47 protein-coding genes and 1 pseudogene are annotated in these 56,489 nt (G+C 70.6%); 30 read left to right on the top strand and 18 right to left on the bottom strand.

Annotation, left to right across the window (positions count from 1 at the left end; genetic code table 11):
* The 4 genes and pseudogenes from ACFYT4_RS32095 to ACFYT4_RS32080 all read left to right on the top strand — a co-directional run.
* Positions 1-132: pseudogene (locus tag ACFYT4_RS32095) on the top strand (4-hydroxy-3-methylbut-2-en-1-yl diphosphate synthase); the annotation flags it as partial.
* A 128-nt stretch (positions 133-260) separates the two neighbouring features.
* A complete protein-coding gene (locus ACFYT4_RS32090; protein ID WP_389277031.1) occupies positions 261-1,106 on the top strand; it encodes a GNAT family N-acetyltransferase in 846 nt (281 codons plus the stop codon).
* Between the two features lie 61 nt (positions 1,107-1,167).
* Positions 1,168-1,737: a GNAT family N-acetyltransferase gene (locus ACFYT4_RS32085; RefSeq protein WP_389277028.1), complete on the top strand. Its 570-nt coding sequence runs from the start codon at positions 1,168-1,170 to the stop codon at positions 1,735-1,737.
* Positions 1,738-1,805: 68 nt separating this feature from the next.
* On the top strand, positions 1,806-3,506 hold the full coding sequence (locus ACFYT4_RS32080; RefSeq protein ID WP_389277025.1) for a proline--tRNA ligase: 1,701 nt from the start codon (positions 1,806-1,808) through the stop codon (positions 3,504-3,506).
* A 174-nt stretch (positions 3,507-3,680) separates the two neighbouring features.
* Here ACFYT4_RS32080 and ACFYT4_RS32075 read toward each other — a convergent pair whose 3' ends face one another.
* The 3 genes from ACFYT4_RS32075 to ACFYT4_RS32065 are packed head-to-tail and all read right to left on the bottom strand — an operon-like array spanning position 3,681 to position 5,505.
* Positions 3,681-4,550 carry an aminoglycoside phosphotransferase family protein gene (locus tag ACFYT4_RS32075; RefSeq protein WP_389277022.1) on the bottom strand — a complete coding sequence of 290 codons (870 nt, stop codon included), beginning with the start codon at positions 4,548-4,550 and terminating at the stop codon, positions 3,681-3,683.
* A gap of 17 nt (positions 4,551-4,567) precedes the next feature.
* Positions 4,568-5,014 (bottom strand): ferritin-like domain-containing protein, encoded by a 447-nt coding sequence (locus ACFYT4_RS32070; protein ID WP_389277019.1) that lies wholly within the window; start codon positions 5,012-5,014, stop codon positions 4,568-4,570.
* The gene (locus ACFYT4_RS32065; protein WP_389277016.1) at positions 5,011-5,505 is read right to left on the bottom strand and encodes a hypothetical protein; all 495 of its coding nucleotides are present in this window, start codon (positions 5,503-5,505) and stop codon (positions 5,011-5,013) included. The genes ACFYT4_RS32070 and ACFYT4_RS32065 overlap by 4 nt, the downstream gene beginning before the upstream one ends.
* A 154-nt stretch (positions 5,506-5,659) precedes the next feature.
* Between ACFYT4_RS32065 and rimP the strand changes: the two genes are divergently transcribed.
* From rimP to ACFYT4_RS32015, 10 genes are all read left to right on the top strand, one after another.
* Positions 5,660-6,169, top strand: coding sequence for a ribosome maturation factor RimP (gene rimP / locus ACFYT4_RS32060; RefSeq protein ID WP_389277013.1), 510 nt, complete (start codon positions 5,660-5,662; stop codon positions 6,167-6,169).
* Positions 6,170-6,171: 2 nt separating this feature from the next.
* Entirely contained in the window at positions 6,172-7,191 is a 1,020-nt protein-coding gene (gene nusA / locus ACFYT4_RS32055) for a transcription termination factor NusA (RefSeq protein WP_389277010.1), read from the top strand.
* A 130-nt stretch (positions 7,192-7,321) separates the two neighbouring features.
* Positions 7,322-7,609, top strand: a complete 288-nt coding sequence (locus tag ACFYT4_RS32050) for a YlxR family protein (RefSeq protein WP_389277007.1) — start codon at positions 7,322-7,324, stop codon at positions 7,607-7,609.
* A gap of 147 nt (positions 7,610-7,756) precedes the next feature.
* Positions 7,757-10,870: a translation initiation factor IF-2 gene (infB, locus tag ACFYT4_RS32045; protein ID WP_389277004.1), complete on the top strand. Its 3,114-nt coding sequence runs from the start codon at positions 7,757-7,759 to the stop codon at positions 10,868-10,870.
* Between the two features lie 138 nt (positions 10,871-11,008).
* On the top strand, positions 11,009-11,302 hold the full coding sequence (locus ACFYT4_RS32040; RefSeq protein ID WP_389277001.1) for a DUF503 domain-containing protein: 294 nt from the start codon (positions 11,009-11,011) through the stop codon (positions 11,300-11,302).
* A gap of 34 nt (positions 11,303-11,336) precedes the next feature.
* Complete coding sequence (gene rbfA / locus ACFYT4_RS32035) at positions 11,337-11,780, top strand: 30S ribosome-binding factor RbfA (RefSeq protein ID WP_389276998.1); 444 nt, start codon at positions 11,337-11,339, stop codon at positions 11,778-11,780.
* Positions 11,777-12,676 carry a tRNA pseudouridine(55) synthase TruB gene (gene truB / locus ACFYT4_RS32030; protein ID WP_389276995.1) on the top strand — a complete coding sequence of 300 codons (900 nt, stop codon included), beginning with the start codon at positions 11,777-11,779 and terminating at the stop codon, positions 12,674-12,676. Before rbfA ends, truB begins: the two co-directional genes overlap by 4 nt.
* Positions 12,677-13,050: 374 nt before the next feature.
* The gene (locus ACFYT4_RS32025; protein ID WP_389276992.1) at positions 13,051-13,995 is read left to right on the top strand and encodes a bifunctional riboflavin kinase/FAD synthetase; all 945 of its coding nucleotides are present in this window, start codon (positions 13,051-13,053) and stop codon (positions 13,993-13,995) included.
* A 416-nt stretch (positions 13,996-14,411) separates the two neighbouring features.
* Complete coding sequence (locus tag ACFYT4_RS32020) at positions 14,412-14,852, top strand: nuclear transport factor 2 family protein (RefSeq protein WP_389276989.1); 441 nt, start codon at positions 14,412-14,414, stop codon at positions 14,850-14,852.
* Complete coding sequence (locus ACFYT4_RS32015) at positions 14,849-15,106, top strand: heavy-metal-associated domain-containing protein (protein WP_389276986.1); 258 nt, start codon at positions 14,849-14,851, stop codon at positions 15,104-15,106. The genes ACFYT4_RS32020 and ACFYT4_RS32015 overlap by 4 nt, the downstream gene beginning before the upstream one ends.
* A gap of 180 nt (positions 15,107-15,286) precedes the next feature.
* Here ACFYT4_RS32015 and ACFYT4_RS32010 read toward each other — a convergent pair whose 3' ends face one another.
* The 9 genes from ACFYT4_RS32010 to eccE form a co-directional block, all read right to left on the bottom strand.
* Positions 15,287-16,255, bottom strand: coding sequence for an ABC transporter ATP-binding protein (locus ACFYT4_RS32010; protein ID WP_389276983.1), 969 nt, complete (start codon positions 16,253-16,255; stop codon positions 15,287-15,289).
* Complete coding sequence (locus ACFYT4_RS32005) at positions 16,252-17,292, bottom strand: ABC transporter ATP-binding protein (protein WP_389276980.1); 1,041 nt, start codon at positions 17,290-17,292, stop codon at positions 16,252-16,254. The genes ACFYT4_RS32010 and ACFYT4_RS32005 overlap by 4 nt, the downstream gene beginning before the upstream one ends.
* On the bottom strand, positions 17,238-18,125 hold the full coding sequence (locus ACFYT4_RS32000) for an ABC transporter permease (protein WP_389276977.1): 888 nt from the start codon (positions 18,123-18,125) through the stop codon (positions 17,238-17,240). Before ACFYT4_RS32000 ends, ACFYT4_RS32005 begins: the two co-directional genes overlap by 55 nt.
* Positions 18,122-19,159, bottom strand: coding sequence for an ABC transporter permease (locus ACFYT4_RS31995; RefSeq protein WP_389276974.1), 1,038 nt, complete (start codon positions 19,157-19,159; stop codon positions 18,122-18,124). The genes ACFYT4_RS32000 and ACFYT4_RS31995 overlap by 4 nt, the downstream gene beginning before the upstream one ends.
* Before the next feature lie 12 nt (positions 19,160-19,171).
* The gene (locus ACFYT4_RS31990; RefSeq protein WP_389276971.1) at positions 19,172-21,061 is read right to left on the bottom strand and encodes an ABC transporter substrate-binding protein; all 1,890 of its coding nucleotides are present in this window, start codon (positions 21,059-21,061) and stop codon (positions 19,172-19,174) included.
* 197 nt (positions 21,062-21,258) lie between these two features.
* Entirely contained in the window at positions 21,259-24,648 is a 3,390-nt protein-coding gene (locus tag ACFYT4_RS31985) for an SCO5717 family growth-regulating ATPase (protein WP_389276968.1), read from the bottom strand.
* A 492-nt stretch (positions 24,649-25,140) separates the two neighbouring features.
* The gene (locus ACFYT4_RS31980; RefSeq protein ID WP_389276965.1) at positions 25,141-25,374 is read right to left on the bottom strand and encodes a DUF397 domain-containing protein; all 234 of its coding nucleotides are present in this window, start codon (positions 25,372-25,374) and stop codon (positions 25,141-25,143) included.
* 166 nt (positions 25,375-25,540) lie between these two features.
* Positions 25,541-26,248 (bottom strand): hypothetical protein, encoded by a 708-nt coding sequence (locus tag ACFYT4_RS31975; protein ID WP_389276962.1) that lies wholly within the window; start codon positions 26,246-26,248, stop codon positions 25,541-25,543.
* Entirely contained in the window at positions 26,248-27,609 is a 1,362-nt protein-coding gene (eccE, locus tag ACFYT4_RS31970) for a type VII secretion protein EccE (protein WP_389276959.1), read from the bottom strand. Before eccE ends, ACFYT4_RS31975 begins: the two co-directional genes overlap by 1 nt.
* A gap of 179 nt (positions 27,610-27,788) precedes the next feature.
* Here eccE and eccB point away from each other — a divergent pair, with 179 nt between their 5' ends.
* From eccB to ACFYT4_RS31935, 7 genes are all read left to right on the top strand, one after another.
* On the top strand, positions 27,789-29,315 hold the full coding sequence (gene eccB, locus ACFYT4_RS31965; protein ID WP_389276956.1) for a type VII secretion protein EccB: 1,527 nt from the start codon (positions 27,789-27,791) through the stop codon (positions 29,313-29,315).
* A gap of 148 nt (positions 29,316-29,463) precedes the next feature.
* Positions 29,464-30,666 (top strand): type VII secretion-associated serine protease mycosin, encoded by a 1,203-nt coding sequence (gene mycP, locus ACFYT4_RS31960; RefSeq protein WP_389276953.1) that lies wholly within the window; start codon positions 29,464-29,466, stop codon positions 30,664-30,666.
* Between the two features lie 255 nt (positions 30,667-30,921).
* Entirely contained in the window at positions 30,922-31,395 is a 474-nt protein-coding gene (locus tag ACFYT4_RS31955) for a hypothetical protein (protein ID WP_389276950.1), read from the top strand.
* A gap of 3 nt (positions 31,396-31,398) precedes the next feature.
* Entirely contained in the window at positions 31,399-33,171 is a 1,773-nt protein-coding gene (locus ACFYT4_RS31950) for a hypothetical protein (protein ID WP_389276947.1), read from the top strand.
* 27 nt (positions 33,172-33,198) lie between these two features.
* Positions 33,199-34,446 carry a type VII secretion-associated serine protease mycosin gene (mycP, locus tag ACFYT4_RS31945; protein WP_389276944.1) on the top strand — a complete coding sequence of 416 codons (1,248 nt, stop codon included), beginning with the start codon at positions 33,199-33,201 and terminating at the stop codon, positions 34,444-34,446.
* Between the two features lie 58 nt (positions 34,447-34,504).
* Positions 34,505-34,870 carry a WXG100 family type VII secretion target gene (locus ACFYT4_RS31940; protein ID WP_389276941.1) on the top strand — a complete coding sequence of 122 codons (366 nt, stop codon included), beginning with the start codon at positions 34,505-34,507 and terminating at the stop codon, positions 34,868-34,870.
* Positions 34,871-34,932: 62 nt separating this feature from the next.
* Positions 34,933-35,232 carry a WXG100 family type VII secretion target gene (locus ACFYT4_RS31935; protein WP_389276938.1) on the top strand — a complete coding sequence of 100 codons (300 nt, stop codon included), beginning with the start codon at positions 34,933-34,935 and terminating at the stop codon, positions 35,230-35,232.
* A gap of 168 nt (positions 35,233-35,400) precedes the next feature.
* Here the strand turns inward: ACFYT4_RS31935 and ACFYT4_RS31930 are convergent, their stop codons facing one another.
* The 4 genes from ACFYT4_RS31930 to eccCa form a co-directional block, all read right to left on the bottom strand.
* Entirely contained in the window at positions 35,401-36,099 is a 699-nt protein-coding gene (locus ACFYT4_RS31930) for a hypothetical protein (protein WP_389276935.1), read from the bottom strand.
* Positions 36,100-36,105: 6 nt separating this feature from the next.
* Positions 36,106-38,406, bottom strand: a complete 2,301-nt coding sequence (locus ACFYT4_RS31925) for a hypothetical protein (RefSeq protein ID WP_389276932.1) — start codon at positions 38,404-38,406, stop codon at positions 36,106-36,108.
* A complete protein-coding gene (locus tag ACFYT4_RS31920) occupies positions 38,406-38,888 on the bottom strand; it encodes a hypothetical protein (protein WP_389276929.1) in 483 nt (160 codons plus the stop codon). The genes ACFYT4_RS31925 and ACFYT4_RS31920 overlap by 1 nt, the downstream gene beginning before the upstream one ends.
* Before the next feature lie 182 nt (positions 38,889-39,070).
* Positions 39,071-43,048 (bottom strand): type VII secretion protein EccCa, encoded by a 3,978-nt coding sequence (gene eccCa, locus ACFYT4_RS31915; RefSeq protein ID WP_389276926.1) that lies wholly within the window; start codon positions 43,046-43,048, stop codon positions 39,071-39,073.
* Positions 43,049-43,913: 865 nt separating this feature from the next.
* Here eccCa and eccD point away from each other — a divergent pair.
* The 6 genes from eccD to ACFYT4_RS31885 all read left to right on the top strand — a co-directional run bounded on the left by eccD (position 43,914) and on the right by ACFYT4_RS31885 (position 51,253).
* A complete protein-coding gene (gene eccD / locus ACFYT4_RS31910; protein WP_389277034.1) occupies positions 43,914-45,413 on the top strand; it encodes a type VII secretion integral membrane protein EccD in 1,500 nt (499 codons plus the stop codon).
* A 324-nt stretch (positions 45,414-45,737) separates the two neighbouring features.
* Positions 45,738-46,028, top strand: coding sequence for a 30S ribosomal protein S15 (rpsO, locus tag ACFYT4_RS31905; RefSeq protein ID WP_389276923.1), 291 nt, complete (start codon positions 45,738-45,740; stop codon positions 46,026-46,028).
* Positions 46,029-46,402: 374 nt separating this feature from the next.
* Complete coding sequence (locus ACFYT4_RS31900; RefSeq protein WP_389276920.1) at positions 46,403-48,622, top strand: polyribonucleotide nucleotidyltransferase; 2,220 nt, start codon at positions 46,403-46,405, stop codon at positions 48,620-48,622.
* The gene (locus ACFYT4_RS31895; RefSeq protein ID WP_389276917.1) at positions 48,619-49,998 is read left to right on the top strand and encodes a M16 family metallopeptidase; all 1,380 of its coding nucleotides are present in this window, start codon (positions 48,619-48,621) and stop codon (positions 49,996-49,998) included. The genes ACFYT4_RS31900 and ACFYT4_RS31895 overlap by 4 nt, the downstream gene beginning before the upstream one ends.
* Before the next feature lie 45 nt (positions 49,999-50,043).
* On the top strand, positions 50,044-50,796 hold the full coding sequence (dapB, locus tag ACFYT4_RS31890) for a 4-hydroxy-tetrahydrodipicolinate reductase (protein WP_389276914.1): 753 nt from the start codon (positions 50,044-50,046) through the stop codon (positions 50,794-50,796).
* Positions 50,797-50,812: 16 nt separating this feature from the next.
* Positions 50,813-51,253: a hypothetical protein gene (locus ACFYT4_RS31885; RefSeq protein WP_389276911.1), complete on the top strand. Its 441-nt coding sequence runs from the start codon at positions 50,813-50,815 to the stop codon at positions 51,251-51,253.
* 96 nt (positions 51,254-51,349) lie between these two features.
* Here the strand turns inward: ACFYT4_RS31885 and ACFYT4_RS31880 are convergent, their stop codons facing one another.
* Both ACFYT4_RS31880 and ACFYT4_RS31875 read right to left on the bottom strand, forming a co-directional pair.
* Positions 51,350-51,907, bottom strand: coding sequence for a hypothetical protein (locus ACFYT4_RS31880; RefSeq protein ID WP_389276908.1), 558 nt, complete (start codon positions 51,905-51,907; stop codon positions 51,350-51,352).
* 96 nt (positions 51,908-52,003) lie between these two features.
* Positions 52,004-52,243, bottom strand: a complete 240-nt coding sequence (locus tag ACFYT4_RS31875; protein ID WP_389276905.1) for a hypothetical protein — start codon at positions 52,241-52,243, stop codon at positions 52,004-52,006.
* A gap of 176 nt (positions 52,244-52,419) precedes the next feature.
* Here ACFYT4_RS31875 and thyX point away from each other — a divergent pair, with 176 nt between their 5' ends.
* The 3 genes from thyX (at position 52,420) to ACFYT4_RS31860 (ending at position 56,186) form a co-directional block, all read left to right on the top strand.
* The gene (gene thyX / locus ACFYT4_RS31870) at positions 52,420-53,160 is read left to right on the top strand and encodes an FAD-dependent thymidylate synthase (protein ID WP_389276902.1); all 741 of its coding nucleotides are present in this window, start codon (positions 52,420-52,422) and stop codon (positions 53,158-53,160) included.
* 290 nt (positions 53,161-53,450) lie between these two features.
* A complete protein-coding gene (gene dapA / locus ACFYT4_RS31865) occupies positions 53,451-54,350 on the top strand; it encodes a 4-hydroxy-tetrahydrodipicolinate synthase (RefSeq protein ID WP_389276899.1) in 900 nt (299 codons plus the stop codon).
* Positions 54,351-54,500: 150 nt separating this feature from the next.
* The gene (locus ACFYT4_RS31860; protein ID WP_389276896.1) at positions 54,501-56,186 is read left to right on the top strand and encodes a ribonuclease J; all 1,686 of its coding nucleotides are present in this window, start codon (positions 54,501-54,503) and stop codon (positions 56,184-56,186) included.
* Positions 56,187-56,489: the final 303 nt, after the last annotated feature.

Raw genomic sequence — 56,489 nt, 5'->3', positions numbered from 1 at the left:
AAGGGTGAGGTGATCAAGACGGTGCCGGAGTCGAAGATCGTCGAGACCCTGATCGACGAGGCCATGAAGATCGCCGAACAGATGCAGAAGGACGGCATCCCCTCCGGCGAGCCCGAGGTCTCCGTCAGCTGAGCCCCACCACGGTCCCCTGCACAGGCCCCCGCACGCCCTGCGTGCGCGGGGCCCGCTCTGCACTCGGCACCCGGCACACCCTCCGGGTACAGTGCGGAGATCAGCAGACCGTACGGTGAGGCCCCCTCGTGTTGACGCAGACCACCACCCGGGTCCTCGAACCCAGTGACCTCGGCGCCGCGCTCGCCGTTCTGGAGAGCGAGCCCGTGGAGAATGCTTTTGTCACGTCCCGGGTCCAGGTCGCGGGTCTCGACCCCTGGCGGCTCGGCGGCGAGATGTGGGGCTGGTACACGGAAGGGCGGCTGCGCTCGCTCTGCTACTCGGGCGCCAATCTCGTCCCCATCTGCGCCACCCCCGACGCCGTACGCGCCTTCGCCGACCGCGCCCGCAGGACCGGCCGCAGATGCTCCTCCATCGTCGGGCCCGCCGTGCCCACCGCCCAGCTCTGGCGGCTCCTCGAACCGAGCTGGGGCCCCGCCAGGGACGTACGCCCCCGGCAGCCGCTCATGGTGACCGAGACCGCCCCCGACGACATCGAGCCCGACCCCTTCGTCCGCCGTATCCGCAAGGACGAGATGGAGGTGATCATGCCCGCGTGCGTGGCCATGTTCACCGAGGAGGTCGGCGTCTCACCCATGGCGGGGGACGGCGGACTGCTCTACCAGGCCCGGGTCGCCGAACTCGTCGGCTCGGGCCGCTCGTTCGCCCGTGTCGACGACGGCAGAGTCGTCTTCAAGGCCGAGATCGGCGCCGCCACCACCCAGGCATGCCAGATCCAAGGAGTCTGGGTGGATCCGGAGTTCCGCGGCCGGGGGCTGTCCGAGACCGGGATGGCGGCGGTCCTGCGATACGCGCTCGCGGATGTCGCACCCATCGTCAGCCTCTACGTCAACGACTACAACACCGCCGCCAGAGCCGCGTACCGGCGGGTCGGCTTCCGCGAGGTCGGCGCCTTCATGAGCGTGCTCTTCTGAGCGCTCCCGTCCCGGCGGGCGCGCCGTCCGCGGCCCGCACCACGGCCAGTAGGGTTCGCGCATGGCAGTGCATCCCGGAGGCGGTCCCCGGATCCCCGATGTCGTGGTCCAGCCGGTCGATCTCTCCACCCGGATCGACGAAGCCCTCCAGGTCCAGGCGGTCGCCTTCGGACTCGGCCGGGACGAGATCGAGGTACGGCGCCATATCGTCCACCGCCACCTCCTCCAGCCCGGCGCCCGGGCACTCGGCGCGCTGACCGCCGAGGGAGATCTCGTCGGCTTCGTCTACGGGATGCCCAACGACCGCCGCCACTGGTGGTCCACCGTGGTCGAACCGTATCTGCGCCGCACCGGCAGCGACGGCTGGCTCGACGACTCCTTCGTCATCACCGAACTACACGTCCACCCCGTGTTCCAGGGCCGCGGCATCGGCCGCTCGCTGATCACCACCATCACGGACGCGGTGGACCAGCCCCGCTCCATCCTCTCCGCGATCGACGTCGAATCCCCGGCCCGCGCCCTGTACCGGCGGCTCGGCTACCGGGACCTCGCGCTGCAGGTCCACTTCCCGAGTGCCCCCAGCCCGTACGCCGTGATGGGAGCCCCGCTGCCGCTGCTGCGCGACAACTGATTTCCACCCGTCCGCACCCCCCGGCTAACCTCCTGCACATCACTCTTTCTTCACGCAGGAGACTTCCCATGGCAGCCCAGGTCCAGCGCATGTCCCGTCTGATGGTCAAGACACTGCGCGACGACCCGGCGGACGCGGAGACGCTCAGCCACAAGCTGCTCGTCCGCGCCGGGTACGTACGCCGCAACGCGGCCGGCATCTGGTCCTGGCTGCCGCTGGGCAAGCAGGTCCTGGAGAACGTCACCCGTGTGGTGCGCGAGGAGATGGACGCGATCGGCGGGCAGGAGGTCCTGCTGCCCGCCGTGCTGCCCAAGGAGCCGTACGAGGCGACCGGGCGCTGGGAGGAGTACGGCGCGGAGCTGTTCCGCCTCAAGGACCGCAAGGGCGCGGACTACCTCCTCGGCCCCACGCACGAGGAGATCTTCACCCTGCTCGTCAAGGACCAGTGCACGTCCTACAAGGACCTGCCGGTGATCCTCTACCAGATCCAGTCCAAGTACCGCGACGAGGCGCGCCCCCGCTCGGGCATCCTGCGCAGCCGTGAGTTCCTGATGAAGGACTCGTACTCCTTCGACACCACCGACGAGGGCCTGGCCCGGGCGTACGCGCTCCACCGCGAGGCGTACATCAAGATCTTCCGGCGGCTCGGGCTCGAACACCACATCGTGTCGGCGGTCTCCGGCGCGATGGGCGGCTCCGCCTCGGAGGAGTTCCTGGCCCCGGCCGCGGCGGGGGAGGACACGTTCGTCCACTGCCCCTCCTGCGGATACGCGGCGAACACCGAGGCCGTGACCTTCACCTTCGAGGCCGCCCCCGCCGCGGAGCACCCCCCGCTGGAGGCGCTGGACACCCCCGACACCCCCACGATCGAGACGCTCGCCCAGTACCTCGGCGTGCCCGCGTCCGCCACCCTGAAGAACCTCCTCGTCAAGGTCGACGGCGAGATCGTCGCGGTCGGCGTGCCCGGGGACCGCGAGGTCGATCTCGGCAAGCTCGCCAACCACCTCGCCCCCTCCGAGGTCGAACTCGTCACCGCGGAGGACTTCACCGGACGCCCCGACCTGGTCCGCGGCTATGTCGGCCCCCAGGGTCTGGAGAAGGTCCGCTATCTCGCCGACCCGCGGATCGCGGCCGGCACCGCGTGGATCACCGGCGCCAACCGGGAGGGCGTGCACGCGAGGAACGTCGTCGCGGGCCGTGACTTCGAGGTCGACGAGTACGTGGACGTCGTCGTCGTCGAGGACGGCGACCCCTGCCCCACCTGCGGCACCGGTCTCCGGCTCGGCCGCGCCATCGAGATCGGCCACATCTTCCAGCTGGGCCGCAAGTACGCCGACGCCTTCCAGCTCGACGTCCTCGGCAGCAACGGCAAGCCCGAGCGCGTCACCATGGGCTCCTACGGCGTCGGTGTCTCCCGTGCCGTGGCCGCCCTCGCCGAGCAGACCGCGGACGCCCAGGGCCTGTGCTGGCCGCGCGAGATCGCCCCCGCCGACGTCCACGTGGTCGCCGCGGGCAAGGCCCTCCAGACCGAGTTCGCGCTCCAGGCCGCGGACCAGCTCGCCGCGGCGGGCCTGCGGGTCCTCGTCGACGAGCGCGCCGGTGTCTCCCCGGGCGTCAAGTTCACCGACGCCGAACTCATCGGCGTCCCGAAGATCCTCGTCGCCGGCCGCCGCGCCGCGGAGGGCGTGGTCGAACTGAAGGACCGCCGCACGGGTGAGCGCGAAGAACTCCCGCTCGCCGAAGCGGTCACCCGCCTCGCCACCGTCTGACCTGCGCTCACCGGCCCCGGGACCGGGTGCCCGTACCGCCGGGGTGTCCTCCCGGGTGAGGCTCCGGGGGAGTCCGGGTCGCCGCCCCGGCCCCGGCCGAGGCGGCGAGGGGCGGTCGGACCCGGCATGGAGGGTGCGGGCCGTAAGCGTGCGGGCAGGGAGGGCGCGGGCCGGTCAGAGCCAGGACGCGAACTCCAGGCCCACTTCCGCCTCCCGTACCCGCCCCTCCCGCAGGCCCCGCGTCGCCGACTCCACCGCGCGGAAGAGCGTCCAGCCCCGGAGCCGGTCCGCGTCGATGTCGAGGGAGTCGGCGAGCCGGTTCACCCGGCGGCGGGTCGCGGCGGCGCCCGAGGACGACGCGATCAGGTCCTCCACCCGGTCGCGGACCAGCCGCGCCAGATCGTAGGCGCGCTCCCCGACGACGGGCTCGGGCCCCACCGCGAGCCAGGGCACGCGATCCGCCCCGAGCACCTTGCCCTGGCGGAAGTTGCCGTGGAGCAGGAGCGCCTCGGCGGGGGCCCCGATCATCTCCTCACGGGCGGCGAGCGCCGCGGACACGAGGGGCTCGGTGACGTCCCGCATCGCCTCCGCCTGCCGCGCCGTCCGCCGGGCCACCGTCTCGAAGCCGTGCCCCGGCGGCGGCTCGACCCACAGCCGCCGCACGATGCCCGCCGCCTCCAGCAGCGCCTTCGCCTCCGGGAGGGACCTCAGGGACACCTCGGGGTGGAGCCGCTCCAGCACCAGCGCGTCCCCCGGCGAGGACAGCAGCCGGACCGCGCCCCAGCCGTCCCAGTGCTCCAGCGCGGCCCGCTCCAGCTCCGGCCGCGCCGCCGGAGGCGCGAGTTTGAGCGCCGCGGGGGTGCCGTCCCCCAGCCGTACGAGAAGGACCAGGCTGCTCCGGCCACCGGGCGCCGTCACACGTTCGACGTCGAGGCCCTGCCGGGACACGGTCTCCTCGACGACCTCGGGCAGCCGCTGCAGCCAGCCGTCGCCCCCGCTCTCGCCCAGCGCCCGCACCAGACGCTGGGGCGCTTCGACATCCATGCGTGCGCGACTTCCCTTCACTGGCCGTTCACTGCGTTCGGGGCCCGCTCGGCGAGCCCGGGAAAGGCTACGCCGCTGCCGCGCCACCGCACCGCCCGGACCGCCGCCTCCCGCAGCGCCACGGCCGCCTCCCGGCGCAGCGGCCCTCCGGCGGCCCGTACGAGATCGGAGTAGACGCCCGCGACCCGGTCCTCCAGATGCGCCGCGAGCCGCACGGCCGCGGCCCCGTCGCCCACCGGGAACGGCAGTGCGTACCCGGGCGCCGCGGCCACCGGCCGCCCGCCCAGATCACGGACCGTGCGCGCGAGCGCGTCCCGGCGGGCCCGGTGCGCCGCGTGCGCGGCCGTCGCCTCCGCCTTCCGCGCGGCGCCGACCCGGGCGCCGGCGACCCCGTACCCGTACACCGCGGCGTGCTCCGCCGCGAGCGCCGCCTGGACGGCGTCGAGGACCCGGTCCGCGCTCATCGCGCACCCCCGTCAGCGGGCTCCGCGCCCGGCTCGGCCAGCAGATACGCGTGCACCGCGCCGGCCGCCGCGACCGACGCCAGCAGCCGCGCCAGCTCCGGCTCGGCGTCGGCGAGGGCGGTGGTGTGGGCGTCGGACACCCGGCGCTCGTCCGCGGCCAGCGCCCTGAGCGCGGCGGCGGGCTCGGCCGGGACCCGGACCGGTTCGGCGGTCCGCGCGCTCCCGCCGAACGCGGTGACATGGGCCGCCACCGAGGTCCGCAGCGGGGTGAGCCGTCCGGCCAGCGCCGGATGCGCCGCGATGACGGCGTCGTACCTGTCCCGCAGCGCTCCGCTCGCCCCCGCCAGCGTTCTGCGCAGGTCCGCGGTGGTGGTCCCGGAGGCGCCGCCCGTACGCGGTCCGTCTCCGTCGCTGCAGCCGGTCAGCACTCCCGCGGCGAGTGCGCCCGTCACCACGAGAGCATGTCTGCGCGTCGTCCCCGTGCGCCCCACGCGTGTCTCCCTCGGCCTCTCGGTGATCATCGCCGCAGGCGAGCGTACCTGTGGGTGCCCGGGCGGTGGACGGCAACACCCTTCGGGACCGGATACCCTTTGATCTGACACGCGACGATCCCACAACAGCACACGCGGCCGAGGAGTCACCCGGATGAGCACCACCCAGAGCGAGAGGCTGCGCGGGCTGCTGGAACCGCTCGTCAGCGCCGCGGGCCTGGATCTGGAGGAGATCGAGGTCTCCCGCACCGGGCGCCGCCGCCAGCTGAGGATCGTCGTGGACTCCGACGAGGGTGCCACTCTGGACGCCTGTGCCGAGCTGAGCCGTGCGATCTCCGGCAGGCTCGACGAGACCGATGTGATGGGAGAGGGCGAGTACGTCCTCGAAGTCGGCTCGCCCGGAGCCGACCGCCCCCTGACCGAGCACCGCCACTACGTACGCGCGGTCGGCAGGCTGGTGAAGTTCCGGCTCCGGGACGACCGGGAACTCGTGGCGCGCGTCCTGACCGTGGACGACGAAGGGCTCGGCCTCGAAGTGCCCGGGGTGAAGGGGCGCAGGCCCACCGCCCGCCGTATCGGCTTCGACGAGATCGCCCGGGCCCGCGTGGAGATCGAGTTCAACCGCAAGGACACACCGGACCAGCAGAAGGAAGAGGAGGCGTAGCCGTGGACATCGACGTAAAACTCCTGAAGGGCTTGGCACAGGAGAAGGAGATCCCCTTCGACCTGCTGGTCGAGGCGATCGAGTCGGCCCTCCTCATCGCGTACCACCGCACCGAGGGAAGCCGCCGTCACGCCCGGGTGGTGCTCAGCCGTGACACCGGCCATGTGACGGTCTGGGCCAAGGAGGACCCGTCGGACGTGGCGGAGGGCCAGGAGCCCAAGGAGTTCGACGACACGCCGACGGACTTCGGGCGCATCGCCGCCACCACCGCCCGCCAGGTCATCCAGCAGCGACTGCGGGACGCGGAGAACGATGTCACCTTCGGCGAGTACGCGCGCCGTGAGGGCGATGTCGTCGCCGGCCAGGTCCAGCAGGGCAAGGACCCCAAGAACGTGCTGGTCAGGCTGGACGACAAGCTGGAGGCCATCCTGCCGGTGCAGGAGCAGGTCCCCGGCGAGGAGTACACGCACGGCCTGCGGCTGCGCACCTACGTCGTCCGGGTGGCCAAGGGGGTGCGCGGCCCGTCCGTGACCCTCTCGCGCACCCACCCCAACCTGGTGAAGAAGCTGTTCGCGCTGGAGGTCCCGGAGATCGCGGACGGCAGCGTCGAGATCGCGGCCATCGCCCGGGAGGCCGGGCACCGCACCAAGATCGCGGTCCGGTCGACCCGCTCCGGGCTCAACGCCAAGGGCGCCTGCATCGGCCCGATGGGCGGCCGTGTGCGCAACGTCATGGCCGAACTGCACGGTGAGAAGATCGACATCGTCGACTGGTCGGACGACCCGGCCGACATGGTGGCGAACGCGCTCTCCCCGGCCCGGGTGAGCAAGGTCGAGATCGTCGACCTCGGAGCGCGCTCCGCCCGGGTCACCGTGCCCGACTACCAGCTGTCGCTGGCGATCGGCAAGGAGGGCCAGAACGCCCGCCTGGCCGCCCGGCTGACCGGCTGGCGCATCGACATCCGCCCGGACACGGAGCAGAGCGCCGACCAGGGCCCGGAACAGGGCTCCGACAGGGACTGAGGACTTCGGTCCGGGGCCCGGGCCGCGATCCGGCCGGAATCCGGACCATGATCAGGACCATGATCAGGACAACGGGTGTTCGATTTCCGCCCCGAATGGGTGGGGTCACTACGGGGAGGTAGACTTAAGCGTGTCTGGCCGGACGCACGTCGGCTCATGCCCTGAACGTATGTGTGTGGGCTGCCGGGAGCGAGCGGCCAAAAGTGATCTGCTGCGCATCGTGATGATCGGGAGCGAGTGCGTCCCCGATGATCGCGGTACGCTGCCCGGCCGGGGTGCGTATGTACACCCCGCCGTGGTCTGTCTCGATCTGGCTGTACGACGCCGGGCGTTCCCCCGGGCCTTCCGGGCCAGGGGACCGCTCGGCACGGCCGGAGTACTGCACCACGTGCAGCGGACGGCGCAGGCGGCACCGTAGGAAGAAGTACGGCACGGATCCCCGTGCGGTCAGGTACCTCGCGAGTTGGAAGTAGGTCGAGATTGCGATGAGCACTCGATGAGTACGCGATGAGTACGCCCATGAAGTAGCGACGGTCCGGCGGTAACCGGACCTAAAAGGAGCGAAGTGGCTAAGGTCCGGGTATACGAACTCGCCAAGGAGTTCGGCGTCGAGAGCAAGGTCGTCATGGCCAAGCTCCAAGAACTCGGTGAATTCGTCCGTTCGGCGTCCTCGACGATCGAGGCGCCGGTTGTGCGCAAGTTGACTGACGCTTTGCAGGGGTCCGGCTCAGGTGCCGGCAAGTCCGCTGCCAAGCCCGGCGCGCCCCGCAAGGCAGCGCCGTCCCCCGCCGCCCCCCGTGCGGGCGGCCCCACCCCCGGCGCGCCGACTCCGGCCGCGCCCCGTCCGCCTGCCCCCAAGCCCGGCACCCCGGCCCCCAGGCCGGCCGCCGCCGAGGCCCCCGGCAGCGCCCCCTCCACCGCACCGGCTCCGGCCCCCCGCCCGGGTCCGAAGCCGGCTCCCGCGCGGCCCGCGCCCGCCAATCCGGTCCCCGCGGCGGAGTTCTCCGCCCCGGCCCCGGCGCAGCCCGCGGCTCCGCAGTCCCCGCGTCCGGGCACGCCCGGTCCGCGTCCCGCCCGTCCGGCTCCGGCCGGCGGCCAGCGTGACGGCGGCCGGGACGGTGGCCGCGGCGGCGACCGTCAGGGCCGTCCCGCGTCCGGCCAGGGCGGTCCCCGCCCCGGCGGCAACCGTCCGGCCGGTCCCCGTCCGGGCAACAACCCCTTCACCTCCGGCGGCTCCACCGGTATGGCGCGCCCGCAGACGCCCCGTCCCGGCGGCGCTCCCCGGCCCGGTGGACACGGCGCTCCCGGCGCCCCCCGTCCGCAGGGCGGTCCCGGCGGAGCTCCCCGGCCCCAGGGCCAGGGCGGCGCTCGTCCGACCCCCGGTGGCATGCCCCGTCCGCAGGCGCCTCGCGCCGCCGGTCCCGGTGGCGGCGGCCCCGCGGGCAACCGCCCGAACCCGGGCATGATGCCGCAGCGTCCGGCCGCGGGTCCGCGTCCCGGCGGTGGCCCCGGCGGCGGTGGCGGCCGCGGTCCCGGCGGCGGCGGTCGTCCCGGCGGTGCCGGTGCGGGCCGTCCCGGTGGCGGCGGCGGCTTCGCCGGCCGTCCCGGTGGCGGCGGCGGTGGCGGTCGTCCCGGTGGCGGCGGCGGCTTCGCCGGCCGTCCCGGTGGCGGTGGCCCCGGTGGCGGCGGCGGCTTCGGCGGCGGCCGTCCCGGATTCGGCGGGCGTCCCGGCGGCCCCGGTGGCCGTGGTGGCACCCAGGGCGCGTTCGGCCGTCCCGGCGGACCGGCCCGTCGCGGCCGCAAGTCGAAGCGGCAGAGGCGCCAGGAGTACGAGGCCATGCAGGCCCCGTCGGTCGGCGGTGTGATGCTGCCCCGTGGCAACGGCGAGACCATTCGCCTGTCGCGCGGCGCGTCCCTCACCGACTTCGCGGAGAAGATCAACGCCAACCCGGCGTCGCTCGTCGCGGTCATGATGAACCTCGGCGAGATGGTCACCGCGACCCAGTCCGTCACCGACGACACGCTGGTCGTGCTCGCCCAGGAGATGAACTACAAGGTCCAGATCGTCAGCCCGGAGGAGGAGGACCGCGAGCTTCTCGAGTCCTTCGACATCGAGTTCGGCGAGGACGAGGGCGGCGACGAGGCCCTGGTCTCCCGTCCGCCGGTCGTGACCGTCATGGGTCACGTCGACCACGGAAAGACCCGCCTGCTCGACGCCATCCGCAAGACGAACGTCGTCGCGGGCGAGGCCGGTGGCATCACCCAGCACATCGGTGCCTACCAGGTCGCGACCGAGGTCAACGACGAAGAGCGCCGCATCACCTTCATCGACACCCCGGGTCACGAGGCGTTCACCGCCATGCGTGCCCGTGGTGCGAAGTCGACCGACATCGCGATCCTCGTGGTGGCGGCCAACGACGGTGTGATGCCCCAGACGATCGAGGCGCTGAACCACGCCAAGGCGGCCGATGTGCCGATCGTGGTTGCGGTCAACAAGATCGACGTCGAGGGCGCGGACCCGACGAAGGTGCGCGGACAGCTCACCGAGTTCGGTCTGGTGGCTGAGGAGTACGGCGGCGACACCATGTTCGTCGACATCTCCGCCAAGCAGGGGCTGAACATCGACTCCCTGCTGGAGGCCGTCGTCCTCACCGCCGACGCCTCGCTCGACCTGCGGGCCAACCCGGAGCAGGACGCGCAGGGCATCGCGATCGAGGCCCACCTCGACCGCGGCCGCGGCGCCGTCGCGACCGTCCTCGTCCAGCGCGGCACGCTGCGCGTCGGTGACACGATGGTCGCCGGTGACGCGTACGGCCGGGTCCGGGCCATGCTCGACGACAAGGGCGAGAACGTGGAAGAGGCGGGTCCCTCGACCCCGGTCCTCGTCCTCGGTCTCACCAATGTCCCGGGTGCGGGCGACAACTTCCTGGTGGTCGACGAGGACCGTACGGCTCGTCAGATCGCCGAGAAGCGTGCCGCCCGCGAGCGCAACGCCGCGTTCGCCAAGCGGGTGCGCAGGGTGTCGCTGGAGGACCTGGACAAGGTGCTCAAGGCCGGCGAGATCCAGCAGCTCAACCTCATTATCAAGGGCGACGCGTCCGGTTCGGTCGAAGCGCTCGAATCGTCGCTGCTCCAGCTCGATGTCGGCGAAGAGGTCGACATCCGCGTGCTGCACCGCGGTGTGGGTGCGGTCACCGAGTCGGACATCGACCTGGCCATGGGCTCCGACGCCATCGTCATCGGCTTCAACGTCCGCGCGGCCGGCCGTGCCTCGCAGATGGCGGAGCGCGAGGGCGTCGACGTCCGGTACTACTCGGTGATCTACCAGGCCATCGAGGAGATCGAGGCGGCCCTCAAGGGCATGCTCAAGCCGGAGTACGAAGAGGTCGAGCTGGGCACGGCGGAGATCCGCGAGGTCTTCCGCTCGTCCAAGCTGGGCAACATCGCCGGTGTGCTCATCCGCTCCGGCGAGGTCAAGCGGAACACGAAGGCCCGCCTCCTGCGCGACGGCAAGGTCATCGCGGAGAACCTCAACATCGAGGGTCTGCGCCGCTTCAAGGACGACGTCACCGAGATCCGCGAAGGCTTCGAGGGCGGTATCAACCTCGGAAACTTCAACGACATCAAGATCGACGACGTCATCGCCACCTACGAGATGCGCGAGAAGCCGCGCGGCTGACCGGGCAAGGGCCGGGGCCGGTCGGCGGAGATATTTCCGTCGATCGGCCCCGGCCGCTGCGTGTACGGTTCTGGGTGTCCCTGCCAGTCACCGGCAGGTGCCCCTGAACCCGAACCGGCGGGACATCCGGATACATCCATGTATGTGGGGACTCTGTCCTTCGATCTGCTTCTCGGCGACGTACGGTCGCTGAAGGAGAAGCGTTCCGTGGTCCGCCCGATCATCGCCGAACTCCAGCGGAAATTCGTGGTGAGCGTGGCGGAGACCGGGGCGCAGGACCTCTATCGCAGGACCGAGATCGGGCTCGCGGTGGTGTCCGGGGACACCGGGCACGTCACCGATGTACTGGACCGGTGCGAGCGCTTCGTCGCCGGCCGGCCGGAAGTGGAACTGCTGTCGGTTCGACGCAGGCTCCACAGCGACGAAGACTGATGGCAAGGCAAGCAGGTAAGAAGGAGAAGGACCAGTGGCCGACAACGCGCGGGCGAAGAAACTGGCGGACCTCATCCGGGAAGTGGTCGCCGAGAAGCTACAGCGCGGTATCAAGGACCCGCGGCTCGGCACGCACGTGACCATCACCGACACCCGGGTCACCGGCGATCTGCGGGAGGCCACGGTCTTCTACACGGTCTACGGCGACGACGAGGACCGGGCGAGCGCCGCGGCCGGGCTCCAGAGCGCCAAGGGCGTGCTCCGCAGCGCGGTCGGCGCGGCGGCGGGTACCAAGTTCACCCCCACCCTGACGTTCGTGGCGGACGCCCTCCCGGAGAACGCCAAGACGATCGAATCCCTGCTGGACCGGGCACGGGCCTCGGACGCCAAGGTGCGGGAGGCGTCCTCGGGCGCCGCTTACGCCGGTGAGGCGGACCCGTACCGCAAGCCGGAGGACGAGGACGACACCTCCGCATGACATCGAAAGCAGTCACGCCGGACGGCCTTGTCATCGTCGACAAGCCGTCCGGCTTCACTTCGCACGACGTCGTCGCCAAGATGCGCGGTATCGCGAGGACCCGCCGCGTCGGCCACGCGGGCACGCTCGACCCCATGGCCACGGGCGTCCTGGTCCTCGGCGTCGAGCGGGCCACCAAGCTCCTCGGTCATCTCGCGCTGACGGAGAAGGAGTACCTCGGCACGATCCGGCTCGGGCAGACCACCGTCACGGACGACGCCGAGGGCGAGATCACGGCCTCCGCCGATGCCTCGGGCGTCACCCGCGAAGGCATCGACGGGGGCGTGGCCGCCCTGACCGGCGACATCATGCAGGTGCCGTCCAAGGTCAGCGCCATCAAGATCGACGGCAAACGCTCGTACGCACGGGTGCGCGGCGGCGAGGACTTCGAGATTCCGGCCCGGCCGGTGACCGTCTCCTCCTTCCGGGTCTACGACGTCCGGGAGGCCGTCGCCGACGACGGCACGGCCGTGGTGGACCTGATCGTCTCGGTGGTCTGCTCCTCCGGTACGTACATCCGCGCCCTGGCCCGTGATCTGGGCGCCGGGCTCGGTGTCGGCGGGCATCTCACCGCGCTGCGGCGGACCCGGGTGGGTCCCTACGGCCTGGACGCGGCCCGGACGCTCGACCAGCACCAGGAGGAGCTGACCGTCATGCCCATCGCGGAGGCCGCCGCCGCGGCGTTCCCGCGCTGGGAGGTGGACGAGAAGCGGGCCCGGCTGCTGGCCAACGGCGTACGGCTGGACATGCCGCCGTACGACCGGTCGCCGGTCGCGGTCTTCGGCCCCGGCGGACGCTTCCTGGCACTGGTGGAGGAGCAGAAGGGCCGGGCCAAGAGCCTCGCCGTCTTCGTCTGAGGGGTCCGGTCCGCACCCCGGGTGCCCGGTCCGCGCCGTCGCCGCGGCTGCGCAGGGTCCCCGCCGGTGCCGGCGGACCCCGTCGCCGTCGTCGGGTGCGGATCGGGTGGCTTCCCGGGCCGGTTTCTACCGTGGAACGGGCAGGTGCACTGCCCGTTCCACGATCCCCCTCCGGGGGAGGTCTATCCATCCCGCCCCGGTGATTCACCCCAATGGGCGGGCGCGCGGAGTGAACAGGGGGAGCACAAGGGGGCGCGTTCGATATGCGGACGCGCTGAGGCCGATGCGAACCCACCGTCGCGGGCATGGCACTCTTAGAGCTGCAAAAGAGCAGTCTTTTTCGGTATCCGAGGTTCGGGCGAGGAGCGGTCACAGTGCAACGCTGGCGTGGCTTGGAGGACATCCCAGAGGGCTGGGGGCGCAGCGTCGTCACCATCGGCTCCTACGACGGGGTCCACCGCGGGCACCAGCTGATCATCGGGCGTGCGGTCGAGCGGGCCCGGGAACTGTCCGTGCCCTCCGTGGTCGTCACCTTCGACCCCCACCCGAGCGAGGTCGTCCGCCCCGGCAGCCACCCGCCCCTGCTGGCCCCGCACCACCGGCGTGCCGAGCTGATGGCCGAGCTGGGCGTGGACGCGCTGCTCATCCTCCCTTTCACCGCGGAGTTCTCGCAGCTCTCACCCGCCGATTTCATCGTCAAGGTGCTGGTCGACAAACTGCACGCCGCCCTGGTGGTGGAGGGCCCGAACTTCCGCTTCGGCCACCGGGCCGCCGGCGATGTCGCCTTCCTGGCGGAGCTGGGCGCGACCTACGACTACCGGGTCGAGGTCATCGAGCTGTACGTCACCGGCGAGGCGGGCGGCGGTGAGCCGTTCTCCTCCACCCTCACCCGCCGGCTGATCGCCTCCGGTGACGTCGAGGGCGCCCATGAGATCCTCGGCCGCCCCCACCGGGTGGAGGGCGTGGTCGTGCGCGGCGCCCAGCGGGGCCGGGAACTGGGCTTTCCCACCGCGAACGTCGAGACCCTGCCCCATACGGCCGTGCCCGCGGACGGTGTCTACGCGGGCTGGCTCACCGCCGACGGGGAACGTATGCCCGCGGCCATCTCCGTCGGTACGAATGTCCAGTTCGACGCCACGGAGCGCACGGTCGAGGCCTATGCGATCGACCGGGTGGACCTCGATCTGTACGGGCTGCACGTGGCGGTGGACTTCCTGTCGTACCTGCGCGGCATGAAGAGGTTCGACACGGTGGACGACCTGCTGGCGCAGATGGCCGAGGACGTCAAGAAGTGCCGGGAGCTGACGGCTGCCGGGTAGCTGCCGCCGGAGCGGCCGTCCGCCGAGGCGGGTCCCGCCCGTGGTCCCGGTGGCGGTCGGGTCCGTCGCCCTCGTGGGGGTCGCCGAGTCCTTCGCCGTATCCTTCTCCCCGCCCTTCGCCGTGGCGGTCCCGGTGGCGCCGAGCACCCGGAGCGGCTCGTACGGGCCTCCCGCCGTGCCCCCTGCCGTGTCCGGTAGCCGGACCGCCGCGTCCAGGACCGCCGCTCTGCCGCGCCGTGCGTCGGCACGGCGGTTCCGGCCCCCGGACGGCATCATCTCTTACACCTTGTAAAAATTATCGAGTCGTGCATATCTTACACCGTGTAAGAGATCGTAGGGGGGGCGCGGCGGCCGACTCCGGGCAGCGCCGTGCGTGCCCCCGCCGCCGCACCGGCCCGGAGCCCGGCAGGAGCACTATGAGCGCCCTCAGCGACACCGATCCGAAGCAGTTCATCGCCGACTTCTTCACCGATTTCACCGCGGACCTCCTGCGCGACGAGGAGGACCCGGCGGTGATCGTCGACCGCTACCACACCCCGGACATCATCCAGGTCGCCGACGGCCATGTGATGGACCGGGACAAGCTGATCGCCCATACCCGCCCGGTGCGCAGGAACCGGCCCACCAGCCGGATGGAGGTGCACGAGGCGCAGCTTTCCGGGGACCGGCTCGCCGCCCGGTACACCCTGCATGTGCGCAACCGCGGGACGGACCTCACCATCGAGGTCTGCTTCTTCGGGCGGTTCGCCCCCGACGGGCGGATGCGCCGGTCGCACATGCTCACCCGTACCGTGTCCGCTCCGGGCCCGAAGGACGCCGCGCCGGGCGCGCCCGGCGGGGACGAGGAGCCGTCATGACCGAGAGCCCCGGCACCGTGAGCACCTACCTCGTGACCGGCATGGCCTGTGGACACTGCGCGGGCTTCGTCACCGCGGAAGTGGAACGCGTCCCCGGGGTCACCGCCGTGTCCGTGGACGTCGGGGCCGGCACCGTCACGGTGACCGGCGAAGGCCCCCTCGATCTCGACGAGGTACGTGCGGCGGTCGAGGAGGCGGGCTACGAACTCACGGCCGCACAGCCTCCGACGGGCCCCGGCACCCTGGGACCGTAGGGGCGGCCCGTCCCGATCCCGCCCGCCCTCCGGCCCTCGCCTCCGCCCGCAGCCCCCGTCCGGCCCCCGACCGCCCGACGCGCGGGACCCGCCTCCCCGGGGCCGGAACCCCGGCGGCCCGGGGAGAGCCGCCCGTATCAGCCGGCCGTCAGGACCGCGGGACACCGGACGGCTGCGGACTCAGCCGATCCCGGTGCCGGTGGCCAGATGGCACGCCACCCCCGCTCCGGTCAGCACCTCCATCGTCCGGCCGCGGCAGCTGTCCGCGACGCCCGCCCGTTCCGCCTCGCCCGACGCGAGCGCCTGGCACCGCTCGTGGAAGCGGCAGCCGCCGGGGATGCGGGAGGGGTCCGGGGGCTCGCCCGAGAGGACGACCGGCGGCACGTCCGACTCGGGGAGCACGGACAGCAGGGCCCGGGTGTACGGGTGCCGGGGCGCCGTCAGCACCGACTCCACCGGGCCGCACTCCACGATCCGCCCCAGATACATGACGGCGACCCGGTCCGCGATGTTCCAGGCGAGCCCCAGATCGTGCGTGACCACCAGCGCGGACAGCCCCAGCTCGTCGCGCAGCCGCAGCACGAGCGCGAGGATCTCACCGCGTACGGACGCGTCCAGAGAGGCCACCGGCTCGTCCGCGACGATGAGTTCGGGCTCCAGGGCCAGCGCCCCCGCGATGACGACCCGCTGCCGCTGACCGCCCGACAGCTCATGCGGATAGCGGAGGAAGAAACGCTCCGGAGGGCGCAGCCCCGCCCGGGCGAGGGCCCGGGAGACCATCGCGCGCTCGTCGCCGGGGAGGCGGTGGATCCGGGGGCCCTCCGCCACCGCGTCGTACACCGTGTGCCGCGGATTGAGCGAACCGCTCGGGTCCTGCAGCACCAGCTGGACCCGTCCGCGGTACGCCGTCAGGGCCCGGGAGGTGTACTCCAGCGGCCGGCCCCCGAACACGACCTGCCCGGACTCCGGCGCCACCAGCCCGAGCAGGGCCCGCGCCAGCGTCGTCTTGCCGCAGCCCGACTCACCGACCAGGGCCACGATCTCCCCCGCGCCGATGTCCAGGTCCACCCCGTCCACGGCGCGCACGGACGACCCGCGCCGCCCGGGGAAGGTGACCCGCAGACCGGTGGCCGACAACAGAGCCGTCATCGGGGCCGCCTCCCGGCACTCGCGGACACGGAACCGTTTGCATGGACGCACGCGGCCCGGTGCGCACCGGCCGCACCCGCCAGTTCCTGCGGCTCCTCCGCGCACGCCTCCAGAGCCACAGGGCAGCGCGGATGGAACGTACAGCCGCCCGGCAGGGCCGACGGATCGGGCGGATCGCCCGGCAGGCCCCGGGGCGCACGGCGGGACGACACATCGCCGACCCGGGGGAACGCGGCGGACAGGGCCCGTCCGTAGGGGTGGCGCGCGGCCGAGAACACCTCGCGCGCCGGGCCCTCCTCGACCACCCGGCCCGCGTACATCACCGCCAGCCGGTCGCAGGTGTCCGCGAGCACCGCCAGGTCGTGGCTGATCATCAGCAGGCTGATGTCCTGCTCCGCGACGAGCTGTTCGATCAGCCGCAGGATCTGCGCCTGGATCATCACATCGAGCGCGGTGGTCGGCTCGTCGGCGATGATCAGCCGGGGATCGCAGGCCAGCGCCATCGCGATCATCACCCGCTGGCGCTGCCCGCCGGACAGCTCATGCGGGTACGCGTCCGCGCGGGCGGCCGGCAGGCCCACCTGCTGCAGCAGCGAGGCGACGCGTCGGCCCGCCTCGGCGGGGGTGACCCGGTGATGCAGCAGGACCGGTTCGGCGATCTGGTCGCCGATCCGCCGCACCGCGTTGAGCGAGTGCATCGCGCCCTGGAACACGATGGACGCGCCCGCCCAGCGCACCGCCCGCAGTCTGCCCCACCGCATGGTGAGCACATCCTCGCCGTCGAGGAGGATCCGCCCGCTGAGCGAGGCGGACGCGGGCAGCAGCCGCAGCAGTGCCAGCGCGAGGGTCGACTTGCCGCAGCCCGACTCCCCTGCGATACCCACCTTCTGCCCGGCGGCCACCGTCAGATCGACGCCCCGGACGGCGGGGACCGCCCGCGCCCCGGAGCCGTAGGCCACCCGCAGATCCCGCACGTCCAGCGTCACGGGCGGACCCCCAGCTTCGGATTGAGCACCGTCTCGATCGCCCGCCCGCACAGGGTGAACGCGAGTGCCACCAGCGCGATCGCGATCCCGGGCGGCGCGAGATACCACCAGTGGCCCGAGGACACCGCACCCGCCTGCCGCGCGTCCTGGAGCATCCCGCCCCAGGACACCACCGACGGATCGCCCAGCCCCAGAAAGGCGAGCGTCGCCTCGGTGAGGATCGCCGTCGAGATCCCGAGGGTGGTCTGCGCGAGCACCAGCGGCATCACATTCGGCAGCACATGGCGGTTCATGATGTGCCCGTGGCCGCCGCCGAGCGCCTTCGCGCGCTCGATGTACGGCCGGGACTCGACCGCGATCGTCTGCGCCCGCACCAGCCGGGCCGTCGTCGGCCAGCTGGTCACCCCGATCGCGATGACCACCGTCCACACGCTCCGGGACATCACCGTCGCCAGCACGATCGCCAGCACCAGCGTCGGCATCACCAGAAACCAGTCGGTGACCCGCATCAGCACGGTCGAGAACCAGCCCCCGTAGTGCCCGGCGACGATCCCCACGAGCGTACCGATGGCCACCGACAGCCCCGCCGCCAGCAGACCCACGGTCAGTGAGATCCGCGCACCCCACACCAGCAGCCCGAGCAGGGAGCGCCCGAACTGGTCCGTGCCCAGCGGGAACTCCCCGCTCGGCGACTCCAGGGGCCCGCCCGGCGCCTCGGTCACGCTCTGGACGTCGTCCCCGGCCAGCAGCGGCGCCGCCAGCGCCACCAGGGCGATCAGCGCGAGGGCTCCGAGACCGAAGAGCCCCGCCCGGTGCGTACGGTACGAACGCCAGAACCGGGCCGCCGACTCACGGCGGCGGGCCCGGGCGAGAGAGGTCGTCATCGGCCCACCCGGGGATCGAGGAGCGGATAGAGCAGATCGGCGAGCAGATTCATCAGGATCATCGCCCCGGCGAAGACCACGAACAGCCCCTGCACCAGCGGCAGATCGGGCACGCTCAGCGCCTGGTAGAACAGCCCGCCGAGTCCCGGCCAGGAGAACACCGTCTCCACCAGGATCGAACCGGCCGCCACATGGCCCAGATTGATGAAGACCATCGTCACGGTCGGCAGCAGGGCGTTGGGCACGGCATGGCGGCGCCGTACGGCCGCGTCCCGCAGCCCCTTGGCCCGCGCGGTCGTCAGATAATCCCCGCCCATCTCGTCGAGCAGCGACGACCGCATCACCAGCAGCGTCTGTGCGTACCCGACCGCGACCAGGGTGAGGACCGGCAGCACCATGTGGTGCGCCACATCGGCGACGTACGCGAAACCGGTTTCCCCGCCCGACTCCATGCCCCCGGTCGGGAAGAGCCCGGGGACCGGCCCGGCCCCCACCGAGAAGGTGATGATCAGCAGCAGGCCCAGCCAGAACGACGGCACCGACCACAGCGTGAGGGCGACACCCGTGTTGAGCCGGTCGCCGAGGCCGCCGTGCCGCCAGGCGGAGCGGGTACCCAGCCAGAGCCCGAGCGCCGAGTAGATCACCACGGCGACCCCGGTCAGCAGCAGGGTCGCGGGCACCTTCTGGGCGATCAGCTCGCCGACCGGCGCGTGGAACTGGTACGAGATGCCCAGATCACCGGTCAGCGCCTTGGCGCAGTAGTCCGTGAACTGCTGCCACAGCGGCTGGTCGAGACCGAACTGCCGGCGCAGGGCCGCCAGCTGCCCGGCCGATGTCGGCATCCCGTGCGTCATCGCCTTCACCGGATCACCGGGGATGATCCGGAAGAGGAAGAAGCTGGTGACGAGCACGGCAAGCAGGGAGATCACCGCCCCGCCCAGCTTGGCCGCCGTGTACGCGAGGTAGGCGCGGGCGCCGACTCCCCGGCTCCGCTCCACCGCCGCCACGGCACTCGTGCCCGTGGTCGTGGTCATCGACGTCATCGGCTACTCACGGTCTTCCGCGGTCGAACGGCGGCGCATCACGGCGAACACCCCGAGCGCGGCGGCGAGCACCACGGCCGCGCCCGCGCCGATCGCGACCCCGGTGGCGGAGCCGCCGCCGGAGCCGCCGTCACCGGCGGCGGGCACGGCCGACCACCAGCTCCAGTACCCGTCCTGGCCCCAGATGTTGCCCGCGGCCTCGGGCATCGTCGTGATCGACTCGATCTGGTCGGTACGGTACGCCTCGACCGCGTTCGGATACGCGAGGACATTCATGAAGCCCGTGTCGTACAGCCGGGCCTGCATCTGTTTCACCAGTTCGGCCCGCTTCGCCGGGTCGTACTCGGCGGACTGGCGGGTGTACAGCTCGTCGAAGCGCCTGTCGCAGATGAAGTTGTCGGTCGAGCCCGTGTCCCTGGGGGTCGCGGGCAGGGCGGCGCAGGTGTGGATGGAGAGGACGAAGTCGGGGTCGGGGTTGACGGACCAGCCGTCGAAGGCGAGGTCGTAGTCGCCCTTGAGCCAGGGGTCGGAGACATTGTCGAGGCAGTCGATCGTCAGCCCGACGCCGAGCCTGCCCCACCACTCCTGGAGGTACGTGCCGACCGCCTTGTCGTTCGGGTCGGTGGCATGGCACAGGATCCGGAAGTCCAGCGGCCTGCCGTCCTTGCCGACGCGTTTGCCGGAACCGTTCTTCCGGTACCCGGCCCGGTCCAGCAGCGCCGCCGCCCGGGCCGGGTCGTAGGCGATCCGCCGGCCGTCGCCGGGCTTCCAGAAGTACGAGGAGTAGCGCGGCGGGATATAGCCCTCGCCCTCGGCGGCGTGGCCTCGGAAGACCTTCTCGACGATGGTCCGGCGGTCGGTGGCGTGGAAGAGCGCCTTGCGCACGGCCGGGTCGAGCAGGGCCTTGTGACCGCTGCCGAAGGTCCTGCCGTCCTTCGACCTGGCGCCCGGATTGACGGCGAGGGCGAAGAAACGGCGGCCGGGAGCGTCGTTCACCTTGATGTTCTCGGCGCTCTTCAGGGAGGACGCCTGAGCCGGGGTCAGCCCCTGGACGAAGGAGACCTCGCCCTTGCGCAGCGCGGCGACCGCCGCGTCACCGTCCTTGTAGTACTTGAGCACCAGCTCGTCGAACCGGGGCGCACCGCGCCAGAAGCTCTTGTTCGGCCGGAGTCTGACGTACTGGTCGACCCTGAAATCGGTGATGACGTACGGACCGTTGCCGACGACGGGGAACCGCTTGTCGTTGTTGAAGGTGGAGAAGTCGCCGACCTTCTCCCACAGGTGCCGGGGCACTATCGGCACATCGAGCGCGGTCATCGTGGCCTGAGGCTTCTTCAGGTCGATGACCAGGGTCCGCGGATCCGGCGCGGTGACCTTCCTGAAGTTGGCGGTGAAGCTGCCGTTGGCGGTCGCGGCCTTCTCGTCCGTCATCATCTTGTTGAACGTCCAGGCGGCGTCGGCCGCCGTCACCGGCCGGCCGTCGGACCAGGTGGAGTTCTCACGGATGGTGTACGTCCAGGTCAGCTTGTCCGGCGACGACGTCCACGCGGTGGCGAGCCCGGGGATCGCACGTCCGTCCTTGACGTCGTAGTTCGTCAGATTCTCGTAGGCCAGACGGTGCACGGTGGTGGAGACGAGGCGCTGCGCCAGGAACGGACTCAGCGAGTCCACACTCTGCGACACGGCGATCGTGAGGACCTTCCGGCCCTCGCCGCCCTCCTTCGCGTGGGCGGCCTGCTGCGGGGGCAGGGCGAGCAGCGAGGCGGTGGCGCACAGGGCCGGCAGGAGCCGGGCCCGTCTCCGGGCCGGGGAGCGGAACCGGGCCCGGGGGCCCCGGGGCGGGAGGGCGGTGGCCGACTGGGCGTGGGCGGCGGACGGGACCTCTGTGACCACAGGACGGTGACCTCGCGTCGGCGCTTGTGGGGAAGCGGGCGGGCTGATGGGTGGCGGCCTTCTGGTGATGCGGGTTGTACCAGCGGTGGTCCAGTCCCGTCAACGGCGCGCGAAACCCCTTCTGGTCTGCGGGAATACGACAAGGGCCCGCATCGTGGAGACGATGCGGGCCCTCATTGGTACAGACCTCTGATGCCCTACTGTTGAGAGGCTGGCGGTGCCTGCGGAGGCTGCTGCTGCGGCCATCCGCCGGGCGGTACCGGTCCCTGCGCGTCGGGTTGACCGGGATCACCCGACCGGCCGTGATGACCGGGCTGCGGAGCCCCCGGCTGCTGCGGCGCCCCGGCCGGAGGCGGAGGCTGCTGGGCCTGCCCATGAGGCTGCTGGGACCAGCCGTGCGGCGGGGCCGGCGGCTGCCCCTGGGGCTGGTAGGGCTGCTGGGGAGGCTGGGGACCTCCGGGTACCTGCTGCCCGGGGCCCTGCTGAGGGGGCTGGGGACCTCCGTACGGCTGCCCCGGCGCGGGCTGCCCGGCCGGTCCGGGCTGTCCCTGGTACCCGGGCGCGGGCTGCCCCGGCGGCTGCTGGCCGGGTGCGGGCTGTCCGGGTGGCGGGGGGTAGCCGGAGGGAGCCTGGCCGCCGGGGCCGGGCTGCCCGGGGATCTGAGGTCCTGGCGCCTGCTGTCCTTGGCCGTGCCTGCCGAACTGGGTGTGCTGGCCGTGCTGACCAGGGATCGGCTGACCCCCGCCGGGGGTCTGCTGCCCCGGCATCGGCGGGGCCATGGTCGGCGGAGGGTTGCCGTCCGCGATCCACAGCCCCTGCTGCTGCTGTGCGCGCACGAAGTCCTCGGCGATCATCGCGGACAGATGGAAGTACGCCTCACGCGTCTTCGGCCGCATCATGTCCAGATCGACCTCGGCACCGGCCGCCAGATGCTCGTCGAACGGCACCACGACGACTCCGCGGCAGCGCGTCTGGAAATGCGCCACGATGTCGTCCACCTTGATCATCTTGCCGGTCTCGCGCACTCCCGAGATGACCGTGACGGAACGCTGCACCAGCTCCGCGTACCCGTGCGCCGACAGCCAGTCGAGCGTGGTCGACGCGCTGCTCGCGCCGTCCACGGACGGAGTCGAGATGATGATCAGCTGATCGGCCAGATCCAGCACCCCGCGCATCGCACTGTAGAGCAGCCCGGTGCCGGAGTCGGTGAGGATGATCGGATACTGCCGGCCCAGGACATCGATCGCCCGGCGGTAGTCCTCGTCGTTGAACGCCGTCGACACGGCCGGGTCCACGTCGTTGGCGATGATCTCCAGACCGGAGGGCGCCTGCGAGGTGAACCGGCGGATGTCCATGTAGGAGTTGAGATACGGGATGGCCTGCACCAGGTCCCGGATGGTGGCGCCGGTCTCGCGCCGCACCCGGCGGCCGAGCGTGCCGGCGTCCGGGTTGGCGTCGATCGCCAGGATCTTGTCCTGGCGCTCGGTCGCCAGGGTCGAGCCCAGCGCGGTGGTCGTGGTCGTCTTGCCGACACCGCCCTTGAGGCTGATGACTGCGATCCGGTAGCAGGACAGCACCGGTGTACGGATCAGCTCCAGCTTGCGCAGCCGCTCGGCCTCCTCCTTCTTGCCGCCGAGCTTGAAGCGGGACGCGCCGGAGGGGGTGCGGCTGGACTTGGGCTTCTGCTTGTTGTTGCGCAGCAGCCGGTCGGAGGACAGCTCCACCGCCGCGGTGTACCCGAGCGGGGCGCCCGGCACGGAGCGCTCGCGCTGATCGTGCCTCACCGGCGTCGGCCAGGCGTTGCCCGCCCGGGGGTCGGCGGGCGGCGCCGCGGGCTGCTGCTGCCCGCTCGCCTGCTGGGCGGGCGGGGTGGGCGCGGACGTGGGCGTCTGCGGTACGGGCGGATGGGCGCCGTGCTGGGCCTGCGGGCGGGGCTGGTGCTGCGGTTGTGCCTGCGGCTGCTGCTGGGGGTGGGGCTGGTGCTGGGGGAAGCCGTGACCGGGCTGCGGCGCCTGGGCCGGAGCGGGCTGCCCGTGCTGACCCGGCTGCCCGTGCTGGGGCTGCGGGAATCCATAGCCGGGCTGCGGAGTCTGGGGGCCCGTGGCGGCGGGCGCGGACGGGCTCTGCCCCTGCGGTGCCTGCGGTGCTTGTGGTGCGCTCTGTGCCTGATGTGGTGCTTGAGGGTGCTGAGGTGCCGGTACCTGTGACTGCGGGGGCAGGGGCGCGGCCGGAGGCACGCCCGGCTGGGGCTGCTGCGGCGGAACGGGCTGCCCCTGGTGCGGGAAGCCGTAACCCCCCTGGGGCGCGGGCTGCCCGTGCGGGGACTGCGGCTGCGGGAACCGGTAACCCGGCTGGGGCGCTCCGTCGGGCGAATGCCCCTGCGGCCCGGGCGCGGTCTGGTGCGGGAAGCCGTACCCCGGCTGCGCGGCGGCGGGCGCCGGCTGCGGTCCGCCCGGTGCGGTTGCGGGGGCCGGTGGCGGAGGGGCCGACTGCTCGGCCGTCTGCGGCGACACCGGCCACTGCGGCGCGGACGCGGGCGCGGCGGGCTGGAAGGCGGGGGGCAGGGGCGGGAGTCCGGCATCGGGTGCGGGCGGTGCGGGGGACCAGCTCTGCGCCGGTCCGGGGACCGCGTCCTGCGGCTCGTCGGGGGCGGGAGGCGCCGTCCGGGGCACCGAGTCCGCGGGCGTCCCGGCCGGGTCCGGGGGTTCGTGGGCCGTCGATGTGTCCGTGTGCTCCGGCGTATCGGCCGTTACGGCCGTATCGGTGTCCGCCGGGGCGCTTCCCTCTTCGGGTGCGGGGCCAGCCGTGGCGCCGGGCTCACCGGCGCCCTCGTGCTCGGCATCCCCGGGGGCCTCGGCGTCCCGGGACGGTTCGGCCGTCCCGGCCTCCGGCTCCGCGCCAAGGGGCGTGGGCGCGGGCTCACCGGACGGGTTCCCGGCGTCCGCCGAGGACTCGTCCCCGCCGTCGTCTCCGGCGGCGGCCGTGTCCCCGGCCTCCTCCGCCTTCGCGGCCTCCTCTGCGGCGCGGGCGGCCGAGGCGTCCCGCTCCTCGATCTCACGCTTCAGGGCGACGGGGGAGAAGCGCATGGTCGCGCCGCTCTCCAGCCGGCCGCCGCCGAACGGCTCCGACACGGGCTCGGCGGGAGGCGCCGCCTCGGGCCCGGTGGTGGGGACGGCCGGAGGCGGGTCGGCGGGCGCGACCCCCCGGGACTCCGGACCTGGAGCCCCGGGACCCCGGGACTCCGGGGCGCGGGCGGCCTCCGGGTCCTCGGGCGCGGTACCCGGATCCTCACCACCGGCTCCCCGCGCACCGGGCCCACCCTGCGCGTCCGGCCCCTGCGTCCAGTTCGGCTGGAAACCGCTCCCCGTCGGCAGCCCGGGCACCGCCACCGGCTCTCCGTTCGGCGGCGGGGGCGGCGGTGTCCGTCCCGCGCTCCCGCCGGAGGCGTCCCCGGACGCGTTCTGCGTGTACCAGGCCGGCGGGGTGTAGTCGATGGTGAACTCACCCGTCATCTCTGCGGGCTCCGCGTCGGACTCGTCGGCGGGAAGGTCCCAACCCCCGCGGATGTCGTCCCGATCGCTGTTCACTGTGCCTCCTGGTGTGGTCGAGCACCCTTGTGCCGTCGTGGGTGGGGGCGACCGCTGACGTCCGATCGGCCCGGCTCTCCCCCAGGGGACGCGGCGGGCATCCCCGCAGGTTCTTGTGCCGTTGTCCGTCCCAGCCTAATCGTCAACCAGGGCGGCCCGGCAGGGCCGACGGGCCCCGGCTACCGTCCCGTACGCAGGGTGCCGCCCCCAAGTGAACCGGGGGAGGCGCCAGGTGAGGAAGCCGATGGGGCAAACCGGTACAACTACCCGGCAAACGTGAGGGGATTGTGCCGGTCTGCCCGGCGGGCATCCCCGGCCAACAATCCGGTCTCGGTCTGCCTCCGCACCACCTCGCGGACGGCGGTCCGGGGAACCCGCCGACCGGACCACCGCACCCCGCGCGGGCGCCGACGGCACGCCCGCACGGGAAAGGCACCACGGACGCGCCGTACCGAGGTGCCGTACGGATCGGTCCCGCCGCCGGACGTACGGTCAGCGCAGGTCGAACTCCCCGTCGCGCGCGCCGAGGACGAACGCCCGCCACTCCGCCTCCGTGTACCGCAGCACCGTGTCGGGATCCAGGGACGACCGCATCGCGACACCGCCGCCCGGCAGATGCGCGATCTCGACCCGCTCCTCGTCCTCGCTCGTGCCGGGCGCGCTGAGCCACTCGACGCCAGAGATGTCGAGGGCGTACAGCTCGTCCTTCTCCTGTGCGCTCCCCATCAGTCAAGCTCCCCTTCGGTCGAACGGTCGGGTCGGCGGACACACACCCCCAGCGGGCAGGTCCACGCCACTGAGGAGTTTAGGCCGAACGGGGGCGCGGACCGGCGGGGGATCCGCTGAAGATCCCAGCGTACGAACGGGTTTGGACACTCTCGAACGGCGCCGGTCAGTCCATCCGGCGGGCCGTGCCCAGCAGACCCGTCTCCGCGTCCGTACCGCTGGTCATCACCCAGTGGCGCTCCCGCCCGGCGCACCAGAGCGTGACGCCGTCCGCCAGCGTCGGCAGCGCGCCGCTCTCCGCCGGGGAGAGGCCCAGGATCCGCCCGATCTGCTCCGCCTCCTGCGGCGACACCCGCTGGACACCGACCAGGGTGGCGTCCCGCAGCAGCCGGGGCGCCACCGGGCTCAGATACGGCAGCAGCGTCAGCACCGACTGCCAGGGCGCCGAGACCACCCGGCCGCGCGGCGGCCGCATCCCGCAGTCCCGTACGACCACCACCGGGCCGCCGACCGTCGCGCCCATCGGCGGGACACGCCCCACCTCGTGCAGCGTGATGCAGTCCAGACCCGCGCCCGCCGCCTGCGCCAGCCCGGTCCACGCCGGGGCGCGTCCGGTCTCCACCGCGACGCGCGCGCCCGTCCCGGCCGCGCGCAGCGCCAGGACCTGCGCCGTCCACAGACCGCCGATCAGCAGGACGTCGTACGGGGTGGACCGGTGGAAGCCCACCATCAGCGGGCGGCCCTCGGCGTCGTCACCGATCACGACACCGTCGTCGCCGACCGGCAGGGACAGCGCCCCCAGATCGGCCGCGGCCAGGGTGTGCCCCGCGTGGCGCGGGCCCAGCAGCCGCCGTGCGGCCCCCACCCCGGGCATCACCGGGCACCGCCGAGGGGAAGCGTCGCCAGCGCGCCGGGCAGCTGCTCGCGGTCGAGGCGTACGAGAGCGACCTTGGCGGTACGGGCGGCCAGCTCCAGGGTCCGCCGTACACCGATGAGTTCGGTGTCGGAGCCGCCCGTCACCCGCACATGACCGGCCATGGACATCGCTCCCTGGTGTGAGCCCCGCCGCAGGGTGAGGCTGAACGTCGTCGCGTACGCGGGTGCCGAGGTGAGCAGGGAGACCACCTTGGGCAGCGGAGCCGCCCCGCGCCCCAGCTCGGGCCAGCGGCCCACCGCGTACGTCGTGTGCCAGCGGTCGTCGCACCGCCACACACGCGCGGTCTCGCTGGTGCGCCGCTGCGGCGCCGAGTCCGCCCGGCCCGCGCGGGCGGCCAGCCGGGGACTGGCGCAGGCGGCCGTCGCGAGCGTGGAGTTGAGGTTCTGCTGATCGAGTACGACGGCCTGGAACCCGGCCCCGGTGACCCGGCTCGCCACATGGTCGGCGACCCGGACGAGACAGCGCTGTGCCCCCTCGATCCCGCCGCCCCGCGCCTCGACGGCCTCCCGGCACAGCTCGGGATTCAGCTTCACCGCCACCCAGGTCAGCCGCAGCGCGGGGGCCCCGGTCCGTTCCTGGAGCGGTGCGTACGAGAGTCTCGCCACCGACTGCTGCGGCAGGTGCGGCGCGGGCGCGGAACGCACCTGCTGCACCAACTGCACCGACTCCAGGACGATGTCGTCGACCTCCAGCGCGCCGCCGAGGAGGGAGAGCGGGAGCGCCCGGGCGCCGAAGGCCGGCCGCAGGGCGGCGCCGCTCGCCTCGATCCGTACCACCGCGGTCAGGAACGTTCCGTCGCCGAGCATCCCGACCGTGCGCCGGTTGCGGTCGACGCAGGGGTAGGGGCGCAGTCCGGACACGCCCTCCACCACCGGGGCGAGCGAGGGGTCGGTGCCGGCCGCCGGCGGTCCCGCCGACTTCCTGCGGGCACGCAGGGACAACGCGGTGGCCAGCCAGTCCTGGATGGCGTGTCCGCGCCGCCGGATGAACGCGAGCAGCAGCAGGACGGCGGCGACGGCGACGGTGGGAACCAGCCACAGTCCGCCGAGTACGGCTCCCACCGCGGCGAGTGCGAGGGCGATCTCCACCAGGGCGAGCTGTCGCAGCGGGAAAGGGCCGACACGGCTGGTGCGGGACAGGGGCCGCAGGGTGGTCGTCGCGGGGGCCGGTGCCGGTCCGGACGGCGTGTTTCCGGCCCGTCCGGAGCGACCGGCCCGTCCGCCGCCGCGCTGTCCGGGGGAAGTGTTACGGCCCCCCGCCGGAGTCCGCCCATTTCGCGCGCGTGTCGCCGTACCCATCGCCGCTTGCCCCCTCGTGTCCGTATTTACCAATTTCCTCTGGGCGTTGACGGGCGATCACCCTACCTGAGCAGGAAGGAGAGACCGTCAGCAGGCATAGTAGGGGCCGTTACGACGGCAGGCCGATTCGGTGAACAAGGGGAGCCCGGCCGCCCAGCGGGGAGAGGGACAGCGGACAGATGGCATCACGTCGGGACGAACTCAACGCCTACACCTTCGCGAAACGACGGCTGATCGCGCAGTTCCTGCAGCCCAACGCGACCGGTTCGGAGGAAGGCGCGCCTCGCCCGCTGCGCGCGGTGGTGCCCGGGGCGATCGTCGGTGTGGTGATTCTCGCGGGGTTCGGCGCCTGGGGAATGTTCAAGCCGGTCGCTCCCAAGGGCTGGGACAAGCCCGGTGAGAACGTCATTATCGCCAGCAAATCCACCACGCGCTATGTGGTGCTGGAGACGGATGGCAGAAAACAGCTCCATCCGGTTCTCAACATGTCCTCCGCGAAACTTCTCCTGAATCCCGACAAGGGAAAGGTCATCAACGTCGACGAGTCCGTCCTCGACAAGGGGAAGATCCCGCACGGCGCGACTCTCGGAATTCCCTACGCCCCCGACCGGCTGCCCGCCGCCAAGGAGGCCGGGAAGGCCAAGCGGTGGGCCGTCTGCGAGCGGCCCGGCGAAGGCGGCCGGGCCATCCAGAAGGCGGCCTTCGTGTTCGCCGAGCGCGACGAGGGGAAGACCGAGGGCGCGAGCCGCCTGCGCGGCGGCGATCTGATGTACGTGGAGGGCCCGGACGAGGTCCGCCACATCGTCGACGCCGGCGGCACCGCGTACCCCGTGGACAACGACGAACTGCTGCTGCGTCAGCTGGTGGGCCAGGGCCGGGTGGCCCAGCGGGTCTCCGCCGCCTGGCTCGACACCCTCCACAGGGGCGACCGCATCACCTTCCCCACGATCACCGGGACGCCGGGCGAGCCCGCCGGTGTCCCCGGGAGCCTGGAGGCCGGGGTGAACAAGGTCGGCATGATCCTCACGGCCACGGACGCGACGAGGAACCAGCAGTACGTGGTCCTCAAGGGCCGGGTGGCCCCCGTCTCCGACTTCACGGCGAAGCTGCTGCTCAACAGCCGGGAGCTGATCGACCTCGGCCAGGCGGGACGGGCGACATCCGTCAGCGCCGCCGCGTTCCAGCCGGGAGAGGCGTTCGGACAGGACAAGAAGTGGCCCACCGATGCCCCCAGGCCCGTCAACACGGCCGGTACCGAGGAGGGAAGCCGCAACACGGTGTGCAACGTCCTGCGCGAGGTGGACGAGGACAACGGCGCCACCACGCTCAGCACCTGGGCGGGCACCGACTTCCCCGCGGTCCTGCCGACCGGGTCCAGCAGCGCCTATGTCACCCCCGGCTCCGGCCAGCTGTTCCGCCAGTTCAAGGGCTCCACGACGAGGTCGGGCTTCCTGTTCCTGGTCACCGACACCGGGCTGCGGTACGCGATGCAGTCCAACAGCGACAGTGCCACGGACGACTCCGGTATTGGCTCCTCCGGTTCGGAGCAGGACAAGCAGGAACGGATGCAGGAGGCCCAGCAGGCGCAGAACAGGCTCGGCTACAAGGACGTCGACCCGCTGCCCGTCCCGGCCGCCTGGTCCGCCTTCCTCCCGACCGGGCCCCGGCTGTCGACCGGTTCGGCGAACCAGCCGCAGGGCTCGTGAGGGCGGTCCGGTGACGACGTACATCTCACGCCTCCCACATTTCCCGCGCCTCCCGCGCCTCCCGCGCAAGGGTTCCGGCGGCAGGTTCCCCGACGGGACCTCCGGCGCCTCGCGGGCCGGGGCGCGTACCGTCCGGCGGTCGTTCGCGGTGGCCGCGGCGACGGCGATCGCCCTCATCGGCCCGCCGACGGCCCCCGCCGCCGCGGAGACGACCCAGTGCACCTTCCCCGGGAAGCCGTACAAGGGCCGCCCGTGGGCGCTCCAGCGCGTACTCCTGGACGAACTGTGGAAGCAGTCCACCGGCAAGGGGGTGAGGGTCGCGGTCATCGACACCGGGGTCGACATCCGGAATCCGCAGCTCAAGGAGGCTGTGGACGTCAAGAGCGGAATGAACCTGCTGCCGAAGAACCTCAAGGACGACAACGGCAACAAGCTCGAACGCGGCGCCGAGAACGGCACCACCGACGTCGTCGGCCACGGCACCAAGGTCGCCGGCATCATCGCCGCCCGCCCCGCGGAGGGCACCGGCTTCGTCGGCCTCGCCCCGGACGCGACGATCATCCCCATCCAGCAGAACGACGCCGAGGGGAACGGCACCGCCGCCACGCTCGCGAAGGCCATCGACGCGGCCGTCGCGAAGGGCGCGGGGGTCATCAACATCTCCCAGGACACCGCCAATGCGGTCGAGCCCGCCCCCGCGCTGAAGCGGGCCGTGGACACCGCCCTGGAACGCGGCGTCGTGGTCGTCGCCTCGGCGGGCAACGACGGCCTCGGCGGGAACGTCAAGAAGACCTACCCCGCCTCCTACGAGGGCGTCCTCGCCGTCGCCTCCTCGGACCGCAACAACGAACGCGCCGCCTTCTCCCAGTCCGGCGACTTCGTCGGTGTCGCCGCCCCGGGCGTCGACATGGTCACCACCGTCCCCGGCGGCGGCCACTGCGCCGACAACGGCACCAGCTTCTCCGCCCCCTACGTCGCCGCGGTCGCCGCCCTCGTCAAGGCCAAGCACAAGGACTGGAGCCCGCGGCAGATCGTGGCCCAGATCCAGCAGACGGCCGAGCGCTCGACCCCCGGCCACGACCGTCTCGTCGGCTGGGGCGTCGTCGACCCCGTACGCGCCCTGACGGAGGACGACAAGCCCATCGAACGCCCCGTCGCCGACGAGGGCGTCACCCGGGCCGAGGCCCCCACCCCCGCCGAACTCAACCTCGGCGAGACCGCGGAGGAGCGTGACGCCCGGCTCGCGACCTACGTCGTCATCGGCGGCGGCGTCCTGGTCGCCGCGATCACCGGCAGCGCGGTGGCGCTGCGCGACGCCAGGCGCCGGTCCGGCCGTATCACCGGGAGCTGAGCGGGTGTTGTGGTCCCGTAAAAGGTCGGTGGCCAACAGGTGTGAATGATGAGGACATGATTGAGGTGTCGGTTGCAACCGCACAGGGGTCCGGGGACGTCGTTCAGGGTGTCGTACCAGCGAAGTCGCGTGGCGGATAAGACACTTGGGACTGTCACAGCCAGTGGTTAGAGTGGTGTAAGGCCAGTTGATGATGGCCGATTCAGCACGATCGCAACGTGGTACAGCCGGAGCAAACGGGGAGGAACGGGCATCGTGCTCGATGCAGAGGGTGGTGGAGTCGGAGCCTCGAACGGCGCGAGTGACCTGGAGAAGGGCGTCGGTGCGCTGAAGCGGTTCCAGCAGCGGGTGAACACCCTGCTGGCGGACTTCGAGAACGGCGCGGCGGGAAGGACGAAGGTGGCCGCGCAGACGGTCTCCCGTACGTCCCTGAGCGGGCCCAGCACCCCCTTCGCGGAGGCGGACGGTCTGTACGGCCAGTACAACCGCGTGCACGCGGCCCTCGTCTCGCTCTCCCGCACCCTGAGCGACCAGATCGAGTGCCTGAGCATCGCCGTACACGCCGCGGAGGTCGGTCTCGACAACGTGGACGAGGAGAGGCGCTGGCGGTTCGCCCAGATCCGTGCCCGTCTGGACCAGGAGCGCGAGGCGGCGCAGGAGCGCGAGCGAAAGGCGCTCAAGCCCGCGCCGCAGAACACCGACGACAAGACCGTTGACTCCGGGTGGTGACGGATGACTGAGAACGAGCCCCAGGAACTGAGCCCCGAGGCACAGCGCGAGCAGGACCTGGCGCGCGTCCAGACCCAGCTGGGCGTGACCGACCTCACCCAGAAGGTCACCTCGATCGTGGGCGGCCTCTTCGGCAGCCCGGGCCCGGGCCCCTTCGCCCGGACCAGCTTCGAGGCCCATGAGCTCAACGCGATGATCGACCTGGTCGAGAACTCCAACCCGGCCGACCTGGAGAACGCGGGCACCGCCCTGTGGAAGGCGAGGGACGCCCTCAGGAGCGCCGCCAAGGAGCTCCAGGACTATGTCGACAAGGTCGAGTGGAAGGGCGAGTCGGGCAACGAGTTCCGCTCCTTCGGCCGCGCCCTCGCCGACCACGCCCGGACCCTGGGCTCCTTCGCCGATGTCGCCGGCACCCAGATCACGGTGGCCGGGACGGGCCTGGCGTCGGTGCGCAAGGCGATGCCTCCGCGTGACACCCGGGTGAAGAAGCAGGACGTCAACACGATCGAGGCGCCGAAGCGCGTCGAAGGAAATCCCGAATACGACGAGGCCGTGAAGGTGGAGAAGAACCGCCAGGAGGCCATCAATCAGATGACCCGGCTGGCGTCGTTCTACGCGGTGTCGGAGGAGACGCTGGCGGGGCAGGAAGCGCCGCGGTTCGACAGGATTTTGAAGGCTGAAGTCCCTCCGCCGCTCGGCGGGCGTGAGAAGCTCCCGGCCGAGCGCTCCAGGAGCAACACGCTTTCGGGTGAACGCGCGCCCCACTCGGTCTCTGAACATCGTTCGGATCCCCGTTCGACAGCTGACGCGCCCCGTACGGAGATCACCGGTACGGCCCCGACCGCCCCGGATCGCAACACCTCGATGGAGATCGACAGCGTCGCGGCACCTCCCTCCGTTCCCACGACCCCGAATGCGGCACCGACCGTGCCGACGTCCACCGGTCCGGGCGGTCCGGTGCCGCCGATGGGCGGTATGACAAATCCCGTACCCAACACCGCGGGACCGGCCGGACGGGCCCCGGGGGTCTTCAAGGCAGGTGGGGGTCCAGGTGTCGGCGCGGTGGGGCGCTCGGGAGCGGGTGGCGGCGGCTTCCCCGCAGCCGGACATGCCGGCGCGGCCGGCCGGGGCGGCGTCGTGGGCGGTGGATCGGGAGCGGCGGGCGGCACGGGAGCTGCCGGACGATCGACGGGACCCATGGGCGCCGGATCCGCCGTCGGCGGCCGCGCCGGTGGCGTCACCGGAGGCACCGCCGGACAGTCACCCATGGCCGGCCGCGCGGGCATGGCCGGACAGCCGATGGCCGGGCGTGCGGGAAGGGGTACGGCACCCGGTTCTCGTACGGGCCGGGCGGACGGGATCGTTGGCGGCACGCCCCAGCGGACCACCGGTGGCACAACCGGCTCCCGCATTCCGCGGGGGACGGTCGTCGGCGGCGAGGGCGCGGCCTCGGGCCGTCCTTCCACGGCGAGGCCGAGCCAGGCCGGCGTCGTCGGAGCCAACCCCGCGGGTACGCCCCAGCGCCCTGTGGGCAGGGGCACTCCGAGCACCAACGGAGTTGTCGGCACCCCGCGCACCGGAGGCAGCGGCTCCCGTCCGGGTACAGGAGGCTTCACAGCCGGCGGCGCCGGTCTTGCGGGAGGCCGACCCCGTCAGAACCAGTCCGGTGACAGGGAAGACGAAGACACCGGTTCGACACGACCGGACTACCTGACGGAAGACGAAGAGACGTGGGCGGCTCGGCGGCGTGGTGCCGTACCGCCGGTCATCGAGTAGGCGCACAGGGAAGGTTCGGAAGCCAGGATGACGGCAGGAATGCGCCAGACGCGGAAGCACGGCAGGTCCCGTTTCACTCGGGGCATGCTGTGCACGCTGGCCGCGGTTGGCGTTTGGACGGCGGGCACGGCCAACGCGGCTCCGGTCGCGGTGGCCGCGCCCGGGCAGCCGCAGCAGTGGTACCTGGATGCGATGCGCGCCGAGGAGATGTGGAAGGTCACCACCGGCCAAGGCATCAAGGTCGCTGTCATCGACACCGGCGTCAACGCGTCCACTCCCTCGCTGAAGGGCCAGGTGCTGAAGGGCCTTGATGCTACGGGCGCCAAGGGCGAGGAGACGGACGACTACGAGGGCCATGGGACGACGATGGCCGAGTTGATCGCGGGTACCGGCAAGGGCGGTGGTCTCCGCGGTCTCGCTCCGGGAGCGAAGATCATTCCGATGAGGGTCTCCGATACCGAGTTCCAGAACAAGAACAAGGTGAACGCGCAGGACGCTTCGGACGCTATTCGGGCCGCGGCAGACAGCGATGCCCAGATCATCAGCATGTCGATGGGGAGCGAGTTCTCCAGTCCGGAGACGCGGGCTGCGGCGAAGTACGCTCAGAGCAAAGGGAAATTGTTCTTTGCCTCTGCCGGCAACAACGCGGAGGAGGGCAACAAGCCTGAGTATCCCGCCGCTTACCCCGACGTTGTCGGCGTCGCTTCGGCGGACAGCAAGGGCAAGGTGGCCGAATACTCACAGCACGGAGACAACGTCGACCTCGCCGCACCAGGGAATGACATTCCTGCCTGGTGCGATACCAAGTTCAGGAGCTACTGCGACAGCGGGGGAACCAGTCCGGCGACCGCCATCGCCTCCGCCTCCGCAGCCCTCATCTGGTCCGCCCACCCCGACTGGACCGCGAATCAAGTTCTCCACGCGCTCATCGACACGGCCGCCCGGGACTGGGCCAAGGGCACCCGTAGCAACTACCTCGGCCATGGACTGATCCGTCCGCGCCAGATCATTCTCGATGGCAAGGGCGACCCCGGCCCGGCCGATGTCAGCCCTCTGACCAATGAGAAGACAGGCGGCCCTCCCGCGTCGGCTGCTCCGTCTGCACCAGCCTCGTCACAGCCCCCGAAGGACCAGCCCACCAGCGACGCCGTCGTGACAGGCTCCGGCAAGAACGCCGAGGACGACAGCTCACTGGGTCTCATCCTCGGCGGAGTCGCCGTGGTCGTCGTTCTCGCGGGCGCAGCCTTCTTCGTCATCCGGCGCCGCAGCGCCTGATCGCGGCCGGCCAACATGAATCACCCCACAGTGGAAACAGGGAAAGGAAGACCGGGATATGTCATCTGTCCAGAAGGTCGGCGATCAGAGTCTCAAGGATTTCCAGGATGAGATCTCTCGGCAGTTCGAGGACGTCAAGGGGCAGCTCCAGAACCTCCAGGGGGTCATCGACAGCCTGGAGGGCGCCTGGAAGGGCATCGGCGCCGGTGCCTTCGATGTGAAGCAGGCCGAGATCAACCAGGGCATGGTGCGCATCGCGAAGCTCCTGCTCAACTTCCAGGAAGCCATCCAGGTCACCCGTACCACCGCCGGTAACACCGAAGACGAGGTTCGTGCCGCGCTGCAGGGCGTCGACGTCACCGCCGGGTTCTCCGGTGACGCCGGTGCGACGAAGGCCGCGCAGTCGAACATCGCCAGCTACTGACAAGCACGTCGGCATTCCGCGCCACAGCAGAACACCGGACACAGAAAGCAGTTGGAGGACTCATGGCACAGGCGAACGACGGCCTCATGCTCGTCACCTATTCCTCGCTGGACCAGGCGGCGACAACCATCGAGAAGCAGGCCCAGCGTCTGGACCAGACTCTCGAAGACCTTCAGAACAAGATCCGCAGCGTCTCCGCCACCTTCGAGGGTGAGGCCAAGACGGCGGCGGACGCGGCCCACAAGAAGTGGGACCACGAGACCCGCCAGATCCACACGGCCCTGAAGGGCATCGCCAAGGCCGTCCGCGAGGCGGGCCCGGCGTACCAGGCAGGCGACAAGAAGGCCGCCGGTTACTTCTAGCAGGTCCGTTCCAGAACTGAGGACACCCAGACAGCAGGGTGGGCATGCGCGGGAGATGCCCACCCTGCTCTGTTCATTGCCGCGCCTTCAACGAGCCGTTCCTGCATGTCGGCGCGTTATGGGCAGGTGAGTGCAGGGTCGCCGACCGGGCACCTTGGCCCGCAGCACCTATCGGGGTGCAACCGGCTCCGGGACCTCAGCGGGGAGGCGCGCGCTTGTGGCGCACCCCAACTGCCCCGCGAGCTTGCGTGCGATCGCGTTGAGTACGGTCATCCGCTCTTTGCTCGTGGAGTCACCGACGAGCCTGCCGGGGCTGAACAGGCCGGCCTTCACATAGGGAGTGTTTCCCTTCCCGCCCTTTGTCGGGCACCGGAAGTACAGCGACGCCGACAGGTCTGCTTTTGTGGCGGCGTAGACTCCTATCGGGTAATAGGTGTATTCATCCGGGTTGTCGGTCACAGGTTCACGGGAATCCGGGTGGGTGAGGGACGCCTCGAAATCTACCTCGATCAACGGGGTGTCACTCTTACCGTCGGCCTTGTAGACAACGCATGAGCTTCGCTCGGACTCTGCTTTGTGGAGACCGTCGGCTGCCTTCTCAAGGGAGAACCGGCTTTTTTCGCCTGATGTACCTTCACCGGGCGACTCCGTGAATCGATCGGTGCCCGAGATTTCTTTGAGAGCCGCCGCGGCGGAAGTGTCCAGAGTCGCCTGGCAGATCTCGCTCGCCGTGCTTCCGGTGGGTGTCTCCTTTGATTCCCGTGTACACCCCGAGACACCCATGGCGGCCACCAGGCCGAGGGCAGCACACTTCGACACCACGCCGAACCGGCCAGGCGTCCGATCATTTCCGAAGGTGAGTCCCATGCTCCGTCATTCCTTGTACGCGGGCCGTCCGCGGAAGTCGTTCTCATGGGAACCGGTTCCCAAGTAGCCCGCCTTGACCTGGTCCTTCCACTGCTCGCGATCCCCCTGCTGGGCAACTTCAGGATTATTCTTCGTATAGGCGTCGTAACTCGATCCGAGGGAATCCGTTCCCTCCTGGTAGAACTTCTGACTGGTCACCTGTGCCTGCTCGCGCGGATCGGCCTGGGCCCCGTCGACCCCCTTGTCGATCTGCTGACCGAGGAAGGTGTTGACCGCGCCGCCGACGGTTTCCGCGGCAAGAGGGGCGATGGCGATGGCCGCACCCGTCGACCCGGGAATGGGAATAGCGGCCACACCCACACCGACCACAGCGCCCACGGCGAACTTTCCCCAGTCGGCCGATCGGCCGAGGGACTTGTTCGCTTCCTCGGAGTTTGCTCCGTAGGTCAGTTCGGCCTGCTGGACCCGCGAGTGATCAAGAATTCCTCGTGCCTCGGCCTCGATGGCCAGAGCGTCCCTGGCGTGGTCCACATTCGCGTCGCTCGTGGCGGGGTTGGCGTCCAGAACGCTCAGCGTGTACAGGTGCTGGGCCGAGGTCACCACACCGTGCGAGGTCTCGTTCTGGCCGAGCACGCTCAGGAAGTTGATGGCTCCCTGGTTTCCGAAGTCCGCCCGACCCGCGTACTTCGCGGGGAAGTCTCCCGAGTCCTTGGAGTGATCCCCGATTCCGGACAGGCTGTAGTTGATGTCATCAATATAGGCAGCGCCCATCTTTCCGAGGCTGTCCGCCAGCTCCGGCTGGCTGTGCAGCATCTTCGGCCCGTCCTCGCTGCCGTAGAGATACGCGATCTGCTCCATGACTCCTGCCGTCTCCGCGGTGCGGAGATCACCGCTGCCGGGTGTCATGGGCTCCTTGCCGGACATCGCTTGTGCGTCGAACGCGTGGCCGGTGGTGGCCGATTCGAGGGCGTGGCCCAGAGCATCCCGCCCGGCGACGACCTTGTCGTCTCCACCCATCATCGGAGCGTCGGAGAGCCAGATGCGTTCCTTCGTCAGGTACTTGAGGTTCTCATTGACCTCGGATTCCTTGTCGACCGTGTTGCCCGCCCCGTCAGGCTGCGCGAAGAATTCGGTCGAAGCACCGGGGTTATGGCCCAGTGCCTCCAGGAATCCGGTCATCGGATCACGACCGCGGTCGTTCTTGCCCCAGTAGTTGAGATCGCCTTGGTTCCAGTTGTTGACCCATGGGCTGAGGTCCTTGACGTTGTGTTCCTTGTCAAAGGCCACGAGCCGGTTCCCGTAGTCGTTGAGGAACTCGTCGTCATAGTCACCGAAGCGCATCAGATTGCTCATGACGGCAAAACCGCGGGGGTCGTTGGCATCGTCGATCCCGAGTGGGTCCGGTCCCAGCCTCACCATGTCATCCTCCCACTTCTCCATTTTTGTGCTGTCGGAGAGGGTGGCGGTGCCCAGGGTGATGCCGAGGTTCTTCTGGAGTTGCTTGGCCTGTTCCCCGCGCTTCGGGTCGTAGCCGTAACCCTGATAGGGGTCGGCGATACCGGCGTAGAACTCCAGCGTCTTCTTGGGGCCCACATCCAGGGCGAGCTTCTCGGCGAAGAGCGGATCGTTCTTGTACGTGGCGAGCGTGCTGTTGAGCCGGCTCAGCTCGGTGTTGGTGACATCGTGCGGATCCTTCTTCATGATCGCGGCCATGTTCTCCGCCGCCTTGACGGCATTCGCGGCGGCATCACGATCCTGGTAGTTCGCCTCGGAGAACCCGTACTCGCTCTGATCGACCAGAGCCTTGAGAACCTGAGCCGCCGAATTGTCGCTCTCCGTGGCTCCGTCGAGGATGACCTGAATCTCGTCACGGAGCGCGGTGGTGTCCTCGGGGGTGTGACTGGGGACGGTGGATCCCTTGGCGACCCGGTCGGGGTGGACGATCATCGTGACGGTGAAGCCGCCACCACTGGTGGATGTGACGGTGAGGTTCTTGCTCCGGCCGCGTTCGATCGCGTCATTGAGCTTGCGGTGCCAGTCCTTCAGTTCGTCGCGCGTGTCCCTGAGGATGTTCCGGATGGAGGTCGCCTGGGACTGGGCGTCGGCGAACTCACCGGCCGTCTTGCCGATGAACTCCCGGGAAACTGTGGCATTCACACCTGCCCAGTCGGCCTTGTTCGCCTGCCCCCTGAGCCCTTCCCGGGCGTCCTTCTCCAAGTCCTTGAGGTTGGTGATCATCCTTGACCAGTCGGAGACCGCCTCGTCGAGCGCGGTGAACTTGGCGGAACGCAGTGCTTCGAGATCCATCAGTTCCCCTGCGCCTTCCTGTCGCCCCGGTCGCCGTACGACTCGTCAAACCCCTTGTCCAGCGTCTCGATGCTGCTCATGTTCCGCCGGATGAACTGATCGTCGTCCTGATGTGTCTTGCCGCTGAAGTCCATGTGGTTCGAGATGTGCGCGCACGCGTCCATGAGTGACGCGAGCTGCTTCTCCCAGCGGTTCCCGACGTGCCGGAGCGCGCCGCCGAGTGCGAAGCCCTGGGTCGCGAGGTTCTCGCCCGCCTTCTCGCTGGTGGGGAGGGCGACCCGGGCCTCCGTCCACAGGCGGTTGTAGAGCTTGTACGCCTTGTCGCCGATCGCGGCGAGATCTGTCTGCGACACCTTGAGATCGCCCGCCCCGGCACCGGACGAGCCGCCTCCGTCGTCCGGCGGCAGCCCGTTCAGCTGCATCCGGGCCGTGTCCTTCTCGGCCGCCGAAGCCTTCAGCTGCTCCCACTCGTCCCATGCCATGTCGCAGACTCCTTCCCCCGTGCGTACGTCTAGGACGGCACCATTCCGGTACCCGCTCCGCATGAACCTATTGACGTCCCGTCACTGCTCGCAAGGTCCGTCCTCCTCGGCCTCCGCGTCCCGGAACCCTGCTCCCGGCAGTAGCCCGGACCCCTCTCCTGCCCTCATGGCCTCCACAGCCCTCAGCTCTGCTCATCCGGTGCCATGAGCCCCGTCTGCACCAGAGGGTTGCCCCGCTGGCGGGAGACGAAGATGCCCCGGCCCGCCGGCATCGGCCTCAGCCGTACGCCGCCGAGGACGTCGCCCTCCTGCGGATCGCCGGAGAGCAGCACCCCCTGCGCGCCCAGCTCCATCATCCGCTGCATGAACGCCTCGTACGACGCCCGGCTCGCCCCCGCGGAACTGCGGGCGATGATGAAGCGGACACCGACGTCACGCGCGAACGGCAGCAGTTCCGTGAGCTTGCTCAGCGGGTTGCCGCTCGACGTCGACACCAGGTCGTAGTCGTCGATGACCACGTACACCGACGGTCCGCGCCACCAGCTGCGGTCCCGCAGCTGCCGGGCGGTCACATCGGCCGACGGTGTACGCCGCTGCATCAGATCGGCCAGGGCGTCCACATGGTGCTCCATGTTGTTGGACATGGGGACGTACTCGGCAAGATGGGACGGCGGGCAGACATCCAGCAGAGCGCGCCGGTTGTCGATCACGAAGAACTTCGCCGAGTCGCCGTCGTACCGCTCGGTGAGCTGCTTGATGAGGAGCCGCAGCAGATTGGACTTGCCGGACTCGCTCTCGCCGAACACGAGGAAGAACGGATCGCGCTCGAAGTTGAGGAAGACCGGTTCCAGGTTGTTCTCGTCGATCCCGAAGGCGACACCGCGCTGCGGATCCGCCAGCCCGGACGGCAGGCTGTCGGCCGCGAGCTCGCGGGGGAGCAGCCGTACGGACGGGGCACCCGGCGCCGTCCAGTGACGGGTGACCTCCTGGGTCATCGCGGCCGTCGCCTCCGACAGATCACTGGCGGAGTTGATGGCGTCGATGCGCGGCACGGCCCCCATGAAGTGCAGCCTCTCCGGCGTCAGACCGCGCCCGGGCACCCCCGTGGGCACATTCGCGGCGGCCTTGCGGTCCAGCTCGGAGTCCATCGTGTCACCGAGCCGCAGCTCCAGCCGGTTCATGAGCAGGTCCTTGAGGTTGGCGCGGACCTCCATCGAGCGCGACGCGGTGATGACCACATGGATGCCGTAGCCGAGCCCGCGGGCCGCGATATCCAGGACCGCGGGCTCCAGGGCCTCGTAGTCCGTACGGAAGTTGCCCCAGCCGTCGATGACGAGGAACACATCTCCCCACGGCTGCTCGGCCACGGAGATGTCACCGCGTGCCCGCAGCGTACGGAAGGTGGCGATCGAGTCGATGCCCGCGCTGCGGAAGTACTCCTCGCGCCGGGTCAGGATGCCGTACACCTCGGCGACCGTCCGCCGTACCCGCTCGGGGTCGAGCCGGGAGGCGATCCCGCCGACATGCGGCAGCCCGGAGACCGCCGACATGCCGCCGCCACCGAAGTCGAGGCCGTAGAACTGGACCTCCTGCGGGGTGTGCGTCAGCGCGAAGGCCGAGATCAGCGTCCTCAGCAGCGTCGACTTGCCGGACTGCGGACCGCCGATGATCTGCATATGCCCGGCCGCGCCGGAGAAGTCCCGGTACAGGGTGTCACGGCGCTGCTCGAACGGCTTGTCGACCACGCCCAGCGGCACGACGAGCCGCCCGGCCCCCTCGTAACCCGGCTGGGTGAGCCCGCGCCCCTCGACGTTCGTCAGTCCCGGCACGATCTCGTCGAGCGGCGGCGGGTTGTCCAGCGGTGGCAGCCACACCTGGTGCGCCTCCGCGCCCCGCCCTTCGAGCCGCCGCACGATCACATCGAGGACCGAGTCCGCCAGCGCGTCGTCCTCGGAGGTGCGCGGATCCGGTACGGCGGTCTGGGCGGTGGGCTCCACATAGTGGATCGGCACGGGCGCCGCGGTGAACGGCACCGGCCTGCGGTCGACCGGCAGCGGCCCGCCGGCCGCGGCCGTGCGGTGGCCGCTCTCGCGGTACACACCGGAGACGTACGCCGCCTTGAACCGCACCATCTCGTCGGTGCCGTACTTCAGATAGCCGGAGCCGGGGACGTTCGGGAGGGTGTACGCGTCGGGGACCCCCAGCGCGGCACGCGACTCGGCCGCCGAGAAGGTCCGCAGGCCGACGCGGTACGACAGATACGTCTCCAGACCGCGCAGCCGCCCCTCCTCCAGCCGCTGCGAGGCGAGCAGCAGATGCACGCCGAGCGAACGGCCGATACGGCCGATCTGCACGAACATCTCGATGAAGTCCGGCATGGCGGTCAGCAGTTCGCTGAACTCGTCGATGACCAGCACGAGCGAGGGAATGGGCTGGAGCGGGGCGCCCGCGGCGCGTGCCTTCTCGTAGTCGTGGATATTGGCGTAGTTCCCCGCGTCGCGGAGCATCTCCTGACGGCGGTTCAGCTCGCCGCGGATGGAGTCGCCCATGCGGTCCACCAGCGTCAGATCGTCCGCGAGGTTGGTGATCACCGCGGCGACATGCGGCATCTGGGACATACCGGCGAAGGTGGCGCCGCCCTTGAAGTCCGCGAGAACGAAGTTGAGGGTCTCCGAGGAGTGGGTGACGGCCAGTCCCAGGACCAGTGTCCGCAGCAGCTCGGACTTGCCGGAGCCGGTCGCGCCGACGCACAGGCCGTGCGGACCCATGCCCTCCTGTGCCGCCTCCTTGAGGTCCAGCATCACCGGAACGCCGTCCTCACCCACCCCGATGGGCACCCGCAGCCGCTCCGACTGGGAGCGCGGCCGCCAGGTCCGGCTGACGTCGACCGAAGCGGCGTCGCCGAGGTTCAGCAGATCCGTGAAGTCCAGATTGGCGAGCAGCGGCTCGTCATCGTCACCGCCGGAGGCGACCCTCAGCGGGGCCAGCTGGCGGGCGAGTGCCTCGGCGGCCTCCAGGCTCAAGTGGTCGGGCACACCGTCGTACACCAGCCCGTGCCCCGACTCCAGTTGCAGCGCGTCGGGGTGGACGACCACGGACAGCCCGCCGCGTGGACCGGTGACCTCGCCCGGCACGACCTCGATCACCGTCACACCCTGGAGGCCCTCCGGCGCCGCCAGCGGCGAGGTGGCGGGCACCGACTGCCCGTCGAGCACCACGACCAGATGCGGCTGGTCGAGCAGCGGATGGCCGCCGCCCTGGAACCGGGGGCGGCCGTCCAGCCGTCCGGCGAGCAGCTCCTCCAGATCCCGCGCGTCGGTGGTGATCAGCCGGCGGCTGCCCGCGCCGTCGCCGGGGCCGGGGGCCTGGAGGTGCGGCAGCCACTTCGCCCACTCCCAGTGGCCGACCGCCTCCCGCCCGGCGGCGACGGCGACGACCAGGTCCTCGGGGGAGTGCAGCGAGGTGAGCGCACAGACCATCGCCCGGGCCGTCGACCGTACGGAATCCGGCTCACCGCTCACCGTCAGGTGGTAGAAGGCACGCAGGGACACGGCCATCGGCAGACCGTCGAGGGTGCCGTGCGCCGAGAGGAACTGCCGCATCGCACCCGCGGTCAGCGGCTCCAGTTCGTCGACTGGCGCGGTGTCGGGCGCGATGAGCGGGGTGGCGAGCTGCTGGCTGCCCAGCCCGATCCGTACCTGCCCGAAGTCGGCGTCGCCGGCCCGGCGCTCCCAGACCCGGCTGCCCTCGGCGACCAGCGCCCACAGCTGCTCGGGGGAGGGGTGCAGATAGTACTGGGCGTCCCGCTGGAGGCGTGCGGTCCTCAGGACGGTCCGCCGGGTCTGGGTGAGGTACTTCAGATAGTCGCGCCGGAGGTCGGCCAGCTCGCCCTGGGTGCCGCGCCGGTAGCGGACGAGCATCGCGATGGCCATGGCGATCGTCGAGGCGATCATCACCATGCCCATGATCCTCATGATCGGGTTCGGGGTCATGAAGAAGAACACGACGCTGCCGCCCATGCCCAGCATGGGCAGCAACTGCATCAGCGCGCCCTCCTGCTGCCCGCGCGGCAGCTCCGGAGGGGGCTGGAGCTGCAGATGCTCGCTCGGCACCTCGGAGGGCAGGGCCCGCGGTGGGCGCTTGACGACGATCTGACTCACAAGCTCACCCATTCCCTTGCCGGACGGAAATGTTGCTGCCGGCGCCCCCGTGGCGACCGGTTCCGTCCGCGGGGACGGATCCTACTGGCGCCCGGATCGAGGAGGTGGCGGTAGGGTGGCGCGTTGTGTTTGCGCGGCCGTGAACTACCGCAAAAAACGGGTCATTCGGAGCGCATTGCAGGACCGGGTGACATGGCTTGGACGACATGAATGCGGACCGGGCGTATGGATTCGGGCTGTTCGGGCAGTGCGCAAAGCCGGACCCATGTGCATGGATGCACCACGCAGGTTGGGGGGGCGGTGATGTGTGAAGCCTTTGTGGGAAGTCGGTGCAGGGCGTCCGTATGCCGGCATCGGTGCTCGATGCCGTGGACCGGAGTACGGGATGACAGCACGCGGACGGTGACGGTGCACGGGCACCGGCGTACGGATACCGCGAACGCGCCGTGACGAATCGCCCGCCGACCACGACAATGGCCGAGCACGTCGACAAACAGCACCCGAACAACTGCTTCCGAACAACAGAACAGCCCCTGACGGCGGCACCTGAACACCACAGTGCCCGGGCGATCGCGCCGGACCGACAACGGCCCGGCGACGACGGCCCGGTGACGAGGGCGGACCGGACCGGACGGCACACCGTCACCCGAGCGAACGCCACACGGGCACAGCACCACAACAGGCACAGCACCACACGGGCAACACGGCACCGGACCGCAACGTCCGACCGGCAGCACGACCCCACCGCACCGAGCGCCGCCACACCGGGCGCCCGAAACACCGAACGACAAAGACGGCGACAACTCGACGACAAACGCGTGAAGCCGATGCACGGGAAGAACACGAGGGGATGCAGCAGGTGAGTATGACGGCCTCAGCGGCGGCGAACGGAACCGGTCACCCGGGCCCCGTGACCCCGTCCAGCAGCGGAACCGGCTTCTGCCGGGTGACGGTCGTCGCCCCGGACGGCCGCGTCGACGTGGCACTGCCCGAGGACATCGCGATCGCGGACCTTTACCCCGAGATCCTGCGGCTGTCCGGACAGAGCCCCGAACCGGGCGCCCCCGTCGGCTACCACCTGGTACGCCGCGACGGCACCGTCCTCGACAGCGCCCGCTCCCTCGGAGCCCAGCGCATCCTCGACGGCGAACTGCTCTCCCTGCGCCCCTTCGCCGAATCCCTGCCGCCGGCCGTCTTCGACGATGTCTCCGACGCGGTCGCCTCCTCCGCCGCCCGCGACCGCACGCTCTGGAGCGACGCCCTCATGCGGGGTGCCGGGCTGCTCGGCGGATCCGTTCTGCTGCTCCTGCTCGCCTTCGTGCTGTGGACCTCCGACCCCCGCCACGACATGCACGGCCTGCCGGGAGTCCTCGCCGGAGTCACCGGCGTGCTCCTGCTCGCCCTCGCCTGCGTACGCGCACGGGTCTACGACGACCGGGGCTCGGCCATCGCCCTGGGCATCGGCGCCATGGCGAACGCGGCCATCGGCGGCACCGGACTGCTGCCCCCCGCCGACGGCCAGGGCATCGGCAGGCTCCAGTTCCTGCTCGCCTGTGCCGCCGTCCTCGTCTTCGCGGTGATCCTCACGATCGTCGCCCCCGGCGGGGACGGGCCCTTCGTCGCGTTCGTCTTCGCCGCCGCCGTCGGACTGCTGGCGACCTTCGTCGCCATCACCCGCGAACTGGAACCGATCGAGACGGCCGCGATGTGCGCCCCCTTCGCGGTGGGGGCGCTCGCCTTCCTGCCCGGGCTCTCCACCCGCTTCGCGCGCCTGCCCATCGGCTTCGACCCGCCCCGCACCACCGTCGGCGACTACGGCTCGGACCCGGAGCCCCAGGGGCCGGTCGACGGCGAGCGCATCGCCGCCCAGGCCCGGCGCGGCCATGAACTGCTCGTCGGCCTCGTCGGGGGCTGCGCCCTGGTCACCGCGGGCTCCGCCGCCGTCCTCGGCTTCTCCGACAACATCTGGGCGCAGCTCCTGGCGCTCGCCACCGGCGTCGCCATGCTGATGCGGGCCCACCTCTTCCGCTACACCGCCCAGGTCGGCTGCGCCCTCGCGGCGGGACTCGGCGCCCTGGTCCTCCTCGGGCTCGGACTCGGCCTCAACCCGCCGGCCGAGCTGGTGCGCGACGCGCTGCGGGGCGACGGCGCGGCCCTGGACATCCGTACGGTCTGGCTCGCCGCGGCCGTCGCCGGGGTCGCCGCGCTGATCACCGCCATCGGCCTGATCGTCCCGCGCAAGGGCGTCACCCCCTTCTGGGGCCGTTTCCTGGAGATCGCCGAGACCTTCGTCCTGCTGACGCTGCTGCCGCTGTGCCTGGCGGTCTTCGACGTCTATCACTCGATCCGGGCCATGACCTCGTAGCGCGGGATCCCGTCCCCCGCGGCCCGGATCCCGCTCCGGCCGCACCCGGATCCCGCCCCGCCCCTCCCGGCGACACCCGCTACGCCGCGCGGCCCGGGTCCCGCCCGGCCCGCGGCCGCCATCCCGGCCCCAGCGCCCCCGTCCGGCCCGTGGGCAGGGCAGCCGCCCCGGACTGGTACGCTGGGTGACGGCCGTTTGTGTACGCGTTCCCGGACTCCCTGGGGGCAGCGCCCATCGGCCCTTCGCCTCCGAGTCACGGAAGCTCCCCTGAGACACAGACCAGGGGCACTCGCGGGCGCATCGAACACCACTGAGGAGTACCGAGTGTCTCTCGACGCCGCTACGAAGAAGCAGATCATGGCCGAGTTCGGCACCCAGGAGGGCGACACCGGCTCCCCCGAGGTCCAGGTCGCGCTGCTGTCCCGCCGTATCTCGGACCTGACCGAGCACCTCAAGACCCACAAGCACGACCACCACTCCCGCCGCGGTCTGCTGATCCTGGTCGGCCAGCGCCGCCGTCTGCTGCAGTACCTGGCCAAGAAGGACATCCAGCGCTTCCGCGCGCTCGTCGACCGCCTCGGCATCCGCCGCGGCGCGGCCGGCGGCGCCAAGTAGGACGCCGTGGAGGGAGCGGTTCCCACTGAAGAGGGAGCCGCTCCCTTTTGCTGTACGTGATGGCTGTACGCGATCCCTGTACGTGCGCGACGTACCGGACGGCAATTAGTCTGGTCGCACAACACCACACGGAACGACCCGCGGCACCGAACGCCGGTACCGCACGACAGAGCACCACCAGAAACGCAACAGTGAACGAGCGGAAAGCAGACTCGCCGCCGCCGGTCCTCGGTAGTGGCTCCCGGAGCCTATGAACCCCGGGTGCTTCGATCGAAGACCGGCCCAGTACGAGAGCTTCTCCGCCTGTCTCCCCGCCACACGGGCGAGGGGACCAAAGACGAACAACGTAACGAAACGTAACGGAGAAAACGCTAGTGGAGAACGAGACCCACTACGCCGAGGCTGTCATCGACAACGGCACCTTCGGCACCCGCACCATCCGCTTCGAGACGGGACGGCTGGCCAAGCAGGCCGCCGGTTCCGCCGTGGCGTACCTGGACGACGACACCATGGTGCTGTCGGCCACCACCGCTTCCAAGAAGCCCAAGGACCAGCTCGACTTCTTCCCCCTCACGGTCGACGTCGAGGAGCGGATGTACGCGGCCGGGAAGATCCCCGGCTCCTTCTTCCGCCGTGAGGGCCGGCCCTCCGAGGACGCGATCCTCACCTGCCGCCTGATCGACCGCCCGCTGCGCCCCTCCTTCAAGAAGGGCCTGCGCAACGAGATCCAGATCGTCGAGACGATCATGGCGCTCAACCCCGACCACCTCTACGACGTGGTCGCCATCAACGCCGCCTCCTGCTCCACGCAGCTCGCCGGCCTGCCGTTCTCCGGTCCCATCGGCGGCACCCGGGTCGCGCTGATCAAGGGCCAGTGGGTCGCCTTCCCGACGCACACCGAGCTGGAGGACGCCGTCTTCGACATGGTCGTCGCCGGCCGGGTCCTCGACGACGGCGATGTCGCGATCATGATGGTCGAGGCCGAGGCCACCGAGAAGACGATCCAGCTGGTCAAGGACGGCGCCGAGGCGCCGACCGAGGAGATCGTCGCCGCCGGCCTCGAAGCCGCGAAGCCCTTCATCAAGGTCCTGTGCAAGGCCCAGTCGGACCTCGCCGCCAAGGCCGCCAAGCCCGAGGGCGAGTTCCCGGTCTTCCTGGACTACCAGGACGACGTGTACGAGGCGCTCACCGCCGCCGTCAAGGGCGAGCTGTCCCAGGCGCTCACCATCGCGGGCAAGCAGGAGCGCGAGGGCGAGCTGGACCGCGTCAAGGAGCTGGCCGCCGAGAAGCTCCTCCCGGCCTTCGAGGGCCGCGAGAAGGAGATCTCCGCCGCCTACCGCTCGCTGACCAAGTCCCTCGTGCGTGAGCGCGTGATCAAGGACAAGGTCCGCATCGACGGGCGCGGTGTCACCGACATCCGTACGCTCGCCGCCGAGGTCGAGGCCATCCCGCGGGTTCACGGCTCCGCCCTGTTCGAGCGTGGCGAGACCCAGATCCTGGGCGTCACCACCCTGAACATGCTCCGTATGGAGCAGCAGCTGGACACCCTCTCCCCGGTGACCCGCAAGCGCTACATGCACAACTACAACTTCCCGCCGTACTCCGTCGGCGAGACCGGCCGCGTCGGCTCCCCGAAGCGCCGCGAGATCGGTCACGGCGCGCTCGCCGAGCGCGCGATCGTGCCGGTTCTGCCGACGCGCGAGGAGTTCCCCTACGCGATCCGCCAGGTGTCCGAGGCCCTCGGCTCCAACGGCTCCACCTCCATGGGCTCGGTCTGCGCCTCCACCATGTCGCTGCTGAACGCCGGTGTGCCGCTGAAGGCCCCCGTCGCCGGTATCGCCATGGGTCTGATCTCCCAGGAGATCGACGGCAAGACGCACTACGTCGCCCTCACCGACATCCTCGGTGCGGAGGACGCGTTCGGCGACATGGACTTCAAGGTCGCCGGTACGAAGGAGTTCGTCACCGCCCTCCAGCTCGACACCAAGCTGGACGGCATCCCGGCCTCCGTCCTGGCTGCGGCCCTCAAGCAGGCCCGTGACGCCCGCCTCCACATCCTCGATGTGATGATGGAAGCGATCGACACCCCGGACGAGATGTCCCCCAACGCCCCGCGGATCATCACCGTCAAGATCCCCGTGGACAAGATCGGCGAGGTCATCGGCCCCAAGGGCAAGATGATCAACCAGATCCAGGAGGACACCGGCGCCGAGATCACGATCGAGGACGACGGCACCATCTACATCGGTGCCGCCGACGGCCCGGCCGCCGAGGCCGCCCGCGCCACGATCAACGGCATCGCCAACCCGACCATGCCGGAGGTCGGCGAGCGCTACCTGGGTACGGTCGTCAAGACCACCACCTTCGGTGCGTTCGTCTCCCTGCTCCCGGGCAAGGACGGCCTGCTGCACATCTCGCAGATCCGCAAGCTCGCCGGCGGCAAGCGCGTGGAGAACGTCGAGGACGTGCTCGGCGTCGGCGCCAAGGTCCAGGTCGAGATCGCCGAGATCGACTCCCGCGGCAAGCTCTCCCTGATCCCCGTGATCGAGGGCGAGGCCGACAAGTCCGACCAGAAGGACGACACCGACAAGTGACGTCGCGCAGCCTCAAGGCGACGGCCCGCACCTCTTCCGAGGCGCGGGCCGTTGCCCGTACCCAAACTCTTCTCAAGGGTGAGAACGGCATCGGCACGGTCCGCCGCACCACCCTCCCCGGTGGCCTGCGCATCGTCACCGAGACCCTGCCGTCCGTCCGCTCCGCCACCTTCGGCATCTGGGCCCACGTCGGCTCCCGCGACGAGACGCCGTCCCTGAACGGCGCCACGCACTATCTGGAGCACCTCCTCTTCAAGGGCACGCACCGGCGGTCCGCCCTTGACATCTCCTCCGCGATCGACGCGGTCGGCGGCGAGATGAACGCCTTCACGGCGAAGGAGTACACCTGCTACTACGCGCGGGTGCTCGACACCGATCTGCCGCTCGCCATCGACGTGGTCTGCGACATGCTCACCGGCTCGCTGATCCTCCAGGAGGACGTCGACGCCGAGCGCGGAGTCATCCTCGAAGAGATCGCGATGACCGAGGACGACCCGGGCGACTGCGTCCACGACCTGTTCGCGCACACCATGCTCGGCGACACCCCCCTCGGCCGCCCGGTCCTCGGTACCGTCGACACCGTCAACGCGCTGACCGCCGACCGTGTCCGCCGCTTCTACCGCAAGCACTACGACCCGACCCACCTGGTCGTCGCCGCCGCGGGCAACATCGATCACGCCACCGTCGTGCGCCAGGTCCGCCGCGCCTTCGAGAAGGCCGGCGCCCTGACCCGTACGGACGCGGTGCCGCTCGCTCCCCGTGACGGCAGCCGCACCGTGCGCACGGCGGGCCGCGTCGAACTGCTCAGCCGCAAGACCGAGCAGGCCCATGTCGTCCTCGGCATGCCGGGCCTCGCCCGTACCGACGAGCGCCGCTGGGCGCTGGGCGTGCTGAACACCGCGCTCGGCGGAGGCATGTCCTCCAGGCTCTTCCAGGAGGTACGGGAGAAGCGCGGCCTCGCCTACAGCGTGTACTCGTACACCTCGGGCTTCGCCGACTGCGGACTCTTCGGCGTCTACGCGGGCTGCCGCCCGAACCAGGTCCACGACGTCCTCAAGATCTGCCGGGACGAACTGGACCGGGTGGCGTCCGACGGGCTGTCGGACGACGAGATCGGCCGCGCCATCGGCCAGCTCTCGGGCTCCACCGTGCTCGGCCTGGAGGACACCGGCGCGCTGATGAACCGTATCGGCAAAAGCGAACTGTGCTGGGGCGACCAGATGTCCGTCGACGAGATGCTCGCACGGATATCCGCCGTCACCCCGGACGAGGTACGCGCGGTGGCCGGACAGGTCCTGGGACACCGCCCCTCGCTCGCGGTGATCGGTCCGCTCAAGGACCGCCAGGCCGACCGGCTGCACGAGTCGGTCTCCTGAGACAGGCTCCAAGCCCCCGAAAGCTCCTCCGGAGGAACGAGACAGATGAGCAAGCTGCGCGTGGCCGTCCTCGGTGCCAAGGGCCGTATCGGCTCACAGGCAGTACGGGCCGTCGAGGCCGCCGACGACATGGAACTCGTCGCCGCCGTGGGCCGGGGCGACAAGCTGGAAACCCTGGTCGAGGCCGGAACCCAGGTCGTGGTCGAACTGACCACCCCCGGCTCGGTGATGGGCAACCTCGACTTCTGTGTGCGCCATGGCATGCACGCCGTCGTCGGCACCACCGGCTGGACCGACGACCGTCTCACGCAGCTGGGCACCTCGCTCGCCGCGTCCCCCGGGACCGGTGTCCTCATCGCCCCGAACTTCTCCATCGGCGCCGTCCTCACGATGAAGTTCGCCCAGCAGGCGGCCCGCTGGTTCGAGTCGGTGGAGGTGCTGGAGCTGCACCACCCGAACAAGGCCGACGCCCCCAGCGGCACCGCCACCCGTACCGCCCAGCTGATCGCGGCCGCCCGCGCCGAGGCGGGCCTCGGCGCTCAGCCCGACGCGACCGTCACCGCGCTCGACGGCGCGCGCGGAGCGGACGTCGACGGCGTCCCGGTCCATGCCGTACGCCTCCGGGGCCTCCTCGCCCACCAGGAGGTCCTCCTCGGCGGCGAGGGCGAGACCCTGACGATCCGCCACGACTCGCTCCACCACAGCAGCTTCATGCCCGGCATCCTGCTCGGTGTCCGCCGTGTCGTCTCCGTCCCCGGCCTGACCGTCGGCCTGGAACACTTCCTCGATCTCGGCTGAGCGGGACCGCAACGACATGAGCGCGAAGATCACCTACATCGTCACGGCAGCCGCCCTGGTCGTCTACCTCGTCCTGGTCGGCAGCCGCGGCGTTATGCTCATACAGCAGGGCACCCTGCTGACCGTCACCTTCGGCGCCGCGGTGCTGGTGCTCCCGGGGGTCGGCGTCTGGTTCCTCTGGAAGAACACCCAGTTCGTCACCAAGGCCAACCGCCTCGCCGCCGAGCTCGACGCGGAGGGCGGCCTTCCCGTGGACGATCTGGCCCGCACGCCCAGCGGCCGTATCGACCGCGACGCGGCCGACGAGGTCTTCGCCCGCCGCCGCGCCGAAACCGAGGACTCCCCGAACGACTGGCGCTGTTGGTTCCGCCTGGCGATCGCCTACCGCGACGCCCGCGACACCCCCCGCGCCCGCAAGGCCATGCAGCGCGCCATCACGCTCCACGACCGGTCCTGACCGCGGCTCCCGGGCTTTTCGGCCGCTCCGGCGTGCGAGGAGCGGGTTCCGGGGCGAAGCGGTGTTTCGGGGCGGAGCCCCGGCACACGGCGGCGGTTACGCCGTGGGAGGCCGGTACTCCGCCCCCCATGCCTCGATCGTGTCCGCCGCCCGGTCGAACGCCTCCACCCGCCCCAGGAAATCGGCGTTGTGATCGGTCAGCAGCGCCATCGGCTCGCTCCGGCCCCGACGCACCCCCACCAGCGCCTGCCCCTGCACCGTGCGCGGCAGCCCCAGCCACTTCACCGGCTGCTGCACCGTCCGCACCTCGGTCACCTCGGCCCACGTCAGGGTGGCCGTCATGAAAAAGCCGACCTTGCGCAGCCCGTGCCGGCTGACCCACACCCCCATGCGCAGCAGCCGCAGCGCCGTACCGATCACCGCGAGCCCCAGGACCAGACAGACCACCGCCCCCGACGAAGCGCCCGCGAGCGCGATGATCATCGTGGCGAGCATGACAAAGGAGGCGAGCAGCAGCAGAACCGCCGCCGAGCCGACCCTCCAGGGCCCCGGACGGTACGGACGTCGCCACAGGTCGTGGTCGTCGAAGGGCAGTGCGATGTCATCCGCGGTCGCGTCGAACGCGCGATCCGCCGTCAGAAAAGGCAGGGGCACGACTGATCCTCACTCACCAGCATGCTCGATGGGGGCTGTGACGGGTGAGGCTACCGAGGCGCTCACGGGTCGACCACCCCAGGGGGTCCGTACGAGTCAGCGTCGCTCGGACGCCTCGGAGTGCTGGGCGCGGCCCGGCTCCTCGCCCGATTCCAGCGCGGGCACGCCGAACAGCAGGGAACCGGCCAGACCGGCCGCTATCGTCAGACCGATCAGCGCACGGCCCATCAGCTGGGAGGCACTCGGACGTTCGCGCGGCGGAGGAGTGACGTTACTGCGGAAGCTGTCGGACTCGGCGACGAACGAGAACGGGACGGCTTCCCGCCGGCGGAACATCAGGGCACTCTCCTTGACTCGTGTGGCACGACGAGGCCACCGCTGCGTCTGTTACCCGTAGAGACGAACGGAACGCCGATTCGGTGCCCGTTTTCGGCGAATCGGTGGAAAACGGGGTCGGGGGAGGTGGACTACAGTGGTCGCCGCCCAGCTCAGCCCCTGGAAGGACCCTCCTGGTGACCGACACCCCCGCGACGACCCCGGACCCCGGCTTCCGGGGCGATGTCACCGTCGAACTGGTGAAGCACTCCGCCGGCGACTCCGACGTCCTGTGGGCCGCCCGAGTCTCCACAGCGGGTGAGCAGTCCCTGGCGGAGCTGCAGAAGGACCCGGAGCGCTCGAAGGGGCTCATCAACTATCTGATGCGGGACCGCCACGGCAGCCCCTTCGAGCACAACTCGATGACCTTCTTCATCAGCGCCCCCATCTTCGTATTCCGCGAGTTCATGCGGCACCGCGTCGGCTGGTCGTACAACGAGGAGTCCGGCCGCTACCGGGAGCTCCAGCCGGTCTTCTACGTCCCCGCCCAGGACCGCAAGCTCGTCCAGGAGGGCCGCCCCGGAAAGTACGTCTTCATCGACGGCAGCCCGGAGCAGCACAAGATCGTCAGCGACGCCATGGAGGACTCGTACCGTCGCTCGTACGAGACGTACCGGGAGATGCTGGACGCGGGCATCGCCCGGGAGGTCGCCCGTGCCGTCCTGCCCGTCGGTCTCTTCTCCTCGATGTACGCGACCTGCAACGCCCGCTCGCTGATGCACTTCCTCGGGTTGCGCACCCAGCACGAGCAGGCGAAGGTCCCGTCCTTCCCGCAGCGGGAGATCGAGATGGTCGGCGAGAAGATGGAGGAGCACTGGGCCCGGCTCATGCCCCTGACGCACGCGGCATTCAACACGAATGGCCGAATCGCGCCCTGAGCCGTCCGGCGGCCGGAAGTCGTCGGTTCGCCGTATCCCCTGTCGGCCGTGTGGCGCCCACCGCGTCGGCCGAAAAGGTCCCTCTCCCGAGGCACCCAGAGGTACAGATGTACGGATTCGCCGGGCGAAGTGTCCGCATTGCGGTGTTTCGTGAAGTTCATCTAGGCTGATCAAACGGACCCGGTACTGCCTGAACCCCCGAGCAGGCAGTGCCGGGCTCCTCATGCCACGTCGTACGTCACGTCCCCTGAGGGGCCACACCGTACTGAGCAGCGAGTAGCGTGTTACCCATGGCTCCGATCCACACTCCGCAGACCCCGTTCGGGCGGGTCCTCACTGCCATGGTCACGCCGTTCACGGCGGACGGCGCACTCGACGTCGACGGTGCACAGCGCCTGGCGGCCCATTTGGTGGACGCAGGCAACGACGGCCTGATCATCAACGGCACCACCGGCGAGTCACCCACCACGACCGACGCGGAGAAAGACCGGATCGTACGAGCCGTCCTGGAGGCGGTCGGGAACCGGGCCCACATCGTGGCCGGTATCGGCACCAACGACACCCGCCACAGCATCGAACTCGCCCGCGCCGCTGAACGCGCCGGCGCACACGGCCTGCTCGCGGTCACGCCGTACTACAACAAGCCCCCGCAGGAGGGCCTGTACCGCCACTTCTCGGCCATCGCCGACGCGACCGAACTGCCGGTCATGCTCTACGACATCCCCGGCCGCAGCGGCGTCCCGATCGACACCGAGACGCTCGTGCGCCTCGCCCAGCACCCCAGGATCGTCGCCAACAAGGACGCCAAGGGCGACCTCGGCCGCGCGAGCTGGGCCATCGCCCGCTCCGGCCTCGCCTGGTACTCCGGCGACGACATGCTCAACCTCCCGCTGCTCTCGGTCGGCGCGATCGGTTTCGTCTCCGTCGTCGGCCATGTCGTCACCCCGGAGCTGCGGGCGCTGCTCGACGCCCACGTCAGCGGCGACGTCCAGAAGGCCACCGAGATCCACCAGCGGCTTCTCCCCGTCTTCACGGGTATGTTCCGCACCCAGGGCGTCATCACCACCAAGGCGGCGCTGACCCTCCAGGGCCTCCCCGCGGGTCCTCTCCGGCTCCCCCTCGTCGAGCTGACCCCGCAGGAGACCGCGCAGCTGAAGGCCGACCTCGCGGCCGGCGGAGTACAGCTGTGACCACGGACTTGGCAAGACCCCATAACTGAAGAGCAAGAGGAGATCCGGCCGTCCACCGTGGCCGGCCGGACCCAGTCATCGGCACGTGCACGAATGTCACGTACGCCACGTGCCCCAGCGGCACGTGGCGTACGTGGTGAGGAGAGTCTTTTGAGTCATCCGCATCCCGAACTCGGCGCCCCGCCGAAGCTCCCCAAGGGCGGCCTGCGCGTCACCCCGCTGGGTGGCCTCGGTGAGATCGGCCGGAACATGACGGTCTTCGAGTACGAGGGCCGCCTGCTCATCGTCGATTGCGGCGTCCTCTTCCCCGAAGAGGAGCAGCCCGGAATCGACCTCATCCTGCCGGACTTCACCACGATCCGGGACCGCCTCGACGACATCGACGGCATCGTGCTCACGCACGGCCACGAGGACCACATCGGCGGCGTTCCCTACCTTCTCCGGCTGAAGCCCGACATCCCGCTGATCGGCTCCAAGCTGACCCTCGCCCTGATCGAGGCGAAGCTCCAGGAGCACCGCATCCGCCCCTACACCCTTGAGGTCACCGAGGGGCACCGTGAGCGCATCGGCCCCTTCGACTGCGAGTTCATCGCGGTCAACCACTCCATCCCGGACGCCCTGGCCGTCGCCATCCGTACCCCCGCCGGCATGGCGGTCCACACCGGCGACTTCAAGATGGACCAGCTTCCGCTGGACCGCAGGCTCACCGATCTGCACGCCTTCGCCCGGCTCAGCGAGGAGGGCATCGACCTCCTGCTGTCCGACTCCACGAACGCCGAGGTCCCCGGCTTCGTCCCGCCCGAGCGCGACATCTCCCATGTCCTGCGGCAGGTCTTCGCCAACGCCCAGAAGCGCATCATCGTCGCCAGTTTCGCCAGCCATGTGCACCGGATCCAGCAGATCCTGGACGCGGCCCATGAGTACGGCAGGCGTGTCGCCTTCGTCGGCCGCTCGATGGTCCGCAACATGGGCATCGCCCGTGACCTCGGATATCTCCGGGTCCCCGCCGGCCTAGTCGTCGACGTCAAGACCCTCGACGACCTGCCGGACCACGAGATCGTCCTCGTCTGTACGGGCTCCCAGGGCGAGCCGATGGCCGCGCTGTCCCGTATGGCCAACCGCGACCACCAGATCCGGATCGTCCAGGGCGACACCGTGATCCTGGCCTCGTCCCTCATCCCGGGCAACGAGAACGCGGTCTACCGCGTGATCAACGGCCTCAGCCGCTGGGGCGCGAACGTCGTCCACAAGGGCAACGCCAAGGTCCATGTCTCGGGACACGCCTCGGCCGGCGAGCTGCTGTACTTCTACAACATCTGCAAGCCCAAGAACCTGATGCCCGTCCACGGCGAATGGCGCCACCTGCGAGCCAACGCCGAACTGGGCGCCCTGACCGGCGTCCCCAAGGACCACATCGTCATCGCCGAGGACGGCGTCGTCGTCGATCTCGTCGAGGGCAAGGCCAAGATCGTCGGCAAGGTCCAGGCGGGATACGTGTACGTGGACGGCCTCTCCGTCGGAGACGTCACCGAGACCTCGCTCAAGGACCGCCGCATCCTCGGTGACGAGGGCATCATCTCGGTCTTCGTCGTGGTCGACTCCACCACCGGCAAGGTCGTCGGCGGCCCGCACATGCATGCCCGCGGCTCCGGGATCGAGGACGCGGCGTTCAGCGCGGTGATCCCGAAGATCGAGGAAGCGATCGCCAGGTCGGGCGCCGACGGCGTCGTCGAGCCCCACCAGCTCCAGCAGTTGGTCCGCCGGACGGTCGGCAAGTGGGTGTCCGACACGTACCGTCGCCGCCCGATGATCCTCCCCGTCGTCGTCGAGGTCTGAAGGCCTGACGTCGCACTTCTCGGAGCGGGGCGCCTCGATTTGCATCAAGGAGCCCCGCTCCAGTAGGTTTACGGCTCCGCCCGAACGGGAACCCGGAGCGCCCATGCGCCCACACGGTGATCCGGAGGGTCGGGAAAACCGACTCAGAATCTTCTGATAAAGTCGGCACCGCCGAAAGGCAAATGGCTTCTCCAATCAGTCGCCCGACTGAATTCCCGGTCCGGAAACGGAATGGGGAAAAGGTCTGGTAAGGTTGGAAACGCAAGACCGAAGGGAAATGCCCGGAGGGCCTGATGAGGGTCT

The organism is Streptomyces sp. NPDC004609 (genome assembly GCF_042873655.1).
Taxonomy (GTDB): Bacteria; Actinomycetota; Actinomycetes; order Streptomycetales; family Streptomycetaceae; genus Streptomyces.
This window is presented reverse-complemented; position numbering and strand designations above follow the sequence as displayed.

What these genes read in the sequence shown, in the direction of transcription:
- ACFYT4_RS32085 (WP_389277028.1), top strand. Translation starts at nt 1,168, where the DNA reads ATGGCAGTGCATCCCGGAGGCGGTCCCCGGATCCCCGATGTCGTGGTC.
- ACFYT4_RS32080 (WP_389277025.1), top strand. Translation starts at nt 1,806, where the DNA reads ATGGCAGCCCAGGTCCAGCGCATGTCCCGTCTGATGGTCAAGACACTG.
- ACFYT4_RS32075 (WP_389277022.1), bottom strand. Translation starts at nt 4,550, where the DNA reads ATGGATGTCGAAGCGCCCCAGCGTCTGGTGCGGGCGCTGGGCGAGAGC.
- ACFYT4_RS32070 (WP_389277019.1), bottom strand. Translation starts at nt 5,014, where the DNA reads ATGAGCGCGGACCGGGTCCTCGACGCCGTCCAGGCGGCGCTCGCGGCG.
- rimP (WP_389277013.1), top strand. Translation starts at nt 5,660, where the DNA reads ATGAGCACCACCCAGAGCGAGAGGCTGCGCGGGCTGCTGGAACCGCTC.
- ACFYT4_RS32040 (WP_389277001.1), top strand. Translation starts at nt 11,009, where the DNA reads ATGTATGTGGGGACTCTGTCCTTCGATCTGCTTCTCGGCGACGTACGG.
- truB (WP_389276995.1), top strand. Translation starts at nt 11,777, where the DNA reads ATGACATCGAAAGCAGTCACGCCGGACGGCCTTGTCATCGTCGACAAG.
- ACFYT4_RS32020 (WP_389276989.1), top strand. Translation starts at nt 14,412, where the DNA reads ATGAGCGCCCTCAGCGACACCGATCCGAAGCAGTTCATCGCCGACTTC.
- ACFYT4_RS32015 (WP_389276986.1), top strand. Translation starts at nt 14,849, where the DNA reads ATGACCGAGAGCCCCGGCACCGTGAGCACCTACCTCGTGACCGGCATG.
- ACFYT4_RS32010 (WP_389276983.1), bottom strand. Translation starts at nt 16,255, where the DNA reads ATGACGGCTCTGTTGTCGGCCACCGGTCTGCGGGTCACCTTCCCCGGG.
- ACFYT4_RS32000 (WP_389276977.1), bottom strand. Translation starts at nt 18,125, where the DNA reads ATGACGACCTCTCTCGCCCGGGCCCGCCGCCGTGAGTCGGCGGCCCGG.
- ACFYT4_RS31995 (WP_389276974.1), bottom strand. Translation starts at nt 19,159, where the DNA reads ATGACCACGACCACGGGCACGAGTGCCGTGGCGGCGGTGGAGCGGAGC.
- ACFYT4_RS31980 (WP_389276965.1), bottom strand. Translation starts at nt 25,374, where the DNA reads ATGGGGAGCGCACAGGAGAAGGACGAGCTGTACGCCCTCGACATCTCT.
- ACFYT4_RS31975 (WP_389276962.1), bottom strand. Translation starts at nt 26,248, where the DNA reads ATGCCCGGGGTGGGGGCCGCACGGCGGCTGCTGGGCCCGCGCCACGCG.
- eccE (WP_389276959.1), bottom strand. Translation starts at nt 27,609, where the DNA reads ATGGGTACGGCGACACGCGCGCGAAATGGGCGGACTCCGGCGGGGGGC.
- eccB (WP_389276956.1), top strand. Translation starts at nt 27,789, where the DNA reads ATGGCATCACGTCGGGACGAACTCAACGCCTACACCTTCGCGAAACGA.
- ACFYT4_RS31950 (WP_389276947.1), top strand. Translation starts at nt 31,399, where the DNA reads ATGACTGAGAACGAGCCCCAGGAACTGAGCCCCGAGGCACAGCGCGAG.
- mycP (WP_389276944.1), top strand. Translation starts at nt 33,199, where the DNA reads ATGACGGCAGGAATGCGCCAGACGCGGAAGCACGGCAGGTCCCGTTTC.
- ACFYT4_RS31940 (WP_389276941.1), top strand. Translation starts at nt 34,505, where the DNA reads ATGTCATCTGTCCAGAAGGTCGGCGATCAGAGTCTCAAGGATTTCCAG.
- ACFYT4_RS31935 (WP_389276938.1), top strand. Translation starts at nt 34,933, where the DNA reads ATGGCACAGGCGAACGACGGCCTCATGCTCGTCACCTATTCCTCGCTG.
- ACFYT4_RS31930 (WP_389276935.1), bottom strand. Translation starts at nt 36,099, where the DNA reads ATGGGACTCACCTTCGGAAATGATCGGACGCCTGGCCGGTTCGGCGTG.
- ACFYT4_RS31925 (WP_389276932.1), bottom strand. Translation starts at nt 38,406, where the DNA reads ATGGATCTCGAAGCACTGCGTTCCGCCAAGTTCACCGCGCTCGACGAG.
- ACFYT4_RS31920 (WP_389276929.1), bottom strand. Translation starts at nt 38,888, where the DNA reads ATGGCATGGGACGAGTGGGAGCAGCTGAAGGCTTCGGCGGCCGAGAAG.
- eccD (WP_389277034.1), top strand. Translation starts at nt 43,914, where the DNA reads ATGACGGCCTCAGCGGCGGCGAACGGAACCGGTCACCCGGGCCCCGTG.
- dapB (WP_389276914.1), top strand. Translation starts at nt 50,044, where the DNA reads ATGAGCAAGCTGCGCGTGGCCGTCCTCGGTGCCAAGGGCCGTATCGGC.
- ACFYT4_RS31885 (WP_389276911.1), top strand. Translation starts at nt 50,813, where the DNA reads ATGAGCGCGAAGATCACCTACATCGTCACGGCAGCCGCCCTGGTCGTC.
- ACFYT4_RS31875 (WP_389276905.1), bottom strand. Translation starts at nt 52,243, where the DNA reads ATGTTCCGCCGGCGGGAAGCCGTCCCGTTCTCGTTCGTCGCCGAGTCC.
- dapA (WP_389276899.1), top strand. Translation starts at nt 53,451, where the DNA reads ATGGCTCCGATCCACACTCCGCAGACCCCGTTCGGGCGGGTCCTCACT.